The following is a 56,240-nucleotide window of genomic DNA, read 5'->3' on the forward strand; positions in this document are numbered from 1 at the left end:
ACAACCGTCCACAGACCCGACTGGCAGGTTTTCTATTATCTAACAAGTCTATGTCTAACCGTGTAACTCAGTCTTGCTTGTCTTTCCGGTCTTGCGCTTCTTACTCTACCAGATCCGTTTTCCGGCCCGTTCTCGGGGCTTTCCGCGTTTCCGGCCTTTCGTTTCTCGCCGCTTAAGCTTAGCAGATCCGTTTTCCGGCCGTTCTCGCTGGCCTTCTTCGTTTCCGCCGCTTTCTTTGGCGACTCCCTAGAACCTAGCACATCCGATTTTCGTGTTTCCCGGCCTCGGTTCCGCATGAAGGCGCCGACGATTACAAGAATCGAAGGTTGATCCATGTGGTCCCGTGATCGAGGGCCTGCACTCGGCAGGGCGCGCACGAAAGCTCGTGTGTTCAGATCTTGGGAGGTTGACCATAGCAGACCTACGATGTAGCTCTGATCTTGGTCGGGCGGCCAGCAAGCCGGTCACCGTCCCGATCCGCCTACTGGCTCTCGGTCCGTTCCTGCCCGGTTCCCCGCTGACTCGTAAACATTAGCGCGCCCCCTGGGGAGCGTCAAATCGGGGGGCGGGAGTTCTGGGTCACGGCAAGGGATTAAGCCGCCGTGACCGTGCCCGTGAGGGCCGACCACCGTCCCCCGGGACGATGTCTTGCCTGGTCAGCGTACCTCAACACCGGCGATGTTGCGCTTACCGCGACGAAGAACGGCGTATCTGCCGTGCAGGAGTCCGTCCCCCGAGAGGGTGGCTTCGGGGTCGGTGACCCGCACGTTGTTGACGTAGGCGCCGCCTTCGGCGACGGCCCGTCGCGCGTCGGAGAGGCTCTTGGCGAGGCCGCTTTCCTTGAACAGTGCGGCGACCGAGGGCGTTTCGCCTTCCACAGTGGTCAGTCCGGCCTCGCTCAGCGCGGCGGCGAGCGTCGACGCGTTCAGGTCGGCGAGTTCGGCGCGGCCGAAGAGGGCCTGGCTGGCGGCGACGGCCTGGTCGAGCTCTTCTCGTCCGTGGACGAGGGCGGTGAGCTCTTCGGCGAGCGCGCGCTGGGCGGCGCGGGCGGCGGGCCGGTCGGCGGTCTGCTTCTCAAGGTCTTCGATCTCCTCGTGGCCGCGGAAGCTGAAGCGGCGGAGGTAGAGGCCGACCATCTTGTCGTCGGTGTTGAACCAGTGTTGGTAGAAGGCGTAGGGGCTGGTGAGTTCGCGGTCGAGCCAGGTGCCGTTGCCTTCGGACTTGCCGATCTTGGCGCCGTCGGCGGTGGTGACCAGGGGGGTGCTGAAGGCGTGGACGGGTCCGGCGCCCTTGCGGCGGATGAAGTCGACGCCGGCGGTGATGTTGCCCCACTGGTCGGAGCCGCCGAACTGGAGTGTGCAGCCGTGGCGGCGGTGCAGTTCGTAGAAGTCGTTGGACTGGAGGAGCTGGTAGGCGAACTCGGTGAAGCTGATGCCGGTCTCCAGGCGGGCCTTGACGACTTCGCGCGCGAGCATGCGGTTGACCGAGAAGTGCTTGCCGACGTCGCGGAGGAAGTCGATGGCGCTGGTGGGCCCGGTCCAGTCGAGGTTGTTGACGACCTGGGCGGCGTTGTCTCCGTCGTAGGTGACGAAGGGTGCGACCTGGTTGCGGATGTTCTCGACCCAGCCGGCGACGACCTCGGGTGAGTTGAGGGAGCGTTCGCTGGTCTCGCGGGGGTCGCCGATCTGTCCGGTGGCGCCGCCGACGAGGAGGAGCGGGCGGTGTCCGGCGAGCTGGAGTCGCCGGGCGGTGATCACCTGGGTGAGGTGGCCCACGTGGAGGCTGGGGGCGGTGGGGTCGAAGCCGACGTAGAAGGTGACGCGCCCGTTGAGGTGCTCGTGGAGGGCGTCGGGGTCGGTCGAGTCGTGGAGCAGGCCACGCCAGCGCAGGTCGTCAAGGATGTTCACGCCCTTGATTCTGGCTTATGGCCCCCGGGGGTGCGCGAACGGTTTCTGGGTGAGTGTGGGCGGTAGGGGCTGACGGTGGGTTCGCCGGGGAGCCAGAAGCGCCAGGGGGTGGTGGCGGCTTCGCCGCCGATGCCGGTGCGGGGGCCGTTGGCGAAGTCGGCGGGTGGGTGCGCCGGTGGGCGGAGATGGACGGGGCCGGTGCCGTCGAGGGCGGGTTTTCCGGTGTCGTCGCCGGTGACGGCGAGCGCCTGGGCGAGGCGGGCGGGTCCTCGGGCGAGGTCGCGGTCGCTCACTTTCGGTCCTCGGCGCCGGCGGGCGAGGTCGTGTCCGGCGATGACCTCTCCGGCGCGGATGAGGGTTCCGGATGCGCGGCCGTCGGGTGCGCAGGTGATGTTGAGGCACCAGTGCATGCCGTAGGTGAAGTAGACGTAGGTGTGGCCGGGCGGGCCGAACATAGGGGCGGTGCGGGGTGTGCGGCCGCGGTGGGAGTGGGATCCGGGGTCTTCGCCCTGGCCGGCGTAGGCCTCGACTTCGGTGATGCGGATGGTGACGCCGTTGGCGGTGATCTCGCAGCCGAGGAGTTGTGGGGCGGCGACGGAGACGTGGTCTTCGAGGATCTCGGTGAGCGGTGGTGTGCGCCAGCCGGCCGAGCGGGCCCAGACGCGGGCGTGGGCGCGGCGGATGCGGGGGTCGCCGGGTGGGGGTTCGCCGTCGGTTTCGGGGTGCGGGTCGAGGGGTGGGAGTCCGACGGTGGCGCGTCGTTCGTCGACGTGGGCGGGGTCGTCGATGGTCCAGGGGCGGAGCTCGCCGTCGTCGTTCCAGTCGAACTGGGTGCCGTAGGTCTGGGGGCGGGCCTCGAAGTAGGCGATGCGGTCGGCGAGCGTGGCGAGCCGGGCGGGTGGGCCGTCGGCGGTGGTGAGGACCCGGTGCTGGAGGGCGGGGTCGGCGATGGCGTGCTGGGTGATGATCCAGGCGGCGTCGTGTGCTTGGGTGCCGACGGTTGCGGCGGTGGGCCAGCCGTGTTCGTCGAGGATGGCGGTGAGGCGTTCGGCGTTGGCGTGGTGGACGGCGGCCATGCGGGGGTGGTAGCCGTCGTAGAGGCTGCCGTCGGCGGCGAGTTCGGTGCGGACATGGTCGTCTTCGGCGGCCATGGTGAGCAGTTCGGCGCGGACGGTCTGGTTCACGGGTGTCAGTGTGCCCGGTGCGATGATCCGGGGATGACGTTGCCCGAGGGGCTCGCGGATGCCGAGCTGGCCGCCTTTGTCGCGGAGATGCGTTCTTTCGATGGTCCGTCGTTCCGGGAGCGGGGTGCGGCCGACGTGCGTGCGGCCGCGGCCGCGCGGGCTCGGGTGCTGGAGCCGGTGATGGCGGAGGTGCGGGAGGTCGACGCCGGTGGGGTGCCGGCGCGGTTGTACCGGCCGGTGGAGGGGGCGACGCCGTTGCTGGTGTTCTTCCACGGGGGCATGTGGTCGATCGGGTCGCTGGACACGCATGAGCGTGCGTGTCGTGAGCTGGCGCGGGACGCGGGGGTGTCGGTGCTGGCGGTGGATTACCGGCTGGCGCCGGAGCATCCGTTCCCGGCGGCGGTCGACGACGCGGTCGCGGCGACGCGGTGGGCGCTGGCGCGGGTGGGTGAGTTGGGTTGTGTCGGTGTCCCGGGTGTGGGTGGGGACAGTGCGGGTGGGCATGTGGCGACGATGGTGTGCCTGCGGTTGCGGGACGCGGGTGAGGTGTCGCCTTCGGTGCAGGTGCTGGTGACGCCGAATACGGATCTGACGTTGTCGCGGCCGAGTGCGCGGGAGAAGGCGGAGGGCTGGGTGCTCACGACTGATGGGGTGGCGTGGGGTGTCGAGCAGTGGGTGCCGGACGCGGCTCGGCGTGGGGATCCTGATGTGAGTCCGTTGGCGGTGGAGGACTTGTCGGGTTTGCCGCGGGCGGTGGTGGTGACGGCGGAGCATGATCCGTTGCGGGATGAGGGTGAGGAGTACGCCGGTCGGCTGCGGGACGCGGGGGTTCCGGTGGTGTGGCGGCGGGAGGACGGGATGGTCCATGGTTTCCTGACGACGCATGGGGTGTCGCCCGCGGTCGACGCGGCTTCCCGGCGGGTCGCGGAGGACGTGGCGCGAGCCTTTGGCGGATAGCGGGCGGGGGTGAGGGTGGGCCCCCAAGCGCAAGCGCTCCCTCTTCACGCCCCCGTCGAACCCGGCATCGCGGCGGGCCGAGCCCGATCCCCTGCATGGCAGGCGGTTTCGTTCGCGCCGCTCAGACCGGCGGAGCATAATGGCGGTCTGCTGGTGTGTCTGGAGGCGCGGTGGAGTTGGAGTTGCGTCACCTGCGTGTTCTTGTCGCGATCGCCGATACGGGTGGGCTGGGCCGGGCCGCGGTGGCGCTGGGGATGAGTCAGCCGGCGGTGAGCACGCAGTTGCGGCGGATCGAGCGGGTTTTCGGGGAGAGCTTGTTCGTGCGGACCAGCGGGGGTGTGCGGTTGACGTCTTATGGTCTCGACGTCGTGGAGCGGGCTCGTGATGTCCTGGACCGGGCGGATGCTCTGGTGCGGCGTCCGGTGCCGCCGTCGGTGGTGACGGCGTTGCGGCTGGGGTCGACGACGACGCCGATTCTGGCGGGTCTGGTCGCGAGGTTAAGGACGGCGTTTCCTTCGGTGGCGGTGTCGGTGAGCAGTATTTACGCGACCGACACGCTGGTTCGGTCCTTGGAGGACGGCGAGCTGGACGTGGCGCTGGCGATGGACTATCCGGGGCTGGAGTTGCGGCATTCGGGGAATGTGGCGCATCGGGTGGTGGCGACGGAGCCGACGTTCGTGGCGATGCCGGCGGATCATCCGTTGTCGCACCGGGTGGAGGTGGCGTTGTCGGATCTTTCGGCGGACACGTGGTTCGTGACGCCTGATGACGGCGCGGGCTGGCCGGGTGTGTTCTACGCGGCGTGCCGGGAGGCGGGGTTCACTCCCCCGGCGACGCACGAGTTCCTCGGTACCGACCAGACGCTGGCGATGATCGCGGCTCGGCTGGGGGTGACGGCTTGCCAGCCGACGGTCCGCGCGGTCGCGGGTCTCAACGTCAAGCCCTTGGCCGGTTCGCCGTTGTGGTCGCGGCACATTCTGGCGTGGCGCACGGACGGGCCGGGCGCGGCGCTGGCCGCGGCGTTGCATCATCATGCCGCGTCGGTGTATCGCGAGCTGATTCCGCGGGCGCCGCATTTCCGGGCGTGGCTGCATCGGAACAAGGTCGTCCCGACGGGTTGACCGGGTGCTATGACCTGGCATAACACCCGGTGGCGCGATCTTGCGGGGGTGAACGGGACGTGTCCACAATGGCGCATGTCAGCCAACATCCTGCTCGCCGCCGCTCCGGCCACGGCTTCGGCGGCGATCGAGCGCGCTCTCACCGGTGCGGGCCATCGCCTGCATGTGCGGCGCAATGCCCGCGAGGCTCTGATGGTCACCGACACGGTCGCCTTGGATCTGGTCCTGGTCGATGTGCGGTTGCCGCCTGATCCGGGGCCGGTCGCCGCGATCGGTCCGCGCGCGGGTTGCGCGGTGGTCGCGCTGGCCGCGGCCGATACCGAGGAGCTGGCGATGCGTTTCGTCGAGGACGGTGCCGACGATTTCCTCATCGCGCCGTTCACCCGCGCACATCTGGCGGCGCGGGTGCGGATGGCGTTGCGCCGTTCGCGGCCGGTGCCGCGGGTGATGACGGTCGGCGGGATCACGGTGGACTTGGCGGCGCGACGGGCGGCGTGCGATGGGCGCGCGCTGTCGTTGTCGCGGCTGGAGTTCGATTTCCTGGCCTTTCTCGCGGGACGGGCGGGTGAGGTCGTGTCCCGGGAGGACTTGGTGGCGGCGGTGTGGTGCGAGCGGTATTCGGGGCATGACCGGGTGATCGACGTGCACTTGAGCTGCCTGCGCCGCAAGCTCGGTGAGTCCGCGGCCCGGCCGAGGCACCTGCACACCGTCCGGAACGTGGGGGTGCGGCTGCAGGCGCCTTGAGCGGGCGACCTCAAGCGCGCCTCAAGATCCGTTGCCCGGTGCGGGAGTCGTGGTTACGCTCCTGCGTCACGGCCCATCCGTGGCCGTGCCGCCCTTTCGGCACCCGTGTCCGGCAATGCAATGTCACATGCCATATTGGACGGCCCTTCCGCCGATCGGCAGGTCGGCGGTCATCCCCGGAGAACCCTGTGAAAGCGAAACTGTTCCGTGTCGCCTACGGGCTGCTGCCACTGTTGCTGGCGGCCTCGATGGCCACCGTCCCGGCTGCACCGGCCGCGGCGGACCCCGCCGCACCGGCCGGCGACGGGCGCGCGCCGCTGGCGTCGACCGCCGCCGCGCCCGACTCCGACACCGGCGTCCGCACTCCCCTCAGCGACCGCGCACCCGTCCCCGCCTCGGACGACCACCTGCGCAGCACCCCCGACGACAAGGCCGCGCCTTTAGCGGCGGTCCCGAACTGCTCGATCGCCGACTTCACCAGCCGCACGGGAACCGCACTGGTCCAGTTCATCGAATCCACCACCACCGCCTGCGTCAACACGCTGTTCTCGCTGTCGGGCAACGACGCCTACCTCGCCTTCCGTGAGGCGCAGATGGCCAGCGTCGCCTACGGCTACCGCGACAACGCCCTCTACTACGACGGCACCAACAACGCCGGAACCGCGCAGCTCGTGCTCTACCTGCGGGCGGGCTACTACGTGCAGTTCTACGCCCCGGGAACCGTCGGCGAGTACGGCCCGACGCTGCAGACGGCGATCCGCGCGGCCCTCGACGCGTTCTTCGCCAACGGCCACTCCGGTGACGTCAACGACGTCAACGGGGAGACCCTCGCCGAGTCGGTCACGCTGATCGACAGCGCCGACGAGAACATCCGCTACCTGTACGTCGTCAAGCGCATGCTCAACGGCTACAGCACGAGCTACGACGGCTACTGGTGGATGGTCAACGCCGTCAACAACGTCTACTACGTGCTGTTCGCCGGCCACAGCCTCTCCGGTTTCGGCGCGGCCGTGCAGGCCGATCCGAGTGTGCTCGACACGCTCTACAACTTCGGGATCCGCTGGACCTCGCTGCTCGGCGGCGACAACTCCTACCTGGACAGCAACGCCGGTCTCGAACTCGGCCGCTTCCTCCAGTACAGCGGCCTCCAGGCGAAGGTGCGGCCGCAGATCCGCGGGCTCCTCGACGCCTCGGCCCTGACCGGGCGGACCGCTCCACTGTGGATCGCGGCGGCGGGCGCGACCTACTACTACGACAACGCCAACTGCTCCTACTACAACACCTGCGACCTCAAGGCCCGCGTCGCCGCCGCCGCGCTGCCGATCAACCACACCTGCAGTGCGACCCTGCGCATCCGGGCGCAGCAGATGAGCGCCGCCGAACTCGCGGCGTCGTGTTCGAGCCTGGCCAACCAGGACGCCTACTTCCACAACGCGGTCAACGACCCCGGCCCGGTCTCCGGTGACAAGAACACGAGCCTGGAGACGGTCGTGTTCGACTCCAGCACCGACTACGGGACCTACGCCGGGATCCTGTTCGACATCGACACCAACAACGGCGGCATGTACCTCGAAGGCGATCCCGCGGTGACCGGGAACGTGCCGCGCTTCATCGCCTACGAGGCCGAGTGGGTGCGGCCGACGTTCCAGATCTGGAACCTCAACCACGAGTACACGCACTACCTCGACGGTCGCTTCAACATGTACGGCGACTTCACCGCGGGCGTGTCGACCCCGACGGTGTGGTGGATCGAGGGCTTCGCCGAGTACATCTCCTACGGGTACCGCAACGTCACCTACACCGAGGCGATCACGGAGGCCGGCAAGGGCACCTACGCCCTGAGCACCCTGTTCGACACGACCTACGAGAACTCCGACACCACTCGCGTCTACCGCTGGGGCTACCTGGCCGTGCGGTACATGCTGCAGTCGCACCGCGCCGACATGACCACGGTGCTCGGCCACTACCGCAGCGGGAACTGGCAGGCCGCCCGCACCTACCTCAAGTCCACCATCGGCACGCGCTACGACGCCGACTGGCGCACCTGGCTGGCCGCCTGCGCGGCCGGCGGCTGCGGCGGGACCTCGCCGGGCACCGCGCCGACGGCCGACTTCACCTTCGCGGCCACCGGCCTGACCGTCGCGTTCACCGACCGCTCCACCGACACCGACGGCACCATCGCCTCCCGCGCCTGGAACTTCGGCGACGGGACCACCTCGACGGCGGCCAACCCGTCGAAGACCTTCACGGCGGGCACCTACAACGTCCGCCTCACCGTCACCGACAACTCCGGACTGAGCGCGAGCGTCACCAAGGCGGTCACGGTCAGCGGAGGCGGCGGCGACCTGCCCACCTGCACCGGAAGCGACACCCGCACGCTCGGCAAGAACTGCCAGCGCTCCGGACTGTCGGCGACCACCGGGAACTACAGCTACCTCTACCTCAACGTCCCCGCCGGCACGACCCGCCTGACGATCACCTCGACCGGCGGCACCGGCAACTGCGACCTGTACTACAGCGGCACGAACTGGGCCACGACCTCGTCGTACACCCAGCGCTCGACCGCCTCGGGCAACGGCGAGACGATCACCGTCAACAACCCGCCCGCCGGATACAACTACGTCAGCCTGTACGCGACCGCCGCCTGCGCGGGCGTCACCGTTCGCACGCAGTACTGACCTCCCGGGCCGCCCGTTCCTGGCGGGGCGGGCGGCCCTCACCACGCGATAACTACCGTGGTGGCATGGACATCACCGCCGACAAGAGCACGCGTTCGCGCGTCTCCGCCTACGCCGTGACCGTCGACGAGCGCGAGCGGATCCTGCTGGCGCGGCTGTCGGCGGAGTCGGCGGTCTTCGAGCCCGGCCTGTGGCACCTCCCCGGCGGCGGCGTCGACCCCGGCGAGCAGCCCGTCGAGGCCCTCGCCCGCGAACTGCGCGAGGAGACCGGCCTCGCACTGCGCGACGCGCGTCTCCTCGACGCCCGGGCCTACACCTCCACCAGGCTCGGCGTCAGCTGGCATCTGGTCGCGCTGTTCTACGCCGTCGACCTCGCGCCGGGCGAGCCGCACGTCACCGAGATCGACGGTTCGACCGCCGAGGTCGCCTGGCTCCCGATCGCCGGGCTCGACCGCGACGAGCTCTCGCCGCCCACCGTTGACGGGTTGGCCATGACCGCCGCACCCGGCCTCTAGGGTCGCTTCGACCCAGGGCTCATGGGCGCCTTCCTCGCCGACGGGCCCGCCGAGACGCTCGGTGAGCGGCTCCCGGCGGGCCTCAGCTGGCCGCGGTCGCGCTCATCGCGGCGAGGCTCGGTGCCGAGGTCGGCGACGCCAACGCCGTGGAGTTCCTCGCCGCGCACGACTTCACGGTGACGGCCGGGCCGCGCGAGCACGCGTTGCGGACGTACACGCGCGTCACGACGCCCGGTGACAACGAGTGGTACGACCTGTGAAAGGAAGACGGTTCCCTCCCCGACGTGCTCGCGCCGCACGAGCCGTACCTCGCGACGCCGGCGGCGGCCTAGGCGTTGCGGCGGCCCTGGCGGGTCTCGACGCCGATCGGCGGGAGCGGACGGTAGGGCGCCTCAAGGGCGGCGAGCTCGTCGTCGTCGAGGCTCACACCGGCGCCGGCGAGCGCGTCGGTGACGTGGCCGAGGCGGGTCGCGCCGACGATGGGGGCGGTGACGTCGGCCTGGTGGAGGAGCCAGGCGAGGGCGATCTGGGCCTGCGGGAGGCCCCGGGCGGCGGCGACGGTGGTCACGGCGTCGACGACGGGTTTCATGTCGACGTTGCCGTAGCGCAGGGTGAGTCCGAAGTCGTTCTGGGCGCGGGTGGTCGTCTCGGCGTCGAAAGGCCGGGCGAGGAGCCCGCGCGCCAGGGGGCTCCAGGGGATGACGCCGACGCCCTGGTCGGCGCACAGCGGGAGCATCTCGCGCTCTTCCTCGCGGTAGGCGAGGTTGTAATGGTTCTGCATGGAGACGAACGCGGTGAAGCCGTGGCGTTCGGCGGTGTGCTGGAGCTTCGCGAACTCCCACGCCGCCATCGACGAAGCGCCGATGTAGCGGGCCTTACCGGAGCGGACGACGTCGTGGAGCGTGGCCATGACCTCCTCGACGGGCGTATGCGGGTCGAGCCGGTGGATCTGGAACAGGTCGACGTGATCGGTGCCCAGCCGCCGCAGCGACGCGTCGACGGAGTCGAAGACGTGCTTGCGCGACAGGCCGCCGTCGTTCGGCCGGTCGGACATGGGCAGGCCCACCTTGGTGGCGAGGACGTAGTCGGACCGCCGCGCGAAGAGCTTCCGCAGCAGCCGCCCGGTCACGACCTCGCTCGCGCCGGTCGAATAGACGTTCGCGGTGTCGAAGAAGGTGACGCCGCCCTCGACGGCCGCGCGCACCAGCGGCTCGGCCTCGGGCTCGCGCAGCGCCCAGGCACTGCGGGCGGGGTCGCCGAAGGACATCATGCCGAGGCAGACGCGGGAGACGGTGAGGCCGGAGTTTCCGAGACGTGTGTAGTCCATGCGGAAGTTGTACTCCGAGAGCCGGGGGCTGTGGGGGCACCTCCGGTTCGTCCCGGCCGAGATCACACCCCCGCCGCCGTGCGCATCATCGCCGCGAGGGCCACGCCTCGGGCGCCGCGGACGGTGCAGCTCGCCCAGGTGGCGCCGTCGGCGTGGACGCGCAGGGTCGTGGCGTTGAGGAGGTCGACCCGGGTGACGCGGTTCCAGGGCAGGCGGCGGCCGTCGCGGGCGGTGAGGCCGTCGACGTGCATGGTGAGGTGGGCGCGGCCGTCGACGGGGACGGGTGTCCCGGCGAGGAGCTGCCCGCGGAGCTCGGTGTACTGCCGTTCGACGGCGAGGCGGCTGACGGTGGCGGTGAAGTCGCGGAGGTCGGTGACCGTGCCGTTGACGGTGATCCGCTCGTCCCGGCCGGCCACGGTGATCTCGATGTCGGACAGTCCCCGGGAGAACTCGACGGCGACGTCGCGCACGTCGGTCCAGCGCGCCGACTTGATGAAGCCGACGTCGTCGGTGAGGGTGAAACCGTTGTCGTGGACGTCGAGGCGGCCGTGGACGGTCTTCCTCGACAGCACCGTCGCGCCGAGACCGGGCGGGACGGGCCACGCCAGCTGCCTCCGCGGGGCGGTGGCCGCGTCCTGGCTCGTCTTCACCGCGCCGGCGATGGACAGCCCGATCGCCAGCACGCCCGCGATGCCACAGCACCAGGCGTTGCGCTTGTTCGACGACTCGATCCGGTCGCGGTTCTCACCGTAGTCCCAGCTCCCCTCGCCGCCGAACTCCACGCAGGTGTCGCCGGACTCCATCGTGTTCCCGCCGCAGTCGTCCGGATCGCCCCGCGTGACCGGGATCATCACCAGCAACGCGACGCCCACCAGCACGCCGACCACGTAAACGCCATACCGTCCCATGCCCGCGGACGCTATGGGACCTCGCCGGGGACCGCTCCCCGTCCGAAGCGGTCCCGGCGAGGCGTCAGCGGCCGGTGAGCACCTCACGCATCCGCACGGCGAAGGTCGCGGGGTCCTCGGCGAAGCCGGTGTGCCCGCCCGGGAACATCGTCGGCTCGGTCCCGAGCAGGCCCGTGAGGGCCTTCGACGTGCGCTCGCACAGCTGCCCGGACGACTCCTCGCCCAGCCCGACGAGCAGCTTCGGGCCCAGCGCGCGCAGGCGCTCGACGTCGGGCTGCCAGCGCGTCGACGGACGGATCATGTGCTCGTACTGGAACAGCTCGTCGGCGGTTGTCCGCGCGTCACGCGGGCCGCCGAAGAACATCTGGAACAGCGGCTCCGGCATGTCGATGTTCGCCAGCTTCATGAACAACCGCCACGATCCCACGACGTCACCGGACACGTAGGCCGCGATGATCTCCTCGGTCTTCGCGTACAGCTCCTCGCGATCGTCGAGCAGGCTGTTCAGCGGCGGCTCGTGCGCGATCGCCAGGTCCAGCAGCTCCGGACGCGCCTCGGCGAGCGCCAGCACGCTCACCGCTCCCCCGCTCGACCCGAGGATCGCGGCGGGACCGGCGTCGACGTGCGTGATCAGCCGCGCGAGGTCGTCGGCGCGTTGCTCGGGCGTCGAGTCGGCGTCGCGGTCGGCGACGGTGCTGCGGTTGATGCCGCGCGGGTCGGTGGTGAGCACGGTGTGGTCGGTGCCGAGCAGGTCGGCCAGTCCTTCGAAGGAGCGGGCGTCCATCGGCGCGCCGACCAGGACCACGAGCGGGCCTTCTCCGCGAACCTCGAAGTACAGTCGCGCGCCGGGGGTGTCAAGGGTGCCGGTCTTCGGTGTGATGTTCATCGGTGGGCCTCTCCGTTATTCGTTCGGTCGATGGTTAGACCGGGCCGGTGAGGCAGAATCGTCGCTCGTGAGCGAAGTTTTTTCGCAGAGCGCCGCGGAGGTCGAACTCGCCCTGGCCAAAGGAGGCGACGACGACGCCTTCGCGCGCCTCGTCGCGCCGCTGCGCGGCGAGCTCCACGCGCACTGCTACCGCATGCTCGCGTCATTCCACGACGCCGACGACGCCCTCCAGGACGCCCTGCTGCGCGCCTGGCGCTCGCTGCCGAACTTCGAGGGCCGCAGCTCCCTGCGCACCTGGCTCTACACCGTCGCCACCCGCACCTGCCTGGATCTGCTCCAGGGCCGAGGGCGCCGCGCCATGCCCGTCGACCTCGGGCCCGCCAGCCCGCGCGCGGTCGTCGGGGACCGCTTCGACACCGAGATCTCCTGGCTCGGCCCCTATCCCGACGCCGCCCTCACCGGTGGTCCCGACGCCCGCTATGAGCAGCGTGAGGCCGTCGAGCTCGCCTTCGTCGCCGCGCTTCAGCACCTTCCGGGGAATCAGCGGGCCGCGCTGCTGCTGTTCGAGGTCCTCGGCTTCTCCGCCGCCGAGATCGCCGACACGATGAAGACGTCGGTCGCGTCGGTGAACTCGGCACTGGCGCGCGCCCGGCGCGTCGTGGCCGAGAAGGTCCCGTCGCGCAGTCGACAGCGGCCCCTGCGCGACATCGACGACGCTCGCGTCCGTGAGATCGTCACCGGTTTCTCCACGGCCCTCGAAGAAGGCGACGCCGACGCCCTCGTCAGCCTCCTCACCGCCGACGTCACCTGGTCCATGCCGCCCATGCCGCACTGGTACCGGGGACTCGACGCCGTCACCGACTTCGCCGTCGCGGTGCCGCTGACCGGCTGCGGCGGCTGGCGCCACATCCCCACCGCCGCCAACGGCAGGCCCGCCGTCGCCGGTTATCGCTGGGACGAGGCCGCCGGGACCCACACGCCGTGGTCGATCACCGTGCTCACGCTCGCCGACGGGCGCATCGCCGAGCTGACCTCGTTCCTCGGGGCGGAGAACTTCCCGTTGTTCGGGCTGCCGGCGACGCTCGACTAAGCGCTTGTCCGGCAGAGCAGCCACCGGCCGGGGAGACGCATGCCTCATGCCCGGCCTCGACGATTTCGGGCACATCCACCGCAGCACATCGGCGCAGACATCCGCAAGAGCGTTCCCGGACCGCATCGCGATGCCCTACGCGCCAAGGGACAGCGCGGAACGGTCTTGGGCGGGGCGTGCCGGGGCGGTGACCACGCGACCGTCACGCTCGCCTCGGCCGTCCCGGCCTCGGACGCCGAAGCGCCGGACCGCTCAACACGGTCCGGCGCTTCGTATCGCCGCGTCTAACCCTTCACACAAACGACCTGCTTGAGCCGCGCCACGACCTCGACGAGGTCCTTCTGCTGTTCCATGACCACGTCGATGTCCTTGTACGCCGCCGGGATCTCATCGACCACGCCGGCGTCCTTGCGGCATTCGACGCCCGCCGTCTGCGTCTCCAGGTCCTCAACGCCGAACAGCTTGCGCGCCTTCGTCCGGCTCATCCGGCGTCCGGCGCCGTGCGAGGCGGACTCGAAGGAGGCCGCGTTGCCCAGCCCGCGCACGATGAACGAACTCGCGCCCATCGAACCTGGGATGATCCCGAGGTCGCCGTCACCGGCGCGGATCGCGCCCTTGCGGGTGACGAGCACCTGCTGCCCGTCGTGGACCTCCGCCGCCACGTAGTTGTGGTGGCAGGAGATCTCCGGCTCGAAGGTCACCTTCTTGAACGCCTTCCGCACGACCTCGCGCAGCAGCGCCATCATCACCGCGCGGTTGCGCTTGGCGTAGTCCTGCGCCCAGAAGAGGTCTCGCCGGTACTCGTCCATCGTCGGGGCCCCGTCGAGGAACACCGCGAGGTTCGGGTCCGGCAGGTCCTGGTTGTGCGGCAGGTCCTTGGCCCGCGAGATGTGGAACTCGGCGAGTTCCTTGCCCACGTTGCGCGAACCCGAGTGCAGCATGAGCCACACCCGTCCATCGGTGGACAGGCACACCTCAATGAAATGGTTCCCGCCGCCCAAAGTCCCCAGCTGCTGCATCGCACGCCCCTTCTTACGGCGGGCGATGGGCTTGGCGAGGTCCTCGAAGTCGTTCCAGAACTCGAACCACCCGCGCATCCCCGTCTTGAGGTGGTCGACGTCGACGGAGCGCTTGTGCATGTTGAAGCCGACCGGGATCGCCGCCTCGATCGCGCCGCGGAGCTTTCCGAGGTCGTCGGGCAGGTCCTCGGCGGTCAGCGAGGTGAGCTGGGCGGTCATGCCGCAGCCGATGTCGACGCCGACGGCGGCCGGCGAGACGGCACCGCGCATCGCGATGACCGAGCCGACGGTCGCGCCCATGCCGAAGTGCACGTCTGGCATGACCGCCAGGCCGTGCAGCCACGGCAGCGCGGCGATGTTCGACAGCTGGCCGAGCGCCTGCTCCTCGACGGACTCGGGGTCGGCCCACAGTCGGATCGGTGCGGTCTTACCCGGCAGTTCCTGATACGGCATCGCGAGACCTCCCTCGGTTCGTCCGGATGCGTTGCCTCGCAAGATTGTGCGGGCGCGACGCGGGCCGCGCCAGCGATTTGTCAGGCGATCTCCTCGTCGAGGAAGCCGTTGTGGAGCTTGCGAAGCAGCCCGGCGAGGGTCTCCTGCTCGGCGACGGTCAGCGTGTCGAGCGTCTCGGCCTGCACATCGAGACCTTCGGCGACGGCCCGGTCGACGGCCTCCAGCCCGGCCCCGGTGACGCGGACGCGCAGTCCGCGCCGGTCGTCGGGGTCCGGGAGGCGTTCGACGAGCCCGGCCTTCTCCAGCTTGTCGAGGCGCCCGGTGAGGCCGCCGGAGCTGAGCATGAGCGTCGCGCCGATCTGTTTCGGGGAGAGCGTGTAGGGCTCGCCCGACCGCCGGATGCTGGCGATCACGTCGAACTCGGCGCGCCCGATCCCGTACTTCAGGTACACCGGCTCGATGCGCTGCAGCGTGAGCCGCGACAGGCGGTGGATCCGCCCGAAGACCTCCATCGGGCGCAACCGGAGCTCGGGCCTCTCGCTCCGCCACTGCCCGACGATCCGGTCCACCGCGTCGTCCCTGACCTGTTCGTCGTTCATGTCTCCGCCTTCTGTGCCCTGGGTCACCGCAATGGTAGCTTGACTTCAAGTATCTTGATGCTAAGTTACTTGGTATCAAGTAAAACATGCTCAAGCTAAACCACCCCGAGGAAGCGCCATGAACAGCCAGGCCCGCGCCATCGCGCTCACCGCCCTCGCCCCCATCACCTGGGGCACGACGTACATCGTCACCACCGAACTCCTCCCGCCCGACCGTCCGCTGCTCACCGCGCTCCTGCGGGCCCTGCCCGCCGGCCTGATGCTCCTGCTCATCGGCCGGACGCTCCCGACGGGCAGGTGGTGGCTGCGCGCGGCGACGCTCGGCATGCTCAACATCGGCGTCTTCTTCGCCCTGCTGTTCGTCGCGGCCTACCGCCTGCCCGGTGGCGTCGGCGCCGTCGTCGGCGCGGCCGGACCGCTCATCGTCGTCGGCCTGTCCGCCCTGCTGCTCAACCAGAAGGTGCGGTTGCGGCCGGTACTGCTCGGCATCGCGGGCGTATCGGGCGTGGCCATGGTCGTCTTGACGGCGAGCGCGAAACTCGACGCGCTGGGCGTCGCCGCCGGTCTCGCCGGGACCGTCGCGATGTCGACGGGGACTGTCCTCGCCAAGCGCTGGGGGCCTCCTCCCGGGGTGAAGGTGAGCGCGTTCGCGGGGTGGCAGCTGATCGCGGGCGGTCTGTTCCTGCTCCCGCTGGCCTTCCTCGTCGAAGGCGGTCTCCCGTCCTTCACCGGCGCGAACCTGGCCGGTTACGCCTACCTCGCCGTCATCAACACCGGGCTGGCCTACTGGCTCTGGTTCCGCGGTGTCGCACGGCTCTCGCCGGTCCCGCTGACCTTCCTCGGGCTGCTCAGCCCGCTCACGGCGACGGTCGCGGGCTGGGCGATCCTCGGTCAGGCCCTCACGCCGCTGCAGACGCTGGGCATGCTGGTCGCGTTCGGGTCGATGGTGCTCGGTCAGTTCAAGGCGAAGGCGATCCCGGTGGTGATCCCGCCGACTGTGACGCTCGAACACAGGGCCGTCTCAGCCTCGCGGTCGTAGCCTTCCCACCGCACCACGCGGAAAGACCCCCGCCCCTCAAGTGGATGGACGACATGGCCGCCGTAGAGCAAGAGATCCCACAGCCCCGTGGCCGTGCCCGGCTCGGACTTCCCAAAGGCGAGATCACGAGCGCGACCTGGCGGGCGCTGTGGGGCTACATCCGGCCGCACCGGACGGTCATCATCGTCAGCGGGCTGCTCGGCCTGGTCGGCAGCCTCGCCGGGCTGGTGCAGCCCCTCGCGGCGAAGTGGCTGGTCGACGACCTGGGCACGGGAGCGAGCCTGACCGGTTCGCTCCTGCTGCTGTCCGGGATGGTCGTGGCGGGGGCCGTGATCGGCGCGATCAGCAACTACGTCCTGGAGCGGACCGCGGAGTCGGTGATCCTCTCGGCACGGCGGCGGCTCGTCGGGCGGCTGCTGCGGCTGCGGGTCCCGGCGGTGGAGTCGGCCGAACCCGGTGACCTGATGTCGCGGGTCACCTCGGACACGACGCTGCTGCGGCAGGTGAGCACGCAGGCGGTCGTCTCGGGGATCACGTCGGCGATCACGCTGGTCGCGACGGTGATCATGATGTCGTTCATGGACGTCGTGCTGCTCGGTGTCACCGTCGGGGTGCTCGGGCTGGTCGGTGTCGTCGTGAGCCTGGTAATGCCGCACATCGCGCGGGCGACAAAGGAGTCGCAGGCGGCGGTCGGCAAGATCGGGGCCGCGCTGGAGCGGATGCTCGGAGCCTTCCGGACCGTCAAGGCCTCGGGGGCCGAGGACCGTGAGGAGGAGCGGATCGAGGGGGCGGCGAAGGTCGCCTGGACCGCCGGGATCCGCGCGGCGAAATGGCAGTCGCTGGTCGGCGTGACGGCGGGGCTGGCGGTGCAGATCTCGTTCCTGGCGGTGCTCGGGATCGGTGGGGCGCGGGTCGCCTCCGGCAGCATGAGCATCGCGTCGCTGATCGCGTTCCTGCTATACCTGTTCTACCTGATCCCGTCGATCGCGGGGATCGTGCGCGCGGTGAGCCAGCTGCAGGTGGGCGCGGCGGCGATCTCGCGGATCAGCGAGGTCGACGCGATGGAGGTCGAGGAGTTCGCGAGCGCCGGGGCCCGCACCGCGACGGACGAGCCGGGCCGGGTCGCCTTCGAGCAGGTCCGTTTCCGCTACCGTCCCGACCTCCCCGACGTGCACCGGTCGGTGACCTTCGACATCCCGGCGGGCGGGATGACCGCCTTCGTCGGGCCGTCCGGCGCCGGCAAGACCACGGTGTTCTCGCTCATCGAGCGCTTCTACGAGCCGAGCGCCGGACGCGTCCTGCTCGACGGGCGCCCCGTCGCCGACTGGCCGGTGCGGGACCTGCGCGCGGCCATCGGCTACGTCGAGCAGGACGCGCCCGTCCTGTCGGGGACGCTGCGCGACAACCTCACCTTCGGCGCGCCCGGCGTCGGTGAGGACGCCATCGCCGAGGTGCTGCGCCGTACCCGTCTCGACGGCCTGATCGAGCGCTTGCCCGACGGTCTGGAGACCGTCGTCGGGCACCGCGGGAGCAAGTTGTCGGGCGGCGAGCGCCAGCGTGTGGCGGTGGCCCGGGCGCTGCTGAGGAAGCCGCGACTGCTGCTGCTGGACGAGGCGACCTCGCAGCTGGACGCGGTCAACGAGGCGGCGCTGCGGGACACGGTCGCCGACGCCGCCAAGACGACGACCGTGCTGGTCGTGGCGCACCGCCTGTCGACGGTGACGATGGCCGACCGGATCGTGGTGATGGACGCCGGCGAGGTGCGGGCGGTGGGGACGCACGCCGAGCTGGTGGCGAAGGACCCGCTGTACGCGGAGTTGGCGGCGACGCAGTTCTTGGCGAGCGTGTAGGGAGGGTCCTGCGCTCTCACGGCGTGGTCGTGGCGCGGCTCAAGCAGGTCGTTTGTGTGAAGGGCTGGACGCGGCGATCCGAAGCGCCGGACCGCTCAACGCGGTCCGGCGCTTCGGCGTCCGAGGAGTGCGGGCGAACAGGCCCGCCGGGCCGCCGTGTTCGCTACGCCCGCACCGACTCCACCAGGTTCGACCCCGTCAGCGCCTCCCCCTTCGCCCACTCCGCCGTCGTGCCGACCGTCGCGATGTTGGAGGCGAACACCGTCATCAGGGTCTCGTGGACCGTGCGCGCGTCCACGGTGCCCGCCGCGTTGGACAGTCCGATGGCGCCGGTCGCGTCGGAGAGGATCTCCACGGCCAGTCCGCGGGCGTCGGCGTCGAAGGCGGTCGCGACGACGCAGTTCTGGGTCATGAAGCCGGCGAGGGTCACCGTCGTGACGCCGTTGGCGTCGAGCCACTCGCCGAGGTCGGTGTCGGCGAAGGACGAGGCCTTCGTCTTGTGCACGAGGTGGTCGTGGGGGCGGTCGGCGACCACCTCGTGGTTCTGCCACGTCTCGGTCCCCGGCGCGAAGATGGGCGCGCCCTCCGGGGCGTCGTGCTGGACGACGACGACCTTGGCTCCACGCGCGGCGGCGGCGTCGATGGCGGTGGCGATGTTGGCGAGGGCGTCGTCGACGGGCGGGTGGGAGATCGGCAGCCTCCCCGTCGTGTACTCGTGCTGGACGTCGATGATGATCAGCGCGTTCGTCATGGGTCGAGCATCCCGCCCCGAAGACTCGGGCGCGAGGCGGGTTTCGGCCACACCGCGTCGGTTCTCAGCCAAGCGGCACGCGGAAGGTCCGGCGGTAGGCGGCGGGCGGGACGCCGAACTCGCCGGTGAAGTGCGGCCGCAGGGCCGCGGCGGAGGGGTAACCGCAACGGCGGGCGACGGCTTCGACGGGCAGGTCGGTCTCTTCGAGGAGCCGCTGGGCCGCGAGGAGCCGCTGGTGCCGGATCCATTGCGCGGGCGTGGTTCCGGTGCCGGCCCGGAAGTGGCGGTCGAAGGAGCGGCGGCTCATCCGGGCACGTTCGGCGAGGGCGTCGACGTTGTGGTCGACGGCCAGCGAGGTCAGCAGATGGGCCAGTACCCGCCCGATCGGGTCGCCGCCGGGCTTCGGGATGGGGTGCTCGACGTACTGCGCCTGTCCCCCGTCGCGGTGTGGGGCGACGACCAGATGCCGGGCGACGCGCGTGGCCGCCGCGTCGCCGTGACGGCGGCGGACGAGGTGGAGGCAGGCGTCGAGCCCGGCGGCGCTTCCGGCCGAGGTGAGCACGCGGTCTTCCTGCACGTAGAGACTGTCGAGGCGGACGTCGACGGTGGGATGCAGGCGGGCGAGCAGGTCCGCCTGGTGCCAGTGCGTGGTGGCCGCGCGCCCGTCGAGCAGGCCGGTGGCGGCGACGACGAAGGCCCCGAGGCAGAGGCCGACGATCTCGGCGCCTTCGTCGTGCGCGTGGCGGACGGCGTCGAGGATCTCGCGGCCGGGCGGGACGTCGGCGGGCACTCCGTAGGAGGGGACGACGACGATGTCGGCGCCGGTGATGTCGTCGAGAGCGCCGGGCGTCGACACCGACAGGCCGTCGGCGGTCGTGATCGACGGTCCGCCGTGGTGGGCGACGACGCGGACGTCGGCGCGCAGCGCACCGAAGACGCGGATCGGCACGGAGTCCTCGAACAGGGGTGTGCCGTCGAAGAGGACGACCGCCACGCGAGGGGGCGTCACAGGGCCGTGCGGGAGTCGACGATGCGCGCGCCGAGCGGGAAGAGCGAGACGGGGACCATCTTGAAGTTGGCGATGCCGAGCGGGATGCCGATGATCGTGACGCACAGTGCGATACCGCTGAGGATGTGCCCGATGGCCAGCCAGAGTCCGGCGAAGATGAACCAGATGACGTTCCCGATCGCCGACATGACGCCGGATTGCGGGTCGCGCACGACGGTCCGCCCGAACGGCCACAGCGCGTATCCGGCGATGCGGAAGCTGGCGATCCCGAAGGGGATGGTGATGATGAGGACGAAGCAGATGACGCCGGCCAGGGCGTAGCCCAGTGCCAGCCAGAACCCGGACAGGACCAGCCAGATGATGTTCAGGATCGTCTTCACGATTCCATGGTCGCAGACCGACACCACGCTGACATCAGGGTTGTCACGGATGTGGCGGGCGGCGAACGCGGCCGCCGCCCGCCACGCGGCTAGCGGGCGTGGAAGGCGGCCAGGATCTCGGCCTCCTTCTCGCGGGTGATCCCGGCCCGCAGGGCCGGCTCGGGTCCGGCGGCGGCCCGCCAGGCGAGCGCGGTCTCGCCGACGGGCCGGTTCCTCATGCCGGCGGCGATGGCGCTGGAGACGTCGCGGTTCATGAAGCCGGCGTATTCGGGGAGTGGGAGCCACAGGCCGAGGGACTGCTCGCCCATCCAGGGCGCGACCTCGTGTTCGACGAGGAGGTCCTGCGAGACCCAGGTGAAGGTGACGTCGGCGTCGAGGGCGGTGGCGATGTCGCGGAGGAAGTCGCCGCGGGTCATGGGCGGGCAGATGCCGTCGTAGGTGCCGCTGGTGCGGGCTTCGGCGGCGTCGAGGATCCAGTCGGCGAGGTCGCGGACGTCGATGTACTGGAGGTTCTCGCCGGGGTCGCCGGGGGCGAGCATCTCGCCGCCTTCGGCGATGCGCTGCGGCCAGTGGCCGAAGCGGTCGCCGCGGTCGCCGGGGCCGACGATGAGGCCGGGGCGGATGACGAGGGCGCGGTCGCCGAGGCGTTCGCGGATCTGGTTCTCGCAGGAGACCTTGCTGGGCCCGAAGAGGTCCATGGCGGGGTCGTCGCTGTCGTCGGGGGTGGGTTCGTGGGTGGGGGCGGTGTCGGCGTTCTGGCCGGGGGTGGCGTCGTCGTTGTAGACGCTGCAGGTGGACACGAAGGTCCAGTGCGCGACCTTGCCGGCGAGGACGTCGAGGGCGTTGCCGACCTGGTTCGGGAAGCGGGTGACGTCGACGACGGCGTCGAACTCCTTGCCGCGCAGGGGTTCGAGTCCCTCCACGGTGGAGCGGTCGACGGTCAGGTGGGTGACGCCTTCGGGTGCTTCACCGGTCTTGCCGCGGGTGGCGATGGTGACGTCGTGTCCGCGGGCGACGGCGTGTTCGGCGACGGCCTTGGACAGGTAGACGGTGCCGCCGAGTACGAGCAGGCGCATGGGTGGTCCTTTCATGGTGACGGTTCAGCGGGCGTGGAAGGCGGCCAGGATCTCGGCCTCCTTCTCGCGGGTGATGCCGGCCTTGACGGCGGGCGAGCCGTCGTTCCAGGCGAGCCAGCGGCGGGTCGTGTCGGCGACGGGCCGGGCGGGCATGCCGGCGGCGAGGGAGGCGGAGACGTCGCGGTTCATGAAGCCGCCGTAACCGTCGCCGCCCACCCACAGCGGGAGCGAGTCGGGTCCCGACCAGGGGCCGACGCCGGCGGCGGTGATGTGCTCGGGCGGCACCCAGGTGAAGGTGGGGCGGGTTCCGGCGCCTTCGGCGACGCCGTCGAGGAACTCGCGCCAGGACACGGCGGGCTGGACGCCGTCGAAGGTGCCGGTGGTGCGCTTTTCGGCGGCGTCGACGGCCCAATCGGCGAGGTCTTCGACGTCTATCCACTGGAGGGGTGCGGCGGGGTCGCCGGGGGCGAGGACCTCGCCACCCTGAGCGATGCGCCACGGCCAGTAGCCGAAGCGGTCGCCGGGGTCGCCGGGGCCGATGACGAGTCCGGCGCGGTAGATCGCGTGGGCGGCGGGGAGGGCGGCGCGGACGAGGTTCTCGCAGGCGACCTTGTTGGGGCCGTAGAGCTCCATGGCGAAGTCGGCGCCGTCGTCGGGGGTGGGTTCGAAGACGGGACTGCCGGCGACGGTGGCGCCGACGGTGTCGTGGTCGGTGTAGACGCTGCGGGTGGACACGAAGCCGTAGTGGCCGACGGATCCGCCCAGGACGTCGAGGGCGTTCTTGACGTGGAGGGGGACGCGGGCGACGTCGATGACCGCGTCGAAGGTCTGACCGCGCAGGGCCGACATCCCGTCGGCCGTGGAACGGTCGACGGCGGTGAAGCGCGCGCCTTCCGGTGGTTCGCCGCTGGTGCCCCGGGAGGCGACGGTGACGTCGTGGCCGCGCTCGATCGCTCGCCTGGCCGTGGCCTTGGACAGGTATACGTTGCCGCCGAGGATGAGTACTCGCATGTGGTGATCTTTTCCCCGGCCCGCGGTGAGGGCAAGGATGTTCGCCCTCGGCGGAGCGCCTTACTGCCGCAGGGGGTCGGGCGGGCGCTCGAAGAAGGTCTCCAGGACGACGATGCTCTGGGTGCTCGCCACGCCCTCGACGGTGTAGAGGCGGCGCAGCACGTCCTGGAGGTTCTGCGTGGTGGCGGTGCGGATCTTCACCAGCAGCGTCCCGGCCCCGGCGATGATGTGGGCCTCCTCGACCTCGGGGATCTCCGCGAGGGCCTCGCCGGTCGCGGGTTCGCCCATCCACGACTTCGCGTCGATGAGCACGTAGGACAGCACTCCCCTGCCCAGCGCGACCGGGTCGACGTCGACGGTGGTCCGCAGGATGATCCCGCGCTCGCGGAGTTTGCGGACGCGTTCGTGTGCGGCCCCGCTGGAAAGCCCGACGGCCTTGCCCAGGGCGGCGTAGGACTCGGTGGCGTCGCTCTGAAGCCGGGCGAGGATACGCCGGTCGATCTCATCCATGCCTGAACCTTGTCTGTCATGAAGGCCTCATTGCCGAAGCTGATTTGGTGATCCTATATTCAAGCCGAACAGAATCCAAGCTGGAGGCGACGATGCCCGATCTGATTCCGGTGGTCTACGAACAGCTCGACGAGCGCTTTGGTGCCGTCCGCGGTGACGACTACCTCGAACGTCTCTGGAAGGGCGGACGCTGGACCGAGGGCCCCGCCTACGTCCCGTCCGGCAAGTACCTGCTGTGGAGCGACATCCCCAACGACCGGATCCTGCGCTGGGACGAGACCGACGGCTCCACGAGCGTCTACGCGACGGGCGTCGGCTACACCAACGGCCGCACGCTCGACCGCCGAGGTCGCGTGGTCACCTGCGAGCAGGGCGCCCGCCGCGTCACCCGCGTCGAGCACGACGGGTCGGTCACCGTCCTCGCCGACTCCTGGAACGGCAAGCGCCTCAACAGCCCCAATGACGTGGTCGTCTCCTCCGACGAGGCGATCTGGTTCACCGACCCGCCCTACGGCATCACCACCGACTACGAGGGCGAGCGCGCCGAGCAGGAGATCGACGGGTGCCACGTGTACCGGATCGACCCGGTGAGCGGTGCGGTCGAGGCGGTCGCGACGGATTTCGTGCGGCCGAACGGGCTGGCGTTCAGCGCCGACGAGAGCCTGCTGTACATCGCCGACACCCCGCGCCGGCACGTGCGCGTCTTCGGTGTGGACGGTGCGGGGCTGACCGGCGGGGAGGTCTTCGCCGACATCACCGTCGGCAATCCCGACGGGATCCGCGTGGACACCGGCGGCCGCGTGTGGGTCGCGGCGGGCGACGGGCTGCACGTCCACGACCCGGACGGGACCCTGCTGGGGAAGATCGCGATCCCGGAGGTCGCGGTGTCGAACCTGGAGTTCGGCGGACCCAAGCGCAACCGGTTGTTCATCACGGCTTCGGCGGCGGTGTACTCGCTGATGGTGACCGTGAACGGGGTGGCGCGGATCTGAGCACGGCGCCGCCCCGGGAGCCCTGCTCCCGGGGCGGCGCGGGGTCTACGTCAGGCGCTCACCCAGTCGCGCCATCCGCTCAGTGTCTTCTTGACCTGCGCGAGCTGGTCGGCGACGGGTCCGGGGCCGGTCGATCCGGGGGTGGTGCGGCCGGCGAGTGCGCCTTCGACGGTCAGCACCGAGCGGACCGTCGGGTCGAGGTGCGGGCTGATGGCGGCGAGGGCCTCGTCGGGGACCTCGTGGAGGTCCACGCCTTCCTTGCCGCAGTACTGGACGACGGCGCCGGTGATCTCGTGGGCGTCGCGGAAGGGCACGCCTTTGCGGACGAGCCAGTCGGCGATCTCGGTGGCGAGGCTGAAACCGAGGGGCGCGGCGGCGGCGAGTACGGCGGCGCGGACCGTCATCGTGGCGATCATGCCGGTCATGGCGGGCAGCACGAGCGTGAGGTTGTCGAGGCTGTCGAAGACCGGTTCCTTGTCCTCTTGGAGGTCCCGGTTGTAGGAGAACGGGAGCGCCTTGAGGGTGGCGAGGAGGCCGGTGAGGTTGCCGATGAGTCGCCCGGACTTGCCGCGGGCGAGTTCGGCGATGTCGGAGTTCTTCTTCTGCGGCATGATCGACGATCCGGTGGCGAAGGCGTCGTCGAGTTCGACCCAGCCGAACTCGGTGGTGGTCCACAGGATGATCTCTTCGGCGAGGCGGGAGAGATGGATCCCGATCATCGCGGTGACGAAGAGCAGTTCGGCGGCGAAGTCACGGTCGGAGACGGCGTCGACGGAGTTCGCGGCGGCGGACGCGAAACCGAGTTCCTTCGCGACGGCGACGGGGTCGAGTTCCAAAGACGAGCCGGCGAGGGCGCCGGAGCCGAGGGGGGAGACCGAGGTGCGGTCGTCCCAGTCGGACAGCCGGTCGAGGTCGCGCAGGAAACCCTGGACGTGGGCGAGGAGCTGGTGCCCGAAGGTGATGGGCTGACCGTGCTGGGTGTGGGTCATGCCCGGCGCCGGGGTGGTGAGGTGCTGTTCGGCCTGCTCGGTGAGCGCGTCGCACAGGTCGAGGAGGTCGGCGGCGAGTCCCCTGGCGTGGTCGCGGACGTACAGGCGCAGGTCGGTGGCGATCTGGTCGTTGCGGGACCGCCCGGCGCGCAGTTTCCCCCCGAGGGCGCCGAGGCGTTCCACGAGGCCGCGTTCGAGGGCGGTGTGGACGTCCTCGTCGGCGATGGTCGCGGTGAACTCCCCGGCCGCGACGGCGACTTCGAGGTCGGCGAGCGCGTCGATGATCTGACGCAGTTCGTCTTCGGTGAGGAGTTCGGCGCGGCGCAGGACCCGCGCGTGGGCGCGGGAGGCGGCGATGTCGTACGGCACGAGCCGCATGTCGAAGTGGACGCTCGCCGACAGCGCGGCGAGCGCGTCGGCCGGCCCGCCTTCGAAACGTCCGCCCCAGAGCCTGCTCATGCCTTTTCTCCTTGCCGAGTGTGAGTGTCGTTGCCGGATGTCACGCCGCTCCCCCGCTTTTGACCCGTTCGTCGCGGGCCGAGGCGAGCCTGCTGGGCAGGCCCCACAGTTCGACGAAGCCGCGTGCGAGGGTCTGGTCGAAGCGGTCGCCCTCGTCGTAGGTGGCGAGGCCGAAGTCGTAGAGGGACGCCTCGGAACGGCGGCCGGTGACGGTGGCGCGTCCACCGTGGAGGATCATGCGGATCTCGCCGGTGACGTGCCGTTGCGCCTCGTCGATGAAGGTGTCGAGGGCCTTCTTGAGGGGTGAGAACCACAAACCGTCGTAGACGAGTTCGCCCCAGCGCTGGTCGACGGAGCGTTTGAAGCGGGCGAGGTCGCGTTCGACGGTGACGTTCTCCAGCTCCTGGTGGGCGGTGATCAGCGCGATCGCGCCGGGGGCCTCGTAGATCTCGCGGCTCTTGATGCCGACGAGGCGGTCCTCGACCATGTCGAGGCGGCCGACGCCCTGCGCACCGGCGCGGGAGTTGAGTTCGGTGACGATCTCCAGGGCGGTCTTCGTCTCGCCGTCGAGGGCGACGGGGACGCCGGCTTCGAAGGTGATGACGACCTCGTCGGGGTCGTTGTCGCCGGCCGGGTCCTGTGTGTAGGCGTAGATGTCCTCGATCGGGGCGTTCCAGATGTCTTCGAGGAAGCCGGTTTCGACGGCGCGGCCCCACAGGTTCTGGTCGATCGAGTAGGGGGACTTGTTCGACACGTCGATGGGCAGGTGCTTGGACTCGGCGTAGGCGATGGCCTTGTCGCGGGTCCAGGCGAAGTCGCGGGCGGGGGCGATGACCTTCAGGTGGGGGGCGAGGGCGGCGAGGCCCGCTTCGAAGCGGACCTGGTCGTTTCCCTTACCGGTGCAGCCGTGGGAGACGATCGTGGCGCCGTGCTTGTCGGCCGCGGCGGCGAGGTACTTGACGATGAGCGGTCGCGACAGGGCCGAGACGAGCGGATAACGGTCCATGTAGAGGGCGTTGGCGCGCATCGCGGGAATGCAGTAGTCGGCGGCGAACTCCTCGCGCGCGTCGACGACTTCGGCCTCGGCGGCGCCGCAATCGAGCGCGCGCTGCTTGATGACGTCGAGGTCCTCACCGTCCTGGCCGACGTCGACGGCGACGGCGATGACGTCGCCGCCGGTCTGCTCGGCGAGGTACGGGATGGCCACCGACGTGTCGAGGCCCCCCGAGTACGCGAGTACCACCCGCTCGGTCATTGCTCTGCGCTCCTTGTGGCTTGCGGTCTAGGTTTCCTTGCCGGCCCAGGCGAGGAGCCGGTCGGTGAGCTCGGCGCCCGCGGTCTTGCCGGGTCCGCCGAGTCCGTCGCGGGCGACGACGAGGATGGTGTCGTCGCCGGCGATCGTGCCGACGATGTCGGCGAGCCCGGAGCGGTCCAGTGCCGAGGCGAGGAACTGGGCGGCGCCGGGCGGTGTTCGCAGCACCGCGAGGTTGCCGGAGTGGTCGGCGCCGGTGAGCAGTTCGCGCAGGAGCCGGACGAGCCGGTCGGGCGGGGTGGCGTTCGGCCGCAGCGGCGGGCCGTTCTCCTCGGGGATCACGTAGGACGCCGGGAGCTTGTCGGTGCCGCGGACCTTCACGGCGCCGAGTTCCTCCAGGTCGCGGGAGAGCGTGGCCTGGGTGGCGGCGATGCCTTCACCGGCGAGGAGGTCGGCGAGTTCGGACTGCGAGCGGACCGGCTGGCTGCGGATGAGTTCGGTGACGCGAGCCTGCCGTGCCGACTTCGTGAGCGGACCGGTCATGCGGTGCCTCCGTCGGTGCGCATCGCCGGGTCGAGGAGCCACGCGAGGAGCGCCTTCTGGGCGTGCAGGCGGTTCTCGGCCTGGTCGAAGACGGCCGACTGCGGGCCGTCCATGACCTCGTCGGTGATCTCCTCGCCGCGGTGGGCGGGCAGGCAGTGCAGGACGATCGCGCTCGGGTCGGCGTGGGCGAGGAGTTCGGCGTTGAGCCGATAGGGCGTCAGGTCGCGGGTGCGGTTCTCGGCGTCGCCCTGGCCCATGGACACCCACGCGTCGGTGGTGAGGACGTGCGCGCCTTTCGCGGCGCCGACGGGGTCGTCGCCGATGCTGACGCTGCCGCCGGTGGTCGCGGCGATCGCCTCGGCGTCGGCGACGATCACCGGGTCGGGCAGGTACCCGTCGGGTGCGGCGACGCGGACGTGGGCGCCGGCGAGCGTCCCGGCGAGGAGGTAGGAATGCGCCATGTTGTTGGCGCCGTCGCCGATGTAGGACAGGATCCGGCCTTCGGCGGTGCCGAGATGCTCGTTGATGGTGAGCAGGTCGGCGAGGAGCTGACAGGGGTGGAAGCCGTCGGTGAGGGCGTTGACGACGGGGACGGTCGAGGCGGCGGCGAGGTCGCGGATGCGGTCGTCGCCGTAGGTGCGGATGACGATCGCGTCGACGTAACGGGACAGGACCTGCGCGGTGTCGCCGATCGTCTCGCCGCGGGCGAGGTGGCTGCCCTGCGCGTCGACGACGACGGCGTGGCCGCCGAGTTCGGCGATGCCGACGTCGAAGGACAGCCGGGTGCGGGTCGACTGCTTCTCGAAGATGACCGCGACCGAACGGGGACCGGCGAGCGGCTGGTGCGCTCGCCGGTCGGCCTTCAGGAGCGACGCCAGCGCGAGCAGCCTGCGCTGCTCGGCGGCGGTCACGTCGTCGTCTCTGAGGAAGTGTCTGAGCGGTGGCGGGATGAGCGGTGCCGGATTGAGCGTCACGGTCGTCCTCCTGGGGGGAAAGCAGCATCCAGGGCTGCCGGGAGAGCGGCTAGGAACGTGTCCACGTGGTCGCGGGTGACGACCAGGGGCGGTGCGAGGCGCACGGCGTTGGGGCGCAACGCGTTGGCGAGGATGCCGTTGTCGCGCAGGGCGGCCTCGACGTCGGCGGAACGGTCGTCGTGCAGGACGATCGCCAGCCACAGGCCGCGGCCGCGCACGCCCTTGACGGCGGGGTGGTTCAGCGCGCGGATCCCGTCGGCGAGGTGCTTTCCGACGGCGGTGGCGTTGGCGAGCAGGCCGTCGGCGTCGATCGTGTCGAGGACGGCGAGCGCGGCCGCCGCGCAGACCGGGTTGCCGCCGAAGGTGGAGCCGTGGTCGCCTTTCGCGAAGAGCGTCCCGTGCTCGCCGAAGGCGAGGCAGGCGCCGATGGGCATGCCGCCGCCGAGTCCTTTGGCGAGGGTGAGGATGTCGGGGACGACGTTCTCGTGCTGGTGGGCGAACCAGGTGCCGGTGCGGCCGATCGCGGACTGGATCTCGTCGAGGACGAACAGGGCGCCGGTCTCGTCGCAGATCGCGCGGGCGGCGGTGAGGTACCCGTCGGGCGGCGGGACGACCCCGCCCTCGCCCAGGGTGGGTTCCAGGAACACCGCGGCGCAGTCGGTGGTGACGGCGGCCGCGAGGGCCTCGGCGTCGCCGTAGGGCACGAAGCGCACATCGATCGGGAAGGGCCCGAAAGGCTCGCGGATCGCGGCCTTGCCGGTGATCGACAGGGCCCCGAGGGTGCGGCCGTGGAAGCCGTCCTCGGCGGCGACGATGTAACCGCGGCCGTTGGTCTTGCCGTACTTGACGGCCAGTTTCAGGGCGCACTCGTTGGCCTCGGTGCCGCTGTTGGCGAAGAACACCCGAGCCGGGGCGTCGACCAGTGCCAGCAGTTTCTCGGCGAGCAGGATCTCGGGCTCGTTGAGGAACAGGTTCGAGGTGTGCGCGATCGTGGCGACCTGGTAGCCGACGGCCTTGATCAGCGCGGGATGCGCGTGGCCGAGGCTGGACACGGCGATGCCGCCGATGAAGTCGAGGTAGGCGTTGCCGTCGACGTCGGTGACGTGGCAGCCGCTGCCCGAGGCCAGCGCCAGCGGCGGGACCCCGTAGTTGGGCATGAACGCGGCCTCGTAGCGCTCCCGCAGGAAGTGGTTCTGGTCGTTGCCGGGGGCGTTCATGACGGCACCACCATGGTTCCGGTCCCTTCGGAGGTGAAGATCTCAAGGAGGATCGAGTGGGCCAGTCGCCCGTCGATGACGTGGGCCTGGGGAACGCCGCCCTTGACGGCGCGGAGGCAGGCCTCCATCTTCGGGACCATGCCCGCGGACAGGCGCGGGAGCAGTTCGGCGAGGTCGTCGGCGGTGATCTGGCTGATCAGGCTCTCGGTGTCGGGCCAGTCGGCGTAGAGGCCGGCGACGTCGGTGAGGACGACGAGTTTCTGGGCGCCGAGGGCGGTGGCCAGCGCGGCGGCGGCGGTGTCGGCGTTGAGATTGTGCAGGACGCCGTCGACGTCGGGCGCGACGGTGGAGATCACCGGGATGCGGCCGGCCTCGATGAGGTCGGTGATGGCGGCGGTGTTGACATTGGCGACGTCGCCGACCTGCCCGATGTCGACGGCCTCGCCGTCGACGTAGGCGTGGCGCCGTTCGGCGGTGAGCAGGCGCGCGTCCTCACCGGACATGCCGACGGCGAAGGGCCCGTGCTCGTTGATGAGGCCGACGAGTTCGCGGCCGACCTGGCCGACGAGGACCATGCGGACGACTTCGATCGACTCGGCGGTGGTGACCCGCAGGCCGCCCTTGAACTCGCTTTCGATCCCGAGGCGGTCGAGCATCCGGGAGATCTGGGGTCCGCCGCCGTGCACGATGACGGGTTTGAGCCCGGCGTAGCGCAGGAAGACCATGTCGGCGGCGAAGTCCGCGCGCAGGGCCGGGTCGGCCATGGCGTGGCCGCCGTACTTGACGACGACGATCTTGCCGTGGAAGCGGGTGAGCCAGGGAAGGGCCTCGATGAGGGTGTGCGCCTTGGACAGGGCGTCGTCCATGTCGGTCATGACGAGTACGCCGAGTTCTCGTGCACGTAGGCGTGCGAGAGGTCGTTGGTGAGGATCGTGGCGGTCGCGTCGCCGGCCTTGAGGTCGATGGTGATGGCGATCTCGCGGGGTTCCATGTCGACGAGGGAGCGGTCCTCGGCGGCGGCGCCGGCCCGGCAGATCCACACGCCGTTGATGGCGACGTCGAGCTCGTCGGCGTCGAAGACGGCGTCGGTGGTGCCGACGGCGGCGAGGATGCGTCCCCAGTTCGGGTCCTTGCCGAACAGGGCGGTCTTGACGAGGTTGTTGCGGGCGACCGACCGGCCGACGGTCACCGCGTCGTCCTCGCTCGCGGCGTTGACGACCTCGATGGCGACGTCCTTCGTGGAGCCCTCGGCGTCGGACAGGAGCTGCCCGGCGAGGTCCCGGCAGGCCGCGGTGAGGGCCCCGGTGAACGCCTCGGCGTCGGGCGCGACGTCCGAGACGCCCGATGACAGCAGCAGCACCGTGTCGTTGGTCGACATGGCGCCGTCGGAGTCGAGGCGGTCGAAGGACAGCCGGCAGGCCTCCCGCAGTGCCTCGTCGGCGAGTTCGGCGGTGATCCGTGCGTCGGTGGTGAGGACGACGAGCATGGTCGCGAGGCCGGGGGCGAGCATCCCCGCACCCTTGGCCATGCCGCCGATGCTCCAGCCCGCACCCGAGTGGGTCGCGTTCTTGGGCTTGGTGTCGGTGGTCATGATCGCCTCGGCGGCGTCGGCGCCACCGGTGTTCGACAGTTCCTTGGCGGCGCGCTCCACACCCGTCAGAACGGCGTCCATGGGCAGGAACTCGCCGATCAGGCCGGTGGAGCACACGGCGACCTCGACGGCGCCGATGCCGAGGGCCTCGGCGACCTTCTCGGCGGTGGCGTGGGTGTCCTGGAAGCCTTGGGGTCCGGTGCAGGCGTTGGCGCCGCCGGAGTTGAGGACGACGGCGGTGAGGAGGCCGTCGGTGAGAACCTGGCGGCTCCACTTGACGGGGGCGGCGTGGACGCGGTTGGCGGTGAACACGCCCGCGGCGACCCGGGCCGGGCCGTCGTTGACGACGAGGGCGAGGTCCTTGTTTCCAGAGGCCTTGATACCGGCGGCGATGCCCGCGGCGCGGAAGCCGGCGGGGGTGGTGATGGTCACGGTGCTACTCCGTTGATGGCGAGGCCGGTGGTCTCCGGCAGGCCGAGCATGAGGTTGGCGCACTGCACGGCCTGTCCGGCCGCGCCTTTGCCGAGGTTGTCGATGGCCGAGACGACGATGATCCGTCCCGCGTCCTTGTCGACGGTGGCTTGCAGGTGGGCGGAGTTGGTGCCGTACGTCGCGGCCGTGCGGGGCCACTGCCCTTCGGGCAGGACGTGCACGAAGGGCGCGTCGGCGTATGCCGCCTGCAGTGCCTGCCGGACCTCGTCGGAAGAAAGGCCCGGCCTGGTCGGTCGGGCGGTCACCGTGGCGAGGATGCCTCTTGGCAGTGGTGCGAGCACCGGTGTGAAGGACAGCGACGCCGCGCCGCTGGCCTGCTTGATCTCGGGAGTGTGCTGGTGGGTGCCGACCTTGTACGCCGACACGTCGCCCATGACCTCGCTGCCGAGCAGGTTCGCCTTGGGCGTGCGGCCGGCTCCGGAGGTGCCCGAGGCGGCGACCACGACGACGTCGGTGGGCTCGGCGAGCCCGGCGTCGATGACGGGGCGCAGGGCGAGGGTGGAGGCGACGACGTAGCAACCGGTCGCCGCGACCCGGTTCGAGGCGGCGATCGCGTCGCGCTGGCCGGGGAGCTCGGGCAGTCCGTAGGTCCAGGCGCCGGCGTGTTCGCCGCCGTAGTAGGCGGCCCAGGCGTCGGCGTCGGTGAGCCGGTGGTCGGCGCCGAGGTCGACGACCTTGACGTGTGGGGGAAGAGCCTTGGCGATCGCGGCGGACTCACCGTGCGGGAGGGCGAGGAAGACCAGCTCGGCTTGGCTGAGGGCCTCCGGCGTGGCACGGTCGAAGACACGGTCGCCGAGCGTGACCAGATGCGGGTGCACCGAGGTGATCGGGGCACCGGCCTGGCTGTGCGCGGTGAGGGGGCCGAGCTCGAACTCGGGGTGGCCGACGAGCAGGCGGAGCAGCTCGCCTCCGGCGTATCCGCTTGCTCCGGCGACCGCCACGCGCGTGCCCATGTTGTTTCCTCCAGGAGGAGCCGACTGAATGAGTATGCGGACCACTGTATCTCAATCCACTTCGGGCTCTCATCCGGTTATCGCGTGGCTCCGATCACATGGTGCACAACGACGAAACCCGCCGACCGTCACCGGTCGGCGGGTTCTCTTCTGCATTCACTCGCGGCGACGCGGCGGCCGCCGGACGTCAGCCGGCCGAGACCTTGGCCTTGACCTTCGCGAGGTCGTGGACGAGGCTCGCGACCTTCCCCTCTCCCGCGGTGAACATCGTCGGGTACGCGCGAATGCCGACCGCGCTCTGCACGGCGCCGCTGACCGGCTCCTCGCGGACGACGACCGCGAGGTCCTTGAGTGCGGTGACCATCGGCACCGCCTCCTCCTCGTCGCCGGCGATGACCGCGAGCACGCTCTTCTTCGGCAGCGTGCCGTCTTCGAGCATCGACACCAGCTTCGGCAGCTTCTCCTCGCACGGGCCGCAGCCCGGGCTCATCACCGACACCAGCGCGTAGGAGTCGAGGTCCGCCCGCGCGACCGGGGTCTCGTCGACGGCGGTGGTGGTGAAGTCCTCGATGGGATCCCCGACGACCGGGCCGCTCGGGCCGCCCTGACCGCCGACGTCGGCCAGCTGGGCGGTGTGCTCACGCAGGCGACGGATCACGCCGACGGTCAGCAACAGGTTGAGCGTCGCGATCGCGCCGACCAGCACGACGGCGGCGATGAGAAAGGGCATGGCGTGCCTCCGTGAGGGGTGTCCACATTGAACATTTGAGGATCGGCTTGCAGTAAAGCGCATACCGGGAACGGCGGCAACCCGGTGCGCGGCCCGCGGGCCGCGCACCGGTGAGGTGTCAGCAGGTGCCGATCACGTCGGTCCGGGGACGCGGACACGGAGTGAAGCGGTACAGGACGCCGTCGGCGCACCACTCCTCGACCGGGCCGGTGCAGGCCGCCTCGGCTCGGGCCTTCGGCGCGACACGACCGAGCAAGGTGTCGGCCAGCTTGGTGATCATCCGCATGGAATCGCTCCCATCTCATGGCTCCCTTGAGCGCAACGATGATCACGTTAAGGCCCAGGTGCACATGGAAGCGCATATGCTCCGTCCACTGCGGACGATCACGGTGGCCGCCCGCGCGGTCACCGAAGGCATTGACGCGTCGTCCGCAACGCCGCTAGATTGGCGCCGTTCAATTGATCAATGGCCTGGGGAGGCTTCGTTGACGATTCGTTTTCGGCTCCTCGGACCTATCGAGGTCACGGGGATGCGCGGAGAGAGCGTCGTCTTCGACCGGGGCAAACGCGCCGTCCTGCTGGCACTGCTACTGCGGCAGGCAAATCGCCGCGTGTCACTGGGAACGGTCGTGCAGACGCTCTGGGAGAAGGAACCGCCTGAATCCGCGCAGGCCAACGTACGGACGTACGCCTCGCAGCTGCGAGCGGCGCTCTGCCGCGTTGGCATGCCTCGACTGGAGTCGCCACGCGGGTCGTACCTGCTGCGTGTCGACTGCGGAGAGTCCGATGTGGAGATATTCGCCGAAGCCGTCACCGCCGCCGACGCGGCATTGGCGACGGCCCGACTGACCGACGCGCAAGACCACCTGCGCCGCGCCCTGGAGGTGTGGCGGGGGCAGGCCGCCGACGGTTTAACCGGCCACGGACCGCTCAAGCTGGCGCTCGACGCGCTGGACGAGCAGCGAGCCGCGACCGTCGAGAAGTACGCGGCGGTCTGCCTGCGCCTGGCCGACCGCAGCACGACGCACACCTCGTCCTCACCGATACCGCACCTGCGGATGCTGCTCGCCGAACAACCACTGCGGGAGAACGCCTGGCTGCTGCTGATGCGCTCCCTCGCCGACACCGGCGACCGCGCCGGCGCGCTGGCCGCCTACGGCTCGGCCCGGCAGGTACTGCGCCGGGAGCTCGGGCTGGAGCCCTCGGTGGAACTCCGCCGCGCGCAGGAGGAGATCCTGCACGCCTGACCCGCTCGACGAGACGACACGGCGCCCCGGACATCGCTCCGGGGCGCCGCGCCGCCGCGAGCATGGCGTGGCATGCTCTCCCCGCCCGTATCGCGACTCTGAATGGGAAGCACCTCTTGGCCTTCACACTGCTCCGCACCACCGAGATCCCCGCACCGCCGGAGAAGGTCTGGGCCGTGCTCACCGACCTCGGCGCCTGGGCCGACTGGAACCCCTTCATCTTCGAGACCGCGGGCGAGTTCACCGTCGGCTCCCGGCTCACGCTCAAGATGCGCGACACCGAAGGTTCGGTGATGACCTTCAGCCCGACGGTCCGGGCCGTCGACGCCCCGCACGAACTGCGCTGGCTGGGCCGCCTCATCATGCCCGGCATCTTCGACGGCGAGCACCGCTTCGAGCTCACCGCCGTCGAAGGCGGCACCCGCCTGGTCCAGAGCGAGGGCTTCCGCGGCCTGCTCGTCCCGTTCCTGCGCAAACGGCTCCAGGAGCGCACCGGCCCGCAGTTCGAGGCCATGAACAACGCCCTCGCCGAACGCGTCGCCGCGCTCGGCTGAGCGGCCCGGCACGAAAAACGGGGCGCCACCGGTCAACCCGGTGGCGCCCCGCCCTCGTCTCAGAGATCAGACCGACCGCAAGGTCGCTCCCACGCGCTCTGCGGCAACCACCACGGCGGCGTCACGCGCGGCGACGGCCTCCTCGGCGGTCAGCGTCCGGTCCCCGGCCCGCAACGTCAGCCGGTACGCCAGCGACTTGCGTCCCTCGCCCACCTGCTCACCGGAGTACACGTCGAACAACTCGATCGCCTCAAGAAGCTCGCCGGCACCGCTCGACAGGGCCCGCGAGACCTCCGCCGCCGGCGTCGCCGCGTCGGTGACCACGGCCACGTCGATGAGGAACGGAGGGTAGATCGACACTCCCGGAGCCCGCACGATCCCGGGCAGCGGCAGCGCGTCGAGGTCCAGCTCCATCGCGCAGGTCCGCCGCGGCAGTTCGAGGGCCTCACAGACCTCCGGGTGCAGCTCACCGGCGTGGCCGATGACGCGCCCGTCGTGCAGCAGCTCGGCGCAACGGCCCGGGTGCCACGGCGCGTACTCGCCCTGGCGCACGGTCAGCTCCACCCCGGCGGCGCGCGCGACCGTGTCGGCCGCGGCGACCGCGTCGGTCCAGTCGGCCGCGCGTCCCGCACCCCACCAGCCCGCCGGCGCGAAATCGCCGGTGAGGACCACGGCGACGTGCCGCGGCTGGTCGGGCACCACGGCGGCGACCTTCGCGAGGTCGGCGTCGTCGGGACGACGGTCGACGGGCAGTTCGGGGACCGGCAGGTCCTCCGCGCCGGGCTTCGGGAGGAACACCAGACCCGCCTCGTACAGCGCCAGATCCCGGTGCCCGCGCCCGATGTTGCGCTTCAGCGCCCCCAGCAGGGGAGGGAGCAGCGAGGTGCGCAGCTCCGGCTCGGTCGCCGCGATCGGGTTGGCGATCCGCAGCACGCGGCGGCGGACGTCGTCGGCGGCCAGCCCGAAGGCGTCGTGCACCTCCGGAGCGACGAACGGATAACAGAGCGTCTCGACGTACCCGGCCTCGGCGAGCGAACGGCCAACGGAACGGCGGCGCCGCTGCCCGCGGGTCAGACCCCGGCCCTGCGTGGCGTTCGGGAGCTCGCCGGTCAGCATGTCGTAGCCGCGGACCCGGATGACCTCTTCGGCGTAGTCGGCCGGGTCGGTCAGGTCGGGCCGCCAGCTCGGCGGCGTCGTGACGAGCACGTCACCGTCCACCTCGACCTCGCAGCCCACGGTCCGCAGGGCCCCGGCGGTCTCCTCGACGGAGTAGTCCAGCCCGGCCAGGCGGCTCGCGAGACCCGCGTCGAGACGGACGGCCTCGGCGGGACGGCGGTGGTCGACGTCGGCGACGTGCTCGTCGAGCACCCCGCCGCCGTACTCGACCAGCAGCTCCGCCGCACGAGTCGCCGCGACGGCGCACAACTCCGGGTCGGCGCCGCGCTCGAAGCGCTTACCGGCCTCGCTGACCAGCCTGTGGCGCCGGGAGGTCCGCGCGATCGACACCGGCTCCCAGTTGGCGGCCTCGAACAGCACCTCGGTGGTGTCGTCGGCGACCTCGCTGGTGGAACCGCCCATGACGCCGGCGAGGGAGGTCACGCCGGAGTCGTCGGCGATGACGATGTCCTCGGGGTCGAGGACGCGCTGCACGTCGTCGAGGGTGGTGAGCTTCTCCCCCGGGTGCGCGCGGCGGACCACGAGGGTCCCGCGCAGCGCCGCGCGGTCGAAGGCGTGCAAGGGCTGACCCAGCTCCAGCATCAGGTAGTTGGTGATGTCGACCGCGAGCGAGATCGGCCGCATGCCCGCGTGGGTCAGGCGGCGCTGCATCCACAGCGGCGACTGCGCCTTCGGGTCGACGCCGGTGACGGCGCGCAGCGCGAAGCGCGGGCAGGCCTCGGTGTCCTCGACCCGCAGCGGGTACGGGCCCTCGCCGGTGGCCTCGGCGGCGACGGTCAGCGCCGCCGGGTCGCGGAAGTCGACGTTCATCGACTGCGCCAGCTCGCGCGCGATGCCACGCACGGAGAAGCAGTAGCCCCGGTCGGGGGTCACGTTGACCTCGAAGACCACGTCGTCGAGACCGACGACCGGGCGGGCGTCGGCGCCGACGGCGGCCTCGACATCGGAGGGCAGGACGATGATGCCGTCGTGCTCGTCGGACACGCCCAGCTCACGCGCCGAACAGATCATGCCGTCGGAGAGGCGACCGTAGGTCTTGCGGGAGGCGATCGCGAAACCACCGGGCAGGACCGCGCCGGGCAGCGCCACGACCACCAGGTCGCCTTCGGCGAAGTTCCGGGCACCGCAGATGATGCTGCGCGGCTCGGCCTCGCCGACCTCGACGTGGCAGTGCCGGATCGGCTTCTTGAACTCGGTGAGCTCCTCGACGCTCACCACACGCCCGACGACCAGCGGACCGGAGACCCGCTCGCGCAGGTCCTCCACCGACTCGGTCTCCAGGCCCGCGCCGACCAGCGCGGTGTCGATCTCCAGCGGGGTCGCCTCGGCGGGGACCGCGGCGTACTCGCGCAGCCAGGACAGCGAAACGCGCATCAGACCTCCATTCCGTAGGCGCGGGCGAAGCGAACGTCGCCTTCGACCATGTGCCGCATGTCGGTGACTCCCGAGCGCAGCATCAGCGTGCGCTCGATGCCCATCCCGAAGGCGAAACCGGTGTAGACGTCGGGGTCGATCCCGCAGGCGCGCAGGACGCGCGGGTTGACCATCCCGCAACCGCCCCACTCGATCCAGCGGGGACCGTCGCGGTGGTCGGGCCACCACAGGTCGAGCTCGGCGCTCGGCTCGGTGAAGGGGAAGTACGAGGGACGCATGCGCGTGACGATGTCGGCGCCGATCATCTCCCGCGCGAAGTGCTCAAGGGTCCCGCGCATGTGGCGCATCGTGATGCCCTTGTCCACGACGAGGCCCTCGACCTGGTGGAAGACCGGCGTGTGGGTCGCGTCGAGCTCGTCGGTCCGGTACACGCGACCGGGGCACACGACGTAGATCGGCGGCTCACGGTCGAGCATGCTGCGCACCTGCACCGGCGAGGTGTGCGTGCGCAGGACGAGGTCCTTCGAGACCTGCCCCGCGGCGGTCTTCAGGTAGAAGGTGTCCATCATCTGGCGCGCGGGGTGATCGGGACCCATGTTGAGCGCGTCGAAGTTGTACCAGGAGGACTCGACCTCCGGGCCTTCGGCGATCTCATAGCCCATGCCGGTGAACAGGTCCTCGACCTGCTCGCCGAGGACCGTCAGCGGGTGGCGGGCGCCCTGGGCGCGGCGGTCGACGGGAAGCGTGACGTCGACGGTCTCCTCACGCAGGACCCGGGCCGCGCGCTCGGCCTCCAGGACCGCGCGGCGGGCGTCGAAGGCCGCCTGGACCGCCTGCCGCGCCTGGTTGACGTTCTTCCCGGCGTCGGCCTTGGCCGCGGGCGGAAGCGCCCCGATCTCGCGCCGCGCGAGCGACACGGGCGCGCGGTCACCGAGGTGGAGGTGCTTCACCGCGGCGAGCGCGTCAAGGTCGACGGCCTCGGCGAAGGACTTCTCGGCCTCGACGACGGCCTGCTCCAGGGCGGCCGGATCGAGGAGGGCGACCTGCTTGGGGTCGTACGGATCATTGCGGTACGTCATGGCTCACTCTCGTAAAGACTCACCGGTGGGGAAGTCTAGGACCTGGCTGGACGCGCGGCTGCGCCGCCTGCCCGCCGGTGTGGAGAGAAGCCCTACGTGTCGACTACCGCAGCGGCCCGCCACCGGCGGGCCCGCTAAACCACGACGCCGAGATGCGCCGGGGGCCTCGAAGGGCTCCGGCGGGCGGCATGTGGGCGGGGTAGGACACGGGTGAAGTGTAGCGGAGGCGACGGAGGCGGGGCTTCGGGTTATCCGCCCGTCAGCTCCGCTGCGCCCGCGCGCTGGTGTACAGGCAGATCGCCGCCGCCGCCGCGAGGTTCAGGCTCTCCGCGGCACCGAAGATCGGAATCTTCACCTTCAGGTCGGCGGCCTCCGCCAGTTCCGGGGGCAGTCCGTGCGCCTCCGAGCCGAACATCCACGTCGTCGGCCCGTCGAGGCCGCCGGTGTCGGCGAGGGTGTGCAGGTCGGTGTCGCCGTGGGCGTCGGCGGCGAGCACCTTCGTGCCGGCCGCGCGCAGCCGCGCCAACAGCGCCGCGGGGTCTCCCCCACGCACCACCGGCACATGGAAGAGGCTTCCGGCGGCCGAGCGCACGCACTTGCCGTTGTAGGGGTCGACCGTGTCGTCGGGGAAGACGACGGCGTCGGCGCCCGCGGCGTCGGCGGTGCGCAGGATCGTCCCGGCGTTGCCGGGATCGGAGATGCCGGCGAGCATCACGCCCAGGTTCAGGGCGGGAGGCAGGGGCACGTCGACGTAGGCGCACACCGCGACCAGGCCTTGCGGCTGGACGGTGTCGCACAGCGCGGCGAGCGCCTGCTCGTCCACGGTGGACACGCGCGGGGCGTCGTCGGCGAAGGCCGCGTACCGGGCCAGGGCCTCGGTGGTGCCGAAGAGTTCGGCGACGGCACCGGCGGCGAGGGCCTCGCGGACGGCCTGCGGGCCTTCGGCGAGGAACTCGCGGCGGGCGTCGCGGTTGCGGCGCCGCAGGAGTTTGCGGGCATTGATAACCCGGGGGGTCCGTACCGTGTACGGATCCACCCCGGGTGAGTTGTCCTGCATGCGCCTAGGCGTTGACAGCCGGCAGCGACTTGCGGGCGACCTCGACCAGCGCGGTGAACGCGGCGGCGTCGGTGACGGCCAGGTCGGCGAGGACCTTGCGGTCGACCTCGACACCGGCGATCGTCAGGCCCTGCATGAACCGGTTGTACGTCATTCCGTTGGCGCGGGCCGCGGCGTTGATGCGCGTGATCCACAGCCGGCGGAACTCGCCCTTGCGAGCGCGACGGTCCCGGTAGGAGTAAGTGAGCGAGTGGAGCAGCTGCTCCTTCGCCTTGCGGTACAGGCGGGAACGCTGGCCGCGGTAACCACTGGCGGCCTCCAGAACGGAGCGGCGCTTCTTCTGGGCGTTGACTGCCCGCTTTACACGTGCCACGGGTGAATCTCCTCATCACGACCGCCGGAGACCGGCGGTCTGGATCGATGCTCTTGACTGCGATGCGGGGTCAGAGCCCGAGCATCTTCTTGACCCGCTTGAGGTCGCCCTTGGCGACCTCGACGGTGCCGGCGAGCTTGCGCGTCAGAGTCGACGGCTTGTGCTCCAGGTAGTGGCGACGGTTCGCGCGCTGACGCACGATCTTGCCGCTGCCGGTCACCTTGACCCGCTTGCCCATGCCACTGTGGCTCTTCATTTTCGGCATTGTGCCGCTACTCCTCGGGGTTTTCTACTCGACGACTGCCGCTGCGGCGGCCGCTTCGGCCTCTGCTTCGGCTTCCGCCTTGGCGACCGCGGGAGCCTGCTTGGCTCGGTGCGGCGCCATCACCATGATCATGTTGCGGCCGTCGAGGCGGGGCATCGACTCGACGAGACCGAACTCCTCCACGTCACCGGCGAGCCGTTCCAGCAGGCGCTTGCCCATCTCGGGGCGGCTCTGCTCACGGCCGCGGAACATGATCGTCACCTTGACCTTGTCCCCGGCCTTGAGGAAGCGCAGGACGTGACCCTTTTTGGTCTCGTAGTCATGCGTGTCGATCTTGAGCCGGAGCTTCATCTCTTTGATGACGGTCTGTTGCTGGTTGCGCCGAGCCTCACGCGCCTTGAGCGCGGCCTCGTACTTGTACTTGCCGTAGTCCATGAGTTTGCACACCGGGGGGCGTGCCATGGGCGCAACCTCGACCAGATCCAGGTCAACGTCGGCGGCAAGCTGCAGGGCCTGGTCCAGGGAGACGATCCCGACCTGTTCTCCCTGCGGGCCGACGAGCCGGACTTCCCGTGCCCGGATCTGTTCGTTCACGCGCGCGTCGCTGATGGGGCCTCCTTGAGTCTGCGAATACACCGTTGGTCTGTGGACGACCGTTCGCAAGAGGCGGGCTCAACCCCAAAGAACAAGGCCCCAGGCGCACCGTGGGTGCGCTTGAGGCCCGCTCGACCGGTGCCGGGCACACCAGGGTGCACGGCTGTGCTCGCACGGACGTCACGACGGACGCCTGTGCGAACGACCGGACCCGGCCGCCTATTCCTGGTCCTTCAGTCGAAACTGACTGCCAGGCGGCTGCTCGGGTGGGAGCGGGGCTCCGCTTGCGACATCGGCGGTCCGTGTCCGGGTCCGTACGACTCGAAAGGATCGAGCGCAAGGCGAGGACACCGACGATGTGGTCGACACCCAAGAGTACCAGGTCGTGCTCAGTCCCGCGACTCGCCCTTGGCGGTGGCCAGCATGGCGCGCAGCCGGCGGACGGCGGCGACGGCCTCACCCTTGTCGACGGCCTGGATCGCCATCACGGAGACCTCGTCGTCGTCTTCGAGTTCGAGGCTGGCCCACGAGGAGCCGCGCTCGAAGCGCACCGCGCGCACGACCTCCCAGGGCAGGTCGTAGTTGCCGACGACGTTGCGGACATGCACGCCCTTGGCGTCGGCCTTGATCAGCGGCCGGGTGAACAGCAGGATCAGCCCGGCGCCGAGCAGGCCGAGGATCGCCATCGCGAACTGGTCGGCGGGTTCGAAGACCCCGCCGCCGTCGGTCGGGCCGGTCAGGCCGAGGGCGAGCAGGAAGAAGACGACGACCACGGTGCCCGCGGCGATCCAGCAGGCGCGGCGGGCCTTGCGGGGGCGGAAGACGACGGGTTCGATCCGGTCCACGCCTTGAGTCTCCTCGACGTTCGCGGCGTTCATCTACGCGCCCTCCTCGGCGGTCAGGTAACGCCGAAGGACCTCGGCGCACTCACGGATCAGCGGGATCTCGACCCGCTCGTCCTGCTTGTGGGCGAGGTTGGGGTCGCCGGGGCCGTAGTTGACGGCGGGGATGCCCAGCGCGGCGAAGCGCGCGACGTCGGTCCAGCCGAGCTTGCCGGTCGGCGGGCGGCCGACGGCGGCGATGAACTCCTTGGCGGCGGGCTCGTCGAGACCCGGCCGGGCGCCGGGGGCGCTGTCGGCGATGGTGACGTCGAGTCCGGCGAAGACCTCGCGGACGTGCGCCTCGGCGGCGGCCTCGTCACGGTCGGGCGCGAAGCGGAAGTTGACCTGGACCACGCACTCGTCGGGGACGACGTTGCCGGCCACCCCGCCGTTGATGAACATGGCGTTGAGGCCCTCGCGGTAGTCGCAGCCGTCGATGGTGACCTTGCGGGCCTCGTAGCGGGCGAGGCGGTTGAGGACCTCGGCGGCGGAGTGGACGGCGTTGCTGCCCAGCCAGCTGCGGGCGGCGTGGGCGCGGGTTCCGGTGGTGCGGACGTCGGCGCGCATGGTGCCCTGGCAGCCCGCCTCGACGCCGGCGTAGGTCGGCTCCAGGAGAAGCGCGAAGTCGGCGGCGAGCCATTCGGGGCGGGTCTTGGCGACGCGGTTGAGTCCGTTGCGCTCGGCCTCGATCTCCTCGCAGTCGTAGAAGGCGAAGGAGAGGTCGTGTCGCGGGTCGGTGAGGGTCGCGGCGAAGTGCAGCGCCAGGGCGGTGCCCGACTTCATGTCGGAGGTGCCGCAGCCCCACATGATGTCGCCCTCGGTGCGGGTCGGGAAGTTGTCGTTGAGGGGGACGGTGTCGGTGTGGCCGGCGAGCATGACCCGGCGCGGGCGCCCGAGGTCGGTGCGGGCGAAGACGACGTTGCCGTCGCGTTCGACGGTGAGATGGTCGAGCCCGGTGAGCGCCTTCTCGATGGCGTCGGAGATCGCGTCCTCATCACCCGAGACGGACTCGATGTCGCAGAGCGCGCGGGTCAGGGCGACGGGATCGGCGAGTGTCTTTTCGTCAAGTACGGCCACGAACGATCACGATACGCGCCGCCCCTCGGCTCAGGTCCCACCACTCGCCCTCTTGAAAATCTTCTTCGGCCCGGCGAAGCTGTGAGGAGTTTTTCTACACCCTCCACCCCTTGGTCTTGAAGGGATCCGCCCCATGACCTCCAGTGATCTGACCCGCAGGCGCCTGCTCAAGGCGTCCCTGGCCACCGCCGCCGTCTCGGTCGCGGGCGCCGGTCTCGCCCTTCCGGGCACCGCGCAGGCCCACTCGGGGAAGTTCCCGCCCATCATCGACTGCGACTCCTGGGGCGCCCGCCCGCCGTCGAGTCCCCTGTCGACGAGCGCCATCGCCACCAACAAGATCATCGTCCACCACATGGCCTTCCCCAACGTGACCGACTACTCCCGCGAGCAGGCGGTCAAGCTGGCCAAGGACTGCCAGGACCTGCACATGGACGGCAACGGCTGGTCCGACACCGGCCAGCACTTCACCGTCAGCCGCGGCGGCTACATCATGGAGGGCCGCCGGGGCAGCCTCGACGCGCTGCGCAACGGCACCAACCAGATCATCTCGGCGCACTGCCCGGGTGAGAACGGCCGCGCCATCGGCATCGAGAACGAGGGCACCTACGTCACCGAGACACCCCCCGAGGAGCTCTTCGACTCGCTGACCGACCTATGCGTGGCGATCTGCCGGAAGTACGGTCTGCACGCCCACGACATCTTCGGCCACTGGGACTACCGCTCGACGCTGTGCCCCGGCGCGGCCTTCTACCGCCAGTTCCCGAAGCTGCGCAGGCACGTCGCCGACAAGCTCGACACCCGTCACCGCGACATCCCCGAGCGTCGCTGGCCCGACACCTGGCGCTTCGTCGGCGGGCCGGTCGTGCGCGTCGCGCAGTACCTCCTCAAGGCCAAGGGCTACGACGTGCCGCTGGACAGCGTCTTCGGCGCCTCGACGGTCGCGGCCGTGCAGGACTGGCAGTCGCGCAACAACATCCCGGTCGACGTCGACGCCACGCTGACGCCCCCGACCTGGGAGACCCTCGCGCCCGAGCTCGGCCGCCACGACAGCGGCCTGGCGGTCGAAGCGATCCAGTTCATGCTCAACGGGAAGGGCTACGCCGAGGTCGCCCTCACCGGCGAGTTCGACCGCGCGACGAAGGACGCCCTGCAGGACGTGCAGCGTCTGCACGGACTTCCGCGCAACGGCAAGGTGTCGATGAGCACCTGGTGCGCGGTCACCGGAGGCGTCGTTCGCAAGGCCTTCTGACGCACCGACGTCGTCCGCTTCGGGCCCGTTCTCAGCCCGGGCCCGGATGGACGGCGCGCCCGGCGGTGAAACTCCTGGGTCCGCCGGGCGCGCGGCGACGGTCGCGCGGACGCCCTCCGCGCGGCCGTCGCGGTACACCGGTCGCCAACGCCGGTCAGATGACGGATTCGACGCCGAAACGAATTCCATACCGTTGCCGCATAAGCGTTCCACCAGCGGAAACGGGAGTTCGAGATGACCTTCACAGTAGCCATCGCCGGGGGCGGCATCGGCGGCCTGACCCTCGCCCACGGCCTGCGCGGAGCCGGTGTCCCCGTCACGGTGTTCGAGCGGGACCACACCGAGCGGGAGCGCCTCCAGGGCTACCGGATCCACATCAGCCCGAAAGGCTGCCGGGCCCTGCACGAGTGCCTCCCCGGGCACCTGTACCGCGCGTTCGCCGACAGTTCCGGCAAGCCGAACACCTCGCTCGGCTTCTACGACGAGGACCTGCGCCGGCTGCTGGTCATCGGCGAGGAGAACCCCGCCGGCGAGCAGTACGTCGACGGTTACCGGTCGGTCAACCGGATGGCCCTGCGCAAGGTCCTGCTCGCCGATCTCGACGACGTGGTCGTCTTCGGGAAGCGGTTCACGCGTTACGAGGATCTTCCCGGTGGTCGGGTCCGCGCCCACTTCGACGACGGGACCCACGGCGACGCCGACCTCCTCGTCGGCGCCGACGGGGCCGGGTCGCGGGTCCGCGAGCAGCGGCTCCCCCACGCTCCCCGCGTCGACACCGGCGCCTTCACCATCTCGGGGAAGGTCGCGTTGACCGACGAGACCCGCACGCTGCTGCCACGCCAGATGTTCGCCGGCTCCGGCATGGTCTTCGGGCCCGACGGGAAGTCGATGTTCCTGGCCGCGCACGAGTTCCGCGGCGAGCGCGCGAGCGCGCCGGCGGACCTGCTGTGGGACGAGACGGCCGACTACATCATGTGGAACATGGTGACGACCTGGGACAAGGTCGGCGAGCGCGCGTCGGTGACGTCGCTGGGGCCGGAGGCCTTGCGAGATCTGGCGATGGAGGCGGTCGCGGGCTGGCATGGCGGGCTGCGGGAGCTGATGCGCCGCAGCGACCTGGGCACGGTGATGGTCTACCCCTTCACGGCCGCGACGCCGGTGGCGGCGTGGAAGCCGTCCAACGTGACGTTGCTGGGCGATGCCGTGCACTGCATGCCGCCGACGGCGGGTGCGGGCGCGAACACCGCGATCCTCGACGCGGGAGTGCTGCGCCGCCGGATCACGGCCGTGGCGAGGGGTGAGAGCGAGCTGCTCGCCGCCGTCGGCGCCTACGAGGAGGAGATGCGCGGCTACGCCTACCCGACGGTGAGGCGGGCGTTGCGGAACCTGAGGTCGGGCGTCAGCGACAGCCCCTTCGCCCGCGCGATGACGCGGACGGTGTTCCGGACGATCGACCGCGTCGGGCCGATCAAGCGGAAGATGTCGGCGGCGATGACGAGGTAGCGCGCCGGGGCCGCCGCCCGGGTGGGCGGCGGCCTTCGTGTCGCTAACTTCGCCGCGAGTTTCGCCCCGCGCCCGGAGATCACGACCGCGGTGGCGGTGATGGCGACGCCCGCGACGACCCAGGGTGAGGGGGCGTCGCCGGTGCGGACGACGTCGAGGGCGAGGGCGCCGGTGAGCTGGCCGGCGAGGACCGCGAAGCCGCTGCGGAGGACGCCGAGGGAGGCGACGGACACGACGACGGCGGCGACGACGAAGGGGCCGACGAGTCCGCCGATGTAGAGCCACGGTTCCGAGGGCAGGCCGTTCCAGGGGATGGTGCCGGTCAGGCGCAGTGGTGCGAACACGACGAGTACGGCGGTGGTGCCGACGGCGAAGTTGACCATGCTGGAGGAGAAGGGCTGCCGGGAGACCATCGTGACGCGGGCGTTGAGGGCGCCTTGGCCGGCAAGGCCCATGCCCATCACGGCGACCACGGGCAGCAGCCACCAGGCGGATGCGCCGTCGAAACCGCGCCCGAACTGGGCGACGACGACGGCGGTGACCGCCATGAGGGTGCCGAGGACGCGCCAGACCGTGATGCGGCTGCGGCCGTGCGGGCCGAGGCCGACGCGGTCGGCGAGCAGGCCGCCGGCGGTCTGGCCGCAGACCTGGCCGACGGTGAACAGCGCGACGCCGAGGAGCGGAACGGTGAAGGCGCCGGTGAACAGGAACACCGAGCCGAACATCCCGCCGATGTAGACCCACCAGGGCTGCGGGTTGCGGCGGACGCGGGCGAGGCCTCGTCGCGTCGCCGGGACGGAGATGAGGATCGCCAGCAGCAGGACGCCGCCGATGAGGTTGCTGACGACGGCCGCCGACAGGGGCGAGCCCAGCCGGAGGCCGAGCTCGGCGTTGACGGCCGACTGGGTGGCGGTGGCCAGTCCGGCGAGTGCCGCGACCGTGATCGCGACGATCGCGGGTACGGGCGGTCTCGCCGGGACAACCTTGTCTTCGACCGCTGTGGCTCTAGCGGGCTCGCTTTCCGGCATGGGGGCCTCCGGACAGGGGTGGGTAGGGGTCGGCCCCCGCACTCGCGTGCGGGGGCCGTGTTCCGCCGGTCAGATCCGGCACGCGTGTATCCGGGTGACGAGGATGCCTCGCGCGCCGATCGCGTACAGCTCGTCCATGATCCGCTGCACCTGCCGGGCCGGGGTCATCGCCTGTACGGCGACCCAGCCTTCGCGGTGCAGCGGCGACACGGTCGGCGACTCGATGCCCGGGGTGAGGGCGCTGGCCTGTTCGACGAGTTCGACGCGCACGTCGTAGGCGAGCATCACGTACTCGCGCGCGACGAGGACGCCGCGCAGGCGTCGGACGAGCCCGTCGGCGGCCTCGCTGGAGGGTCCGCCGGCGCGGCGGATGAGCGCGGCCTCCGACTCCAGGAGGGCGTCCCCGAAGGGTTCGAGCCCGGCCTGGCGCAGGGTGGCGCCGGTCGAGACGACGTCGGCGACCACGTCGGCGACGCCGAGGCCGACGGCGTTCTCCACGGCTCCGTCGAGGCGGATCACCTCGGCCTCCAGACCGCGTTCGCCGAGGTGGCGGGCGACCAGGCCCGGGTAGGAGGTGGCGATCCGGCGTCCGCCGAGGTCGTCGACGGAGTCGACGGTGCCGGGGCGGGCCGCGTAGCGGAACACCGAACCGCCGAAGCCGAGCGCGAGGACCTCCTCGGCGGGGGCGCCGGAGTCGATGAGCAGGTCGCGGCCGGTGATGCCGAGGTCGAGGTCGCCCGACCCGACGTAGGTGGCGATGTCGCGGGGGCGCAGGTAGAAGAACTCGATGCCGTTGTCGTTGTCGACGCAGGTCAGGTCGCGCTCGGCGCGACGCTGTCGGTATCCGGCCTCGGTCAGCATGACCGAGGCGCTCGTGGACAGGGATCCCTTGTTGGGCAGGGCCACACGTAGCACTTTCGTCTCCTCTTGGAGTTCACCTCTCATGGACGGGGGCGAGCCGTCACAGATGTCGGTAAACGTCCTCAAGGGACAGTCCGGTGGCGATCATGAGGACCTGGGCGTGGTAGAGCAGCTGCGAGATCTCCTCGGCGGTCCGCTCCTTGCCCTCGTGCTCGGCCGCCATCCAGGACTCGGCGGCCTCTTCCACGAGTTTCTTGCCGATCGCGTGCACGCCGGCGTCCAGGGCCGCCACGGTGCCGGACCCGTCGGGACGGGTCTCGGCCTTGCGCGCCAACTCGGCGTACAACTGGTCGAAGGTCTTCACGGTCGACCAGCCTACGTCGCCGGGGTGACGGCTCCCGTACGGCCCTGGACTGCCCACAAGCTGGGACGTCACCGCACCGAACGCAAGGTCACGGCGGTGTCGAGGGCCGCGATGACCGCGCCCCATCCCTTGTCCTCCGGCGAGTCTTGGAAGCCCGCGCGATCGCGCGCCTGCTGAAGCGTGTCGACGGTGAGCACGCCGTGGGCGACCGGTGTCGACTCGTCGAGCGCGACGCGCGTGAGCCCGTCGGTCACGGCCTGGCAGACGTAGTCGAAGTGCGCGGTGTCGCCGCGGATGACGACACCGAGACCCACGACGGCGTCGCAGCGCCGGGCCAGTGCCTGCGCGACGACCGGGATCTCCACCGAGCCCTCGACGTGGGCGGTCACCACGTCGGTGACCTTGCACGCCTCGGCCGCGGCGAGGGCCCGCCCGAGCATCTGGTCGGTCAGGTCGGCGTGCCAGCGGGTCACGACGATCCCGAGACGCAGCCCGGAGGCGTCGACGCCCGTCGGCGCGGGGGTACCGGAACCTGCCATCAGACGGCCTCTTTCAGGTTGTGCTCGGCGAAAAGGTGTCCCATGCGGTCGCGCTTCGTCCGCAGGTACGCGAGGTTCTCCGGGTGCGCGCCGACCGGCAGCGGCACCCGTCCCAGCACGCTCAGGCCGAAGCCCTCGATCCCGGCGCGCTTGTCGGGGTTGTTGGTCAGCAGGCGCATCGACTTCACGCCCAGGTCGGCGAGGATCTGGGCGCCGGTGCCGTAGTCGCGGGCGTCGGCGGGCAGGCCCAGGTCGAGGTTGGCGTCGACGGTGTCGCGCCCGGCGTCCTGCAGTTCGTAGGCCTTGAGCTTCTTGAGCAGGCCGATCCCGCGGCCCTCGTGGCCGCGCATGTAGAGCACGATTCCGCGGCCTTCGGCGGCGACGGCCTCCATCGCCGCGTGCAGCTGGGGGCCGCAGTCGCAGCGCAGGGAGCCGAAGGCGTCGCCGGTCAGGCATTCGGAGTGGACGCGGACGAGGAGGTCCTCGCCGTCGCCGATGTCGCCGTGGACGAGCGCGACGTGCTCGCTGGCATCGACCGCCTCGTAGCCGATGGCCTGGAACGTGCCGTGCTCGGTGGGCAGGCGCGTCGACGCCACCCGCTCGACGTCGGCGGTCTGCTCGGTGCGGCGGCGGTAGGCGACGAGGTCGACGATGCTGATCAGCGCCAGGCCGTGCTCCTCGGCGAAGGCCCGCAGGTCGGGCAGGCGCTGCATGGTGCCGTCGTCGTTGACCATCTCGCACAGGGCCGCGACGGGCCGCAGCCCCGCGAGGGTCGCCAGGTCCACGGCGGCCTCGGTGTGCCCGGTCCGGCGCAGCACTCCCCCGGGCACGGCGCGCAGGGGCACGACGTGGCCGGGACGGGTGAAGCTCGCGGCCGTGGCGTCCGGGTCGGCGAGCAGGCGGATGGTGTGCGCGCGGTCCTTGGCCGAGATGCCGGTGCTCTCGCGGTCGGCCGCGTCGACGGTGACGGTGTAGGCCGTGCCACGGCTGTCCTGGTTGGTGTGGAACTGCGGCGGCAGGTCGAGCCGGTCGGCGTCGCCGGGCAGCAGCGGCGCGCAGATGTAGCCGGAGGTGTAGCGGACCATGAAGGCCAGCAGCTCCGGTGTCGCCTTCTCGGCGGCGAAGATGAGGTCGCCCTCGTTCTCGCGATCCTCGTCGTCGACGACGATCACGGCCTTGCCGGCGGCGATGTCGGCGATGGCGCGCTCGATGTCGTCGAGTCCGGCGTGCGGGTTGGGGGCGGTCATGCCGAGGCCCCCTCACGCGCGGCGAGGAGTTTCTCGACGTGCTTGGCGAGGATGTCGACCTCGAAGTGCACCGGGTCGCCGGCGCCCTTGAGGCCGAGGGTCGTCAGCGCGAGGGTCGTCGGGATGAGGCCGACGGTGAACTCGTCGCCACCGATCGCCATGACCGTCAGCGAGACGCCGTCGATGGTGATCGAGCCCTTCTCGACGATGTACTTCGCCAGGCCCTCGGGAAGGCGGAGGTGGACGGTGTCCCAGCCCTCTTCCTTTTCGCGCTTCAGGATCTCGCCGACACCGTCGACGTGGCCCTGCACGATGTGGCCGCCGAGGCGGGTGGCCATCGTGGCGGCTCTTTCCAGATTGACCCGGTCTCCGGGTACGAGCGCTCCGAGCGCCGTGCGGGCGTAGGTCTCGCCCATCACGTCGACGCCGAACACGTCACCGTCCACATCGGTGACGGTGAGGCAGACGCCGTTGACGGCGATCGAGTCGCCGTGTTTCGCGTCGGAGGCGACCGTACGGCCCCGGATGCCCAGGCGTGCGGGATCGACGGCGACGATCTCGCCGAGTTCTTCGACGATGCCAGTGAACATGTGTCCCTACCTGTCAAATCGGGCACACGTACAGGCGGGGAGATACCGCTGACACCGGTCCCGCCCCCGAAGGGACGGCCCGCCCCTTCGGGACGTGCCGGTGCCGCGCGCGCCAACTACCATCCGGACTTTGACCGTCGGTCCTGGATTCTCACCAGGTCCACCGGTTACTGGAGGTAACCGGGTCGCGGACTTCGAAGCACGAAGAGGCTTCGTCACCGCCGGCTCGGAGTTTCACCGACCCCGCCAGCGCGCATGCTGGTCTGCTCCGAGTCTTCCACGCTGACGGGGTTCGATGCCGAGCGAGGTGAGCAGTCTCACTGGGCTCGCGAGTCGAGCAGCGCGGTGAGCGCGGCGGCCCCGCCCTGGTCGAGCCAGGTGTCGAAGCGGCGGAGACCGGGGAACTCCGCGCGCAGGGCGGGGATGTCGACCTTGGTGCCGTTGTCGCGGTTCATGACCTCGTAGCCGCGTGCGGCCTCCTCGCTGAAGGCGCGCAGTTCTTCCATGGGGATCTGCCGGTAGGGGACGTCCCGGCCGGTCGCGCGGGAGATGGCGGCGGCGATCTGGGGGTTGGTGAGCGAGTCGCCGGCGAGGTCGATGATCCGGCCGCCGAAGCGCGCGGGGTCGGCGAACGCGGCCGCGGCGACGTCGGCGATGTCGTCGAGGGCGATCAGCTGCATGGATATCTCCGGCAGTGCGGCGGTGGCGAGTTCGGCGCGGCCGAGACCGAACTGCGGGAGGAGGAGGTTCTCCATGAAGGACGTGGGCCGCACGACCGTCGCGGACAGCACCGAGGCGAGCAGGTGCAGCTCGATGCGGCGTTTGCCGTACATGTGGGGCAGGCCGAGGTCGAGTTCGGCGCTGTTGGCGGAGGTGTAGACGAAGTGGCCGACGCCCGCGGCCGCGGCGAGGTCGACGAGGGCGATGCCGGCGGCCTCCTCGTCGAAGTCGGCGGCGGCGTTGTACCGGGCGACCGGCTGGACGCTGAAGACGCCGTCGACGCCCGCGACGGCCCGCTCGATCGACGCGCGGTCGGCGAGGTCGCCGGGGACGAGCTCGGCGCCGAGGGCCGCGAGCTTCCTCGCGGCCGGCGTGCCGGGGTCGCGGGTGAGGGCGCGGACGGTGACGGGGCGGTTGTGGCCGTTGTGGCGGTTGTGGCCGCCGGCGCCGTCGGCGAGGAGCCGGCGGGCGACGGCGCCGCCCTGCTGGCCGGTGGCTCCGGTGACGAGAATGGTCGGCAAGGGGTTCTCCCTGGAACGGTAGAATCGGGTCGAGCAACCCGCTTCACACACGGAACCACCAACCCGCTTAGCCGTCAACCGGGAGGCAGAAGAACGTGATCGCCGACACGCCCGAGGCCGAGGGCGGCCTGCGCGCCGACGCCCGGCGCAACCGCGCACGTGTTCTCGACGTCGCGCTGGAGACCTTCGCGACCGAGGGGATGGCGGTGACGCTCGGGGAGATCGCCCGGCGCGCGGGGGTCGGTGCGGGGACGGTGTATCGGCATTTCCCCAGTAAGGAGAGGCTTTTCGAAGAGGTGCTCGCCCGGCGGACCCGCGAGTTGGTCACGCTCGGGCGCGTGCTCGCGGAGGACGGCGCCGACCAGGGCGTGCGCTTCTTCGCCTTCTTCGACGAGGTCGTCGCGCAGGCCGCGGTCAACCGGGCGTTGTGCGACGGGTTTCATGCCATCAGCGGGCGTGAGACGAAACTGTCCGCGGAGCTGTTCGCCGAGTACCTGTCGGTGCTCGGTGGGCTGCTCACCGCCGCGCAGGCCTCCGGTGACGTGCGGGACGACGTGGACACGATGGACGTGCACGCCCTGATCTGGGGTGCCGCGCAGATCGAGGCCACCCGGAAGGACACGGGCGGGGGTCGGCATTTGACGCGGGTGATCGCCGAGGGGTTGCGGGCGGACGCGACGAAACCCGCGGCGGTTGAGCGGGAGCGTAACGAAACCTTGGCGGGAGTGCGAGACGAAACGCGGGGTGGGGGTTCGGTGGCGGGCGCTGCCGGGAGCGAGGTTGCGGGCGGGCTCGCGGGAGACGTGGCGGGCGGACGCGCGGGCGAGGTTGTGCGCGAGGCCGGGAGCGAGGTTGCGGGCAGGGCGGCGACGTGCGCGCAGTGCGGCAAGGTGATCGAGGCGTCTCGCACGGGACGGCCGGCGCGGTTCTGCGGCCCGGCGTGCAGGCAGAAGGCGCACCGGGCCGCCCGCCGGTAGAGCGAGCGGCGGGGACGGCGGCGGGAGGGTGCGGCAGTGCGGCAGTGCGGCAGTGCGGCAGTGCGGCAGTGCGGCAGTGCGGCAGTAAGACCATCCCCCGGAAAAAGCGGCCGGTGGAAATGTCACAGCCTGCCCGTATCGTGATTTTTGGGGCCCCCTTGGGACACATGGGAGAGCGCGCGATTCACCAGACCGCGCGCCGCCGCACGCTGCCCAGCGGCAGGCCGCCTGCTTCGGATACGCCGTGAACAACAGCTGGGCTCCTTGCGACTGCTTCGCCGGCCATCCCTCGTGAAACATGCGCACGTTTCACGCCGCCCATTTCTGTCACACACCGCCCGTATCGTGATTTTTGGGGCCCCCTTGGGACACACGGGAGAGCGCGCGATTCACCAGACCGCGCGCCGCCGCACGCTGCCCTACGGCCGCCGCTCGCAAGCGCTCGAACCGACGGTTCGAGCGTGCCCCGGCCCGGAGGTCGCCGGGGCACGCTCCTCCGCGTCAGTGCGCGAAGCTCAACCAGTTCACGTTGACGAAGTCGGCCGGCTGACCGCTGGTGAAGGTCAGGTACACGTCGTGCGTCCCGGTCGTCGCCGCGATGTTGGCGGGCACCGTCCGCCAGGACTGCCATCCACCCGTGTTGGCGATCGCGAAGCTCCCGATCACCGCGCCGGTCGGGCTGCCGAGCCGCACTTCGACCAGCCCGCTCACCCCGCCTCCGGCGCCCGAGGCCACGCGGGCGATGAACTGCCGGGCCGGGTTGGTCCCGAAGCGCACGCCGTTGAAGCGCAGCCAGTTGCCGTTGTTCGCCGCGCCGATGTTCTGGCCGCCACCGGTGTCGGTGGTCCCCTCGGTGATCGTGCCCGACTGGGCGTTGAAGGCCTCGGCCTGGATCGTGGCGTAGGCGTCGAAGCCCGTGCCCGGATCCGGGTCGGGGTCACCGCCGCCGCCGGCGGTCCACACGCCCACGTAGTCGACGACCATCGGGCGGCCCGAGACGGTGCCCGCGTTCGGCGACGCGCATCCGCAGACGCCGTTGGGGAAGGCGCCGCCCATGGCCACGTTGAGGATCACGAAGTAGCCGTGGTTGGTCATGTTCGTCCACGTCGTGGCGTCCAGCTGCGACTGGCTGACCGAGTGGAACTGCTGGCCGTCGACGTACCAGCGCAGCTGGTTCGGGCTGACCGACCGGTCCCACTCGAAGGTGTAGGTGTGGAACGCCGACTGGCAGCTCGACCCCGGGCACGCCCTGTTGGCGGCGAGGCCGTTGGTCTCGTTGCAGGGTCCACCGGGGTTCACGCCGCAGTGCAGCACGCCCCAGACGGAGTTGATCCCGTTGACGTTCTCCATGATGTCGAACTCGCCGACGGCCGGCCAGTTCCAGTAGTTGCCGCGGTAGGGGGTCCCCAGCGCCCAGAACGCGGGCCAGTAGCCGAGGGCCTGGGCACCGGTCACGTTCGGCATCTGGATGCGCGACTCGATCCGCAGCTTCCCCCCGGCGGCGGGCTGGAAGTCGCCGCGCTGGGTCTCGATGCGTCCGGAGGTCCAGTTGCCGGCGCCGTCGCGGATCGGCGTGATGCGCAGGTTGCCCGCGCCGTCGAGGCTGACGTTGGCGGTCGAGTCGGACTTGTAGTCGATCTCGCCGGTGCCCCAGTTGCCCGGGCCGCCGGGATATCCGTGGCCGATGTCGTAGATCCAGTTGGAACGGTTGACGCCGGTGCCGGCGGCGCCGTTGAAGTCGTCGCCGAACACGAGGTTCCAGCCCGCCGGATTCGGCAGTGCCGCTGGGGCCGGGGCAGCGGTGGCGCCGAGGACGAGCGCGGAGGAGAGGAGTGCGAGGACTGCGGTGATGACGGTGGGACGTCGTAACGGGCGTCTGGATCGCATGTCGGGTCTCCCTTGCGGTAAAGCTTGTTGAATTAACGCTAGGGAGACCGGGTTGTAATGTCAATGGTTTCCATAGAGGTGGGGATTAGGGGCGAGTTGTCGGGAGAGTTCTGGGAGTTCTTTGCGTTAAGGCGGCGGCCGGACCACGAGGGGCGTGACAGCGGGCGCGGACTCAGGCGACCGGTGACGCCGGCGAGCGCGACCTGAGGGCAGCGCTCAGGTGCGGACGAGCGAACGAAACGAACACTCCCCCGCATCCCCCACAGGGGCCCCGAAAATAACGATACGGGCTGGTTGTGACAGAAACCTCCGGCCGCGAAACGTACGCATGTTTCGCGGCGTGGGTCGACCCGGGCCGCCACCAGCGGCGGACGACCGCGCCCCACCTACAGCGTCTGCCGCCGGTCGATCGCCACGAAGGACCCGCTGTGCTTTTTCGCCACGCTCTTCATCTCCGTGGCGACCTCGACCACCTCGCGCGGGTCGGTGAAGACCCGGTGGCTGGAAATCGCCACCCCGATCGACAGCGTCACGAAACCCGCCCGGACCGGGTTCCCCTGCCGGTCGGTCACCTCGACGTATCCGCGCTCACGGTCGCGTTCGTCGTACAGCACCAGCGCGCGTTCCTCGAAGTCCATGATCGCGCGCTGCGTGATCGCCTGGACCTGCTCGGGGACGCACAGAATGATGAAGTCGTCGCCGCCGACATGCCCGAGGAAGGCCAGCGGCGGCCCCGCGCCGACCACTCCTCTGTGCAGCGACGACGCCAGCGTCGAGATGAAGTCGTCGCCGCGCACGAAACCGTAGGCGTCGTTGACGCTCTTGAAGTGGTTGGCGTCGACGTAGCAGAGCGCGAACTCGTTGCCCTGCCGCATCCAGCCGGTGACCTCGCGGGTGATGCGCGCGTTGCCGGGCAGGCCGGTCAGCGGCGACAGCTCCCGGATCTCGCGGTGGCGGCGCAGCACGGAGTGCACACGGGCGACCAGCTCCTGGGTGTCGAAGGGCTTGACGATGTAGTCGTCGGCGCCGGTCGTCAGTCCCACGATCTTGTCGGCCGAGAGGTTCTTCGCGGTCAGCAGGATGATCGGCAGGCTCGCCGTCATCGGGTCGCTGCGCAGCTGCCTGGTCAGCTCGACGCCGTCGACCATCGGCATCATGACGTCGAGCAGGACCATGTCCGGGCGGCGCCGGGCCAGGTGCGCCAGCGCCTGGTAACCATCGCCGGCGGTGACGACCTCGAAGCCCTCCAGCCGGAGGTTCAGCGCGACGAAACGCGCGATGTCGGCGTCGTCGTCGACCACCAGCACCAGCCCGCGGTTGCTCTCCTCCGGACTGGTCACCCCCCGCTCCTCACCCCGTGCGCTGTGCCTGCCGATGGGATTAAGACCGCGCTGTCGGCCAGGGCCCGCAGACGGCGGATCGCCTCGGCCGGGTCCTGTGCCCCGTAGATCGCCGTCCCCGCCACGAACGCGTCCGCCCCCGCCTCGGCCGCCGCGGCGATCGTGTCGTCGGCGATGCCGCCGTCGACCTCGATCCTCAGTTCCAGATGCCCCGAGCGTGCCGACTGCCGCGCGGTGCGGACCTTGTCGAGCAGCTCCGGGATGAACGACTGGCCGCCGAAGCCCGCCTTGATCGTCATGATCAGCAGGGTGTCGAAGGCCGGGAGGATGTCCAGGAACTCCTCGACCGGGGTGTCGCGGTCGATCGCCAGACCGGCCTTGCTGCCCGCCGCGCGCAGATCCTTCGCGATCGCGACCGGGTCGGCCGCCGCCTCGGCGTGGAAGGTGACGTTGTAGGCGCCCAGTTCGGCGTACCCGACGGCCCAGCGGTCCGGGTCCTCGATCATCAGATGGCAGTCGAGGGGCAGCGAG

Annotated in this window: 54 protein-coding genes, 2 pseudogenes and 1 riboswitch (1 of these 57 running past the window's edge); of the genes and pseudogenes, 14 read left to right on the top strand and 42 right to left on the bottom strand. The window is 70.6% G+C overall.

Annotated elements, in window-relative coordinates:
* Positions 1-656: 656 nt before the first annotated feature.
* The 3 genes and pseudogenes from tyrS to HNR73_RS41065 all read right to left on the bottom strand — a co-directional run.
* Complete coding sequence (gene tyrS / locus HNR73_RS35655) at positions 657-1,907, bottom strand: tyrosine--tRNA ligase (protein ID WP_184792476.1); 1,251 nt, start codon at positions 1,905-1,907, stop codon at positions 657-659.
* Positions 1,904-2,590: a DNA-3-methyladenine glycosylase gene (locus HNR73_RS40420; protein WP_373316643.1), complete on the bottom strand. Its 687-nt coding sequence runs from the start codon at positions 2,588-2,590 to the stop codon at positions 1,904-1,906. Before HNR73_RS40420 ends, tyrS begins: the two co-directional genes overlap by 4 nt.
* Positions 2,591-2,647: 57 nt before the next feature.
* Positions 2,648-3,091 (bottom strand): annotated as a pseudogene (locus tag HNR73_RS41065) (DUF6624 domain-containing protein); the annotation flags it as partial.
* A 33-nt stretch (positions 3,092-3,124) separates the two neighbouring features.
* On the opposite strand from HNR73_RS41065, the gene HNR73_RS35665 reads away from it, so the two are divergent.
* The 5 genes from HNR73_RS35665 (at position 3,125) to HNR73_RS35685 (ending at position 9,106) form a co-directional block, all read left to right on the top strand.
* Positions 3,125-4,048, top strand: a complete 924-nt coding sequence (locus HNR73_RS35665) for an alpha/beta hydrolase (RefSeq protein WP_184792477.1) — start codon at positions 3,125-3,127, stop codon at positions 4,046-4,048.
* A gap of 170 nt (positions 4,049-4,218) precedes the next feature.
* Positions 4,219-5,169 carry a LysR family transcriptional regulator gene (locus HNR73_RS35670; protein ID WP_184792478.1) on the top strand — a complete coding sequence of 317 codons (951 nt, stop codon included), beginning with the start codon at positions 4,219-4,221 and terminating at the stop codon, positions 5,167-5,169.
* 75 nt (positions 5,170-5,244) lie between these two features.
* Positions 5,245-5,913 (top strand): response regulator transcription factor, encoded by a 669-nt coding sequence (locus HNR73_RS35675; RefSeq protein WP_184792479.1) that lies wholly within the window; start codon positions 5,245-5,247, stop codon positions 5,911-5,913.
* A gap of 188 nt (positions 5,914-6,101) precedes the next feature.
* Complete coding sequence (locus tag HNR73_RS35680) at positions 6,102-8,591, top strand: collagenase (RefSeq protein WP_308441965.1); 2,490 nt, start codon at positions 6,102-6,104, stop codon at positions 8,589-8,591.
* A gap of 65 nt (positions 8,592-8,656) precedes the next feature.
* Positions 8,657-9,106 carry an NUDIX hydrolase gene (locus tag HNR73_RS35685; protein ID WP_184792480.1) on the top strand — a complete coding sequence of 150 codons (450 nt, stop codon included), beginning with the start codon at positions 8,657-8,659 and terminating at the stop codon, positions 9,104-9,106.
* Between the two features lie 328 nt (positions 9,107-9,434).
* Here the strand turns inward: HNR73_RS35685 and HNR73_RS35690 are convergent, their stop codons facing one another.
* The 3 genes from HNR73_RS35690 to HNR73_RS35700 form a co-directional block, all read right to left on the bottom strand.
* The gene (locus tag HNR73_RS35690) at positions 9,435-10,433 is read right to left on the bottom strand and encodes an aldo/keto reductase (protein ID WP_184792481.1); all 999 of its coding nucleotides are present in this window, start codon (positions 10,431-10,433) and stop codon (positions 9,435-9,437) included.
* A 62-nt stretch (positions 10,434-10,495) separates the two neighbouring features.
* Entirely contained in the window at positions 10,496-11,341 is an 846-nt protein-coding gene (locus tag HNR73_RS35695; protein ID WP_184792482.1) for a hypothetical protein, read from the bottom strand.
* Between the two features lie 64 nt (positions 11,342-11,405).
* Positions 11,406-12,227, bottom strand: coding sequence for an alpha/beta fold hydrolase (locus tag HNR73_RS35700; RefSeq protein WP_184792483.1), 822 nt, complete (start codon positions 12,225-12,227; stop codon positions 11,406-11,408).
* A 67-nt stretch (positions 12,228-12,294) separates the two neighbouring features.
* On the opposite strand from HNR73_RS35700, the gene HNR73_RS35705 reads away from it, so the two are divergent.
* Positions 12,295-13,317 carry a sigma-70 family RNA polymerase sigma factor gene (locus HNR73_RS35705; protein WP_239122324.1) on the top strand — a complete coding sequence of 341 codons (1,023 nt, stop codon included), beginning with the start codon at positions 12,295-12,297 and terminating at the stop codon, positions 13,315-13,317.
* Positions 13,318-13,601: 284 nt separating this feature from the next.
* Here HNR73_RS35705 and HNR73_RS35710 read toward each other — a convergent pair whose 3' ends face one another.
* Together HNR73_RS35710 and HNR73_RS35715 are read right to left on the bottom strand one after the other, a co-directional pair.
* The gene (locus tag HNR73_RS35710) at positions 13,602-14,789 is read right to left on the bottom strand and encodes an RtcB family protein (RefSeq protein WP_184792484.1); all 1,188 of its coding nucleotides are present in this window, start codon (positions 14,787-14,789) and stop codon (positions 13,602-13,604) included.
* Between the two features lie 80 nt (positions 14,790-14,869).
* The gene (locus HNR73_RS35715) at positions 14,870-15,388 is read right to left on the bottom strand and encodes a MarR family winged helix-turn-helix transcriptional regulator (RefSeq protein WP_184792485.1); all 519 of its coding nucleotides are present in this window, start codon (positions 15,386-15,388) and stop codon (positions 14,870-14,872) included.
* 118 nt (positions 15,389-15,506) lie between these two features.
* On the opposite strand from HNR73_RS35715, the gene HNR73_RS35720 reads away from it, so the two are divergent.
* Both HNR73_RS35720 and HNR73_RS35725 read left to right on the top strand, forming a co-directional pair.
* A complete protein-coding gene (locus HNR73_RS35720) occupies positions 15,507-16,427 on the top strand; it encodes an EamA family transporter (RefSeq protein ID WP_184792486.1) in 921 nt (306 codons plus the stop codon).
* A gap of 53 nt (positions 16,428-16,480) precedes the next feature.
* Positions 16,481-18,277, top strand: coding sequence for an ABC transporter ATP-binding protein (locus tag HNR73_RS35725; protein WP_184792487.1), 1,797 nt, complete (start codon positions 16,481-16,483; stop codon positions 18,275-18,277).
* Between the two features lie 163 nt (positions 18,278-18,440).
* Here HNR73_RS35725 and HNR73_RS35730 read toward each other — a convergent pair whose 3' ends face one another.
* From HNR73_RS35730 to HNR73_RS35755, 6 genes are all read right to left on the bottom strand, one after another.
* Positions 18,441-19,028, bottom strand: coding sequence for an isochorismatase family protein (locus HNR73_RS35730; RefSeq protein ID WP_184792488.1), 588 nt, complete (start codon positions 19,026-19,028; stop codon positions 18,441-18,443).
* A 64-nt stretch (positions 19,029-19,092) separates the two neighbouring features.
* Positions 19,093-20,022: a GlxA family transcriptional regulator gene (locus tag HNR73_RS35735; RefSeq protein ID WP_203686828.1), complete on the bottom strand. Its 930-nt coding sequence runs from the start codon at positions 20,020-20,022 to the stop codon at positions 19,093-19,095.
* Positions 20,023-20,033: 11 nt separating this feature from the next.
* A complete protein-coding gene (locus HNR73_RS35740) occupies positions 20,034-20,420 on the bottom strand; it encodes a YccF domain-containing protein (protein ID WP_239122334.1) in 387 nt (128 codons plus the stop codon).
* An 86-nt stretch (positions 20,421-20,506) separates the two neighbouring features.
* Positions 20,507-21,493: an NAD-dependent epimerase/dehydratase family protein gene (locus HNR73_RS35745; protein WP_184792491.1), complete on the bottom strand. Its 987-nt coding sequence runs from the start codon at positions 21,491-21,493 to the stop codon at positions 20,507-20,509.
* 24 nt (positions 21,494-21,517) lie between these two features.
* Positions 21,518-22,504, bottom strand: coding sequence for an NAD-dependent epimerase/dehydratase family protein (locus tag HNR73_RS35750; protein ID WP_184792492.1), 987 nt, complete (start codon positions 22,502-22,504; stop codon positions 21,518-21,520).
* A gap of 60 nt (positions 22,505-22,564) precedes the next feature.
* Positions 22,565-23,014 carry an Lrp/AsnC family transcriptional regulator gene (locus HNR73_RS35755; RefSeq protein ID WP_184792493.1) on the bottom strand — a complete coding sequence of 150 codons (450 nt, stop codon included), beginning with the start codon at positions 23,012-23,014 and terminating at the stop codon, positions 22,565-22,567.
* A 92-nt stretch (positions 23,015-23,106) separates the two neighbouring features.
* Between HNR73_RS35755 and HNR73_RS35760 the strand changes: the two genes are divergently transcribed.
* Positions 23,107-24,006, top strand: a complete 900-nt coding sequence (locus HNR73_RS35760; RefSeq protein ID WP_184792494.1) for an SMP-30/gluconolactonase/LRE family protein — start codon at positions 23,107-23,109, stop codon at positions 24,004-24,006.
* A gap of 50 nt (positions 24,007-24,056) precedes the next feature.
* On the opposite strand, the gene argH is transcribed toward HNR73_RS35760, so the two are convergent.
* The 10 genes from argH to HNR73_RS35810 form a co-directional block, all read right to left on the bottom strand.
* Positions 24,057-25,454, bottom strand: a complete 1,398-nt coding sequence (gene argH, locus HNR73_RS35765; RefSeq protein ID WP_184792495.1) for an argininosuccinate lyase — start codon at positions 25,452-25,454, stop codon at positions 24,057-24,059.
* Positions 25,455-25,494: 40 nt separating this feature from the next.
* Complete coding sequence (locus HNR73_RS35770) at positions 25,495-26,709, bottom strand: argininosuccinate synthase (protein WP_184792496.1); 1,215 nt, start codon at positions 26,707-26,709, stop codon at positions 25,495-25,497.
* A gap of 27 nt (positions 26,710-26,736) precedes the next feature.
* Entirely contained in the window at positions 26,737-27,249 is a 513-nt protein-coding gene (locus HNR73_RS35775; protein WP_184792497.1) for an arginine repressor, read from the bottom strand.
* Positions 27,246-28,223: an ornithine carbamoyltransferase gene (gene argF, locus HNR73_RS35780; protein WP_239122325.1), complete on the bottom strand. Its 978-nt coding sequence runs from the start codon at positions 28,221-28,223 to the stop codon at positions 27,246-27,248. Before argF ends, HNR73_RS35775 begins: the two co-directional genes overlap by 4 nt.
* Positions 28,220-29,440 (bottom strand): acetylornithine transaminase, encoded by a 1,221-nt coding sequence (locus tag HNR73_RS35785; protein ID WP_184792498.1) that lies wholly within the window; start codon positions 29,438-29,440, stop codon positions 28,220-28,222. The genes argF and HNR73_RS35785 overlap by 4 nt, the downstream gene beginning before the upstream one ends.
* Entirely contained in the window at positions 29,437-30,315 is an 879-nt protein-coding gene (argB, locus tag HNR73_RS35790) for an acetylglutamate kinase (RefSeq protein ID WP_184792499.1), read from the bottom strand. Before argB ends, HNR73_RS35785 begins: the two co-directional genes overlap by 4 nt.
* Positions 30,312-31,463 (bottom strand): bifunctional glutamate N-acetyltransferase/amino-acid acetyltransferase ArgJ, encoded by a 1,152-nt coding sequence (gene argJ / locus HNR73_RS35795; protein ID WP_184792500.1) that lies wholly within the window; start codon positions 31,461-31,463, stop codon positions 30,312-30,314. Before argJ ends, argB begins: the two co-directional genes overlap by 4 nt.
* Positions 31,460-32,476, bottom strand: coding sequence for an N-acetyl-gamma-glutamyl-phosphate reductase (gene argC / locus HNR73_RS35800; RefSeq protein WP_184792501.1), 1,017 nt, complete (start codon positions 32,474-32,476; stop codon positions 31,460-31,462). Before argC ends, argJ begins: the two co-directional genes overlap by 4 nt.
* 187 nt (positions 32,477-32,663) lie before the next feature.
* On the bottom strand, positions 32,664-33,206 hold the full coding sequence (locus HNR73_RS35805) for a TlpA family protein disulfide reductase (protein WP_184792502.1): 543 nt from the start codon (positions 33,204-33,206) through the stop codon (positions 32,664-32,666).
* A gap of 118 nt (positions 33,207-33,324) precedes the next feature.
* Positions 33,325-33,492, bottom strand: a complete 168-nt coding sequence (locus HNR73_RS35810) for a hypothetical protein (protein WP_184792503.1) — start codon at positions 33,490-33,492, stop codon at positions 33,325-33,327.
* 244 nt (positions 33,493-33,736) lie between these two features.
* Here HNR73_RS35810 and HNR73_RS35815 point away from each other — a divergent pair, with 244 nt between their 5' ends.
* The gene (locus tag HNR73_RS35815) at positions 33,737-34,453 is read left to right on the top strand and encodes an AfsR/SARP family transcriptional regulator (RefSeq protein ID WP_184792504.1); all 717 of its coding nucleotides are present in this window, start codon (positions 33,737-33,739) and stop codon (positions 34,451-34,453) included.
* Positions 34,454-34,569: 116 nt separating this feature from the next.
* A complete protein-coding gene (locus HNR73_RS35820) occupies positions 34,570-35,007 on the top strand; it encodes an SRPBCC domain-containing protein (RefSeq protein ID WP_184792505.1) in 438 nt (145 codons plus the stop codon).
* A 66-nt stretch (positions 35,008-35,073) separates the two neighbouring features.
* Here the strand turns inward: HNR73_RS35820 and pheT are convergent, their stop codons facing one another.
* The 8 genes from pheT to dapE all read right to left on the bottom strand — a co-directional run bounded on the left by pheT (position 35,074) and on the right by dapE (position 42,883).
* Positions 35,074-37,557 carry a phenylalanine--tRNA ligase subunit beta gene (gene pheT / locus HNR73_RS35825; RefSeq protein WP_184792506.1) on the bottom strand — a complete coding sequence of 828 codons (2,484 nt, stop codon included), beginning with the start codon at positions 37,555-37,557 and terminating at the stop codon, positions 35,074-35,076.
* Positions 37,557-38,636 carry a phenylalanine--tRNA ligase subunit alpha gene (pheS, locus tag HNR73_RS35830; RefSeq protein ID WP_184792507.1) on the bottom strand — a complete coding sequence of 360 codons (1,080 nt, stop codon included), beginning with the start codon at positions 38,634-38,636 and terminating at the stop codon, positions 37,557-37,559. Before pheS ends, pheT begins: the two co-directional genes overlap by 1 nt.
* A 259-nt stretch (positions 38,637-38,895) precedes the next feature.
* Positions 38,896-39,693, bottom strand: coding sequence for a TrmH family RNA methyltransferase (locus HNR73_RS35835; protein WP_184792508.1), 798 nt, complete (start codon positions 39,691-39,693; stop codon positions 38,896-38,898).
* 4 nt (positions 39,694-39,697) lie between these two features.
* Positions 39,698-40,066 carry a 50S ribosomal protein L20 gene (gene rplT, locus HNR73_RS35840; protein ID WP_184792509.1) on the bottom strand — a complete coding sequence of 123 codons (369 nt, stop codon included), beginning with the start codon at positions 40,064-40,066 and terminating at the stop codon, positions 39,698-39,700.
* A 70-nt stretch (positions 40,067-40,136) separates the two neighbouring features.
* The gene (rpmI, locus tag HNR73_RS35845) at positions 40,137-40,331 is read right to left on the bottom strand and encodes a 50S ribosomal protein L35 (protein WP_184792510.1); all 195 of its coding nucleotides are present in this window, start codon (positions 40,329-40,331) and stop codon (positions 40,137-40,139) included.
* A gap of 24 nt (positions 40,332-40,355) precedes the next feature.
* The gene (gene infC, locus HNR73_RS35850; protein WP_184792511.1) at positions 40,356-40,925 is read right to left on the bottom strand and encodes a translation initiation factor IF-3; all 570 of its coding nucleotides are present in this window, start codon (positions 40,923-40,925) and stop codon (positions 40,356-40,358) included.
* Between the two features lie 389 nt (positions 40,926-41,314).
* Positions 41,315-41,803, bottom strand: a complete 489-nt coding sequence (locus HNR73_RS35855; RefSeq protein WP_184792512.1) for a PH domain-containing protein — start codon at positions 41,801-41,803, stop codon at positions 41,315-41,317.
* Positions 41,804-42,883, bottom strand: a complete 1,080-nt coding sequence (gene dapE / locus HNR73_RS35860; RefSeq protein WP_184792513.1) for a succinyl-diaminopimelate desuccinylase — start codon at positions 42,881-42,883, stop codon at positions 41,804-41,806.
* A gap of 133 nt (positions 42,884-43,016) precedes the next feature.
* Here dapE and HNR73_RS35865 point away from each other — a divergent pair, with 133 nt between their 5' ends.
* Entirely contained in the window at positions 43,017-44,132 is a 1,116-nt protein-coding gene (locus HNR73_RS35865; protein WP_184792514.1) for a peptidoglycan recognition protein family protein, read from the top strand.
* A gap of 234 nt (positions 44,133-44,366) precedes the next feature.
* A complete protein-coding gene (locus HNR73_RS40430) occupies positions 44,367-45,635 on the top strand; it encodes an FAD-dependent oxidoreductase (protein ID WP_239122326.1) in 1,269 nt (422 codons plus the stop codon).
* 92 nt (positions 45,636-45,727) lie between these two features.
* Here the strand turns inward: HNR73_RS40430 and HNR73_RS35870 are convergent.
* From HNR73_RS35870 to HNR73_RS35900, 7 genes and pseudogenes are all read right to left on the bottom strand, one after another.
* Positions 45,728-46,663 (bottom strand): annotated as a pseudogene (locus tag HNR73_RS35870) (DMT family transporter); the annotation flags it as partial.
* Positions 46,664-46,732: 69 nt separating this feature from the next.
* The gene (gene hisG / locus HNR73_RS35875) at positions 46,733-47,578 is read right to left on the bottom strand and encodes an ATP phosphoribosyltransferase (RefSeq protein ID WP_184792516.1); all 846 of its coding nucleotides are present in this window, start codon (positions 47,576-47,578) and stop codon (positions 46,733-46,735) included.
* 46 nt (positions 47,579-47,624) lie between these two features.
* Positions 47,625-47,888 carry a phosphoribosyl-ATP diphosphatase gene (locus HNR73_RS35880; RefSeq protein WP_184792517.1) on the bottom strand — a complete coding sequence of 88 codons (264 nt, stop codon included), beginning with the start codon at positions 47,886-47,888 and terminating at the stop codon, positions 47,625-47,627.
* A gap of 68 nt (positions 47,889-47,956) precedes the next feature.
* Entirely contained in the window at positions 47,957-48,427 is a 471-nt protein-coding gene (ribH, locus tag HNR73_RS35885) for a 6,7-dimethyl-8-ribityllumazine synthase (protein WP_184792518.1), read from the bottom strand.
* Positions 48,427-49,674, bottom strand: a complete 1,248-nt coding sequence (locus HNR73_RS35890; RefSeq protein ID WP_184792519.1) for a bifunctional 3,4-dihydroxy-2-butanone-4-phosphate synthase/GTP cyclohydrolase II — start codon at positions 49,672-49,674, stop codon at positions 48,427-48,429. The genes ribH and HNR73_RS35890 overlap by 1 nt, the downstream gene beginning before the upstream one ends.
* On the bottom strand, positions 49,671-50,264 hold the full coding sequence (locus tag HNR73_RS35895; RefSeq protein WP_184792520.1) for a riboflavin synthase: 594 nt from the start codon (positions 50,262-50,264) through the stop codon (positions 49,671-49,673). The genes HNR73_RS35890 and HNR73_RS35895 overlap by 4 nt, the downstream gene beginning before the upstream one ends.
* A gap of 107 nt (positions 50,265-50,371) precedes the next feature.
* Positions 50,372-50,519: riboswitch (FMN riboswitch) on the bottom strand.
* Positions 50,520-50,581: 62 nt separating this feature from the next.
* Positions 50,582-51,505 carry an NmrA/HSCARG family protein gene (locus HNR73_RS35900; RefSeq protein WP_184792521.1) on the bottom strand — a complete coding sequence of 308 codons (924 nt, stop codon included), beginning with the start codon at positions 51,503-51,505 and terminating at the stop codon, positions 50,582-50,584.
* A 95-nt stretch (positions 51,506-51,600) separates the two neighbouring features.
* On the opposite strand from HNR73_RS35900, the gene HNR73_RS35905 reads away from it, so the two are divergent.
* On the top strand, positions 51,601-52,482 hold the full coding sequence (locus HNR73_RS35905; RefSeq protein WP_203686830.1) for a TetR/AcrR family transcriptional regulator: 882 nt from the start codon (positions 51,601-51,603) through the stop codon (positions 52,480-52,482).
* Between the two features lie 501 nt (positions 52,483-52,983).
* Here HNR73_RS35905 and HNR73_RS35910 read toward each other — a convergent pair.
* From HNR73_RS35910 to rpe, 3 genes are all read right to left on the bottom strand, one after another.
* Entirely contained in the window at positions 52,984-54,369 is a 1,386-nt protein-coding gene (locus HNR73_RS35910; RefSeq protein WP_184792522.1) for a glycoside hydrolase family 16 protein, read from the bottom strand.
* A gap of 386 nt (positions 54,370-54,755) precedes the next feature.
* A complete protein-coding gene (locus tag HNR73_RS35915) occupies positions 54,756-55,709 on the bottom strand; it encodes a GGDEF domain-containing response regulator (protein WP_239122327.1) in 954 nt (317 codons plus the stop codon).
* Positions 55,706-56,240, bottom strand: the 3' portion of a protein-coding gene (gene rpe / locus HNR73_RS35920; protein WP_184792523.1) for a ribulose-phosphate 3-epimerase. It continues 182 nt past the right edge of the window; 535 of the gene's 717 nt are visible here — the last part of the coding sequence; its start codon lies off the right edge, out of view — the gene reads right to left on this strand; its stop codon occupies positions 55,706-55,708. The genes HNR73_RS35915 and rpe overlap by 4 nt, the downstream gene beginning before the upstream one ends.

It is taken from the genome of Phytomonospora endophytica (assembly GCF_014202425.1).
Taxonomy (GTDB): domain Bacteria; phylum Actinomycetota; class Actinomycetes; order Mycobacteriales; family Micromonosporaceae; genus Phytomonospora; species Phytomonospora endophytica.

Excerpts from the sequence above, each read along its gene's own strand:
- HNR73_RS35665 (WP_184792477.1), top strand. The coding sequence starts at position 3,125 with ATGACGTTGCCCGAGGGGCTCGCGGATGCCGAGCTGGCCGCCTTTGTC.
- HNR73_RS35675 (WP_184792479.1), top strand. The coding sequence starts at position 5,245 with ATGTCAGCCAACATCCTGCTCGCCGCCGCTCCGGCCACGGCTTCGGCG.
- HNR73_RS35685 (WP_184792480.1), top strand. The coding sequence starts at position 8,657 with ATGGACATCACCGCCGACAAGAGCACGCGTTCGCGCGTCTCCGCCTAC.
- HNR73_RS35690 (WP_184792481.1), bottom strand. The coding sequence starts at position 10,433 with ATGGACTACACACGTCTCGGAAACTCCGGCCTCACCGTCTCCCGCGTC.
- HNR73_RS35695 (WP_184792482.1), bottom strand. The coding sequence starts at position 11,341 with ATGGGACGGTATGGCGTTTACGTGGTCGGCGTGCTGGTGGGCGTCGCG.
- HNR73_RS35700 (WP_184792483.1), bottom strand. The coding sequence starts at position 12,227 with ATGAACATCACACCGAAGACCGGCACCCTTGACACCCCCGGCGCGCGA.
- HNR73_RS35710 (WP_184792484.1), bottom strand. The coding sequence starts at position 14,789 with ATGCCGTATCAGGAACTGCCGGGTAAGACCGCACCGATCCGACTGTGG.
- HNR73_RS35715 (WP_184792485.1), bottom strand. The coding sequence starts at position 15,388 with ATGAACGACGAACAGGTCAGGGACGACGCGGTGGACCGGATCGTCGGG.
- HNR73_RS35720 (WP_184792486.1), top strand. The coding sequence starts at position 15,507 with ATGAACAGCCAGGCCCGCGCCATCGCGCTCACCGCCCTCGCCCCCATC.
- HNR73_RS35725 (WP_184792487.1), top strand. The coding sequence starts at position 16,481 with ATGGCCGCCGTAGAGCAAGAGATCCCACAGCCCCGTGGCCGTGCCCGG.
- HNR73_RS35730 (WP_184792488.1), bottom strand. The coding sequence starts at position 19,028 with ATGACGAACGCGCTGATCATCATCGACGTCCAGCACGAGTACACGACG.
- HNR73_RS35745 (WP_184792491.1), bottom strand. The coding sequence starts at position 21,493 with ATGCGCCTGCTCGTACTCGGCGGCACCGTCTACCTGTCCAAGGCCGTC.
- HNR73_RS35750 (WP_184792492.1), bottom strand. The coding sequence starts at position 22,504 with ATGCGAGTACTCATCCTCGGCGGCAACGTATACCTGTCCAAGGCCACG.
- HNR73_RS35755 (WP_184792493.1), bottom strand. The coding sequence starts at position 23,014 with ATGGATGAGATCGACCGGCGTATCCTCGCCCGGCTTCAGAGCGACGCC.
- HNR73_RS35760 (WP_184792494.1), top strand. The coding sequence starts at position 23,107 with ATGCCCGATCTGATTCCGGTGGTCTACGAACAGCTCGACGAGCGCTTT.
- argH (WP_184792495.1), bottom strand. The coding sequence starts at position 25,454 with ATGAGCAGGCTCTGGGGCGGACGTTTCGAAGGCGGGCCGGCCGACGCG.
- HNR73_RS35770 (WP_184792496.1), bottom strand. The coding sequence starts at position 26,709 with ATGACCGAGCGGGTGGTACTCGCGTACTCGGGGGGCCTCGACACGTCG.
- HNR73_RS35775 (WP_184792497.1), bottom strand. The coding sequence starts at position 27,249 with ATGACCGGTCCGCTCACGAAGTCGGCACGGCAGGCTCGCGTCACCGAA.
- HNR73_RS35785 (WP_184792498.1), bottom strand. The coding sequence starts at position 29,440 with ATGAACGCCCCCGGCAACGACCAGAACCACTTCCTGCGGGAGCGCTAC.
- argB (WP_184792499.1), bottom strand. The coding sequence starts at position 30,315 with ATGACCGACATGGACGACGCCCTGTCCAAGGCGCACACCCTCATCGAG.
- argC (WP_184792501.1), bottom strand. The coding sequence starts at position 32,476 with ATGGGCACGCGCGTGGCGGTCGCCGGAGCAAGCGGATACGCCGGAGGC.
- HNR73_RS35805 (WP_184792502.1), bottom strand. The coding sequence starts at position 33,206 with ATGCCCTTTCTCATCGCCGCCGTCGTGCTGGTCGGCGCGATCGCGACG.
- HNR73_RS35810 (WP_184792503.1), bottom strand. The coding sequence starts at position 33,492 with ATGCGGATGATCACCAAGCTGGCCGACACCTTGCTCGGTCGTGTCGCG.
- HNR73_RS35815 (WP_184792504.1), top strand. The coding sequence starts at position 33,737 with ATGCGCGGAGAGAGCGTCGTCTTCGACCGGGGCAAACGCGCCGTCCTG.
- pheT (WP_184792506.1), bottom strand. The coding sequence starts at position 37,557 with ATGCGCGTTTCGCTGTCCTGGCTGCGCGAGTACGCCGCGGTCCCCGCC.
- pheS (WP_184792507.1), bottom strand. The coding sequence starts at position 38,636 with ATGACGTACCGCAATGATCCGTACGACCCCAAGCAGGTCGCCCTCCTC.
- HNR73_RS35835 (WP_184792508.1), bottom strand. The coding sequence starts at position 39,693 with ATGCAGGACAACTCACCCGGGGTGGATCCGTACACGGTACGGACCCCC.
- rpmI (WP_184792510.1), bottom strand. The coding sequence starts at position 40,331 with ATGCCGAAAATGAAGAGCCACAGTGGCATGGGCAAGCGGGTCAAGGTG.
- HNR73_RS35855 (WP_184792512.1), bottom strand. The coding sequence starts at position 41,803 with ATGAACGCCGCGAACGTCGAGGAGACTCAAGGCGTGGACCGGATCGAA.
- HNR73_RS35865 (WP_184792514.1), top strand. The coding sequence starts at position 43,017 with ATGACCTCCAGTGATCTGACCCGCAGGCGCCTGCTCAAGGCGTCCCTG.
- HNR73_RS40430 (WP_239122326.1), top strand. The coding sequence starts at position 44,367 with ATGACCTTCACAGTAGCCATCGCCGGGGGCGGCATCGGCGGCCTGACC.
- ribH (WP_184792518.1), bottom strand. The coding sequence starts at position 48,427 with ATGGCAGGTTCCGGTACCCCCGCGCCGACGGGCGTCGACGCCTCCGGG.
- HNR73_RS35890 (WP_184792519.1), bottom strand. The coding sequence starts at position 49,674 with ATGACCGCCCCCAACCCGCACGCCGGACTCGACGACATCGAGCGCGCC.
- HNR73_RS35895 (WP_184792520.1), bottom strand. The coding sequence starts at position 50,264 with ATGTTCACTGGCATCGTCGAAGAACTCGGCGAGATCGTCGCCGTCGAT.
- HNR73_RS35910 (WP_184792522.1), bottom strand. The coding sequence starts at position 54,369 with ATGCGATCCAGACGCCCGTTACGACGTCCCACCGTCATCACCGCAGTC.